44 protein-coding genes and 1 pseudogene (1 of these 45 running past the window's edge) are annotated in these 57671 nt (G+C 61.3%); 19 read left to right on the forward strand and 26 right to left on the reverse strand.

All coding sequences use genetic code 11. From position 1 onward, the window contains the following. Positions 1-128 precede the first annotated feature (128 nt). Positions 129-1517, forward strand: coding sequence for a sensor histidine kinase (locus tag J4D99_RS06415; RefSeq protein ID WP_208130895.1), 1389 nt, complete (start codon positions 129-131; stop codon positions 1515-1517). A 227-nt stretch (positions 1518-1744) separates the two neighbouring features. Here J4D99_RS06415 and J4D99_RS06420 read toward each other — a convergent pair whose 3' ends face one another. Continuing rightward, complete coding sequence (locus J4D99_RS06420; RefSeq protein WP_208130896.1) at positions 1745-2803, reverse strand: AAA family ATPase; 1059 nt, start codon at positions 2801-2803, stop codon at positions 1745-1747. Positions 2804-2897: 94 nt separating this feature from the next. Between J4D99_RS06420 and J4D99_RS06425 the strand changes: the two genes are divergently transcribed. Further along, on the forward strand, positions 2898-4418 hold the full coding sequence (locus J4D99_RS06425) for an ATP-binding cassette domain-containing protein (RefSeq protein ID WP_208130897.1): 1521 nt from the start codon (positions 2898-2900) through the stop codon (positions 4416-4418). Between the two features lie 58 nt (positions 4419-4476). Here the strand turns inward: J4D99_RS06425 and J4D99_RS06430 are convergent, their stop codons facing one another. Further along, a complete protein-coding gene (locus J4D99_RS06430; protein ID WP_208130898.1) occupies positions 4477-7263 on the reverse strand; it encodes a hypothetical protein in 2787 nt (928 codons plus the stop codon). 81 nt (positions 7264-7344) lie between these two features. Between J4D99_RS06430 and J4D99_RS06435 the strand changes: the two genes are divergently transcribed. Next, positions 7345-8844: an APC family permease gene (locus J4D99_RS06435; RefSeq protein ID WP_208130899.1), complete on the forward strand. Its 1500-nt coding sequence runs from the start codon at positions 7345-7347 to the stop codon at positions 8842-8844. Between the two features lie 105 nt (positions 8845-8949). On the opposite strand, the gene J4D99_RS06440 is transcribed toward J4D99_RS06435, so the two are convergent. From J4D99_RS06440 to J4D99_RS06455, 4 genes are all read right to left on the reverse strand, one after another. Beyond that, on the reverse strand, positions 8950-11292 hold the full coding sequence (locus J4D99_RS06440; protein WP_208130900.1) for a S9 family peptidase: 2343 nt from the start codon (positions 11290-11292) through the stop codon (positions 8950-8952). Between the two features lie 225 nt (positions 11293-11517). After that, positions 11518-14061, reverse strand: a complete 2544-nt coding sequence (locus J4D99_RS06445) for a zinc-dependent metalloprotease (protein ID WP_208130901.1) — start codon at positions 14059-14061, stop codon at positions 11518-11520. A gap of 254 nt (positions 14062-14315) precedes the next feature. After that, a complete protein-coding gene (locus tag J4D99_RS06450) occupies positions 14316-14909 on the reverse strand; it encodes a carboxypeptidase-like regulatory domain-containing protein (protein ID WP_208130902.1) in 594 nt (197 codons plus the stop codon). 146 nt (positions 14910-15055) lie between these two features. After that, complete coding sequence (locus tag J4D99_RS06455) at positions 15056-15514, reverse strand: hypothetical protein (RefSeq protein ID WP_208130903.1); 459 nt, start codon at positions 15512-15514, stop codon at positions 15056-15058. Between the two features lie 165 nt (positions 15515-15679). Here J4D99_RS06455 and J4D99_RS06460 point away from each other — a divergent pair, with 165 nt between their 5' ends. From J4D99_RS06460 to J4D99_RS06475, 4 genes are all read left to right on the forward strand, one after another. Continuing rightward, on the forward strand, positions 15680-15913 hold the full coding sequence (locus tag J4D99_RS06460) for a hypothetical protein (protein WP_208130904.1): 234 nt from the start codon (positions 15680-15682) through the stop codon (positions 15911-15913). A 203-nt stretch (positions 15914-16116) separates the two neighbouring features. After that, entirely contained in the window at positions 16117-17304 is a 1188-nt protein-coding gene (locus J4D99_RS06465; protein WP_208130905.1) for an efflux RND transporter periplasmic adaptor subunit, read from the forward strand. Positions 17305-17483: 179 nt separating this feature from the next. After that, a complete protein-coding gene (locus J4D99_RS06470) occupies positions 17484-20750 on the forward strand; it encodes an efflux RND transporter permease subunit (protein WP_208130906.1) in 3267 nt (1088 codons plus the stop codon). 47 nt (positions 20751-20797) lie between these two features. Then, the gene (locus J4D99_RS06475) at positions 20798-22408 is read left to right on the forward strand and encodes an efflux transporter outer membrane subunit (RefSeq protein WP_208130907.1); all 1611 of its coding nucleotides are present in this window, start codon (positions 20798-20800) and stop codon (positions 22406-22408) included. An 8-nt stretch (positions 22409-22416) separates the two neighbouring features. On the opposite strand, the gene J4D99_RS06480 is transcribed toward J4D99_RS06475, so the two are convergent. The 6 genes from J4D99_RS06480 to J4D99_RS06505 all read right to left on the reverse strand — a co-directional run bounded on the left by J4D99_RS06480 (position 22417) and on the right by J4D99_RS06505 (position 26425). Then, positions 22417-22827, reverse strand: a complete 411-nt coding sequence (locus J4D99_RS06480) for a DUF2000 family protein (RefSeq protein WP_208130908.1) — start codon at positions 22825-22827, stop codon at positions 22417-22419. A 50-nt stretch (positions 22828-22877) separates the two neighbouring features. Beyond that, the gene (locus tag J4D99_RS06485; protein WP_208130909.1) at positions 22878-23828 is read right to left on the reverse strand and encodes a bifunctional helix-turn-helix transcriptional regulator/GNAT family N-acetyltransferase; all 951 of its coding nucleotides are present in this window, start codon (positions 23826-23828) and stop codon (positions 22878-22880) included. Positions 23829-23924: 96 nt separating this feature from the next. After that, the gene (locus tag J4D99_RS06490) at positions 23925-24200 is read right to left on the reverse strand and encodes a SemiSWEET family sugar transporter (protein WP_208130910.1); all 276 of its coding nucleotides are present in this window, start codon (positions 24198-24200) and stop codon (positions 23925-23927) included. A gap of 62 nt (positions 24201-24262) precedes the next feature. After that, positions 24263-24883 carry a class I SAM-dependent methyltransferase gene (locus J4D99_RS06495; RefSeq protein ID WP_208130911.1) on the reverse strand — a complete coding sequence of 207 codons (621 nt, stop codon included), beginning with the start codon at positions 24881-24883 and terminating at the stop codon, positions 24263-24265. 52 nt (positions 24884-24935) lie between these two features. Then, positions 24936-25397: a peroxiredoxin gene (locus J4D99_RS06500; protein ID WP_208130912.1), complete on the reverse strand. Its 462-nt coding sequence runs from the start codon at positions 25395-25397 to the stop codon at positions 24936-24938. 77 nt (positions 25398-25474) lie between these two features. Beyond that, positions 25475-26425, reverse strand: a complete 951-nt coding sequence (locus tag J4D99_RS06505; RefSeq protein ID WP_208130913.1) for an alpha/beta hydrolase — start codon at positions 26423-26425, stop codon at positions 25475-25477. Between the two features lie 84 nt (positions 26426-26509). On the opposite strand from J4D99_RS06505, the pseudogene J4D99_RS06510 reads away from it, so the two are divergent. The 3 genes and pseudogenes from J4D99_RS06510 (at position 26510) to J4D99_RS06520 (ending at position 29711) form a co-directional block, all read left to right on the forward strand. Then, positions 26510-28368 (forward strand): annotated as a pseudogene (locus tag J4D99_RS06510) (M2 family metallopeptidase). Between the two features lie 18 nt (positions 28369-28386). Further along, on the forward strand, positions 28387-28854 hold the full coding sequence (locus J4D99_RS06515) for a hypothetical protein (protein WP_208130914.1): 468 nt from the start codon (positions 28387-28389) through the stop codon (positions 28852-28854). Beyond that, the gene (locus J4D99_RS06520; RefSeq protein ID WP_208130915.1) at positions 28851-29711 is read left to right on the forward strand and encodes an alpha/beta hydrolase; all 861 of its coding nucleotides are present in this window, start codon (positions 28851-28853) and stop codon (positions 29709-29711) included. Before J4D99_RS06515 ends, J4D99_RS06520 begins: the two co-directional genes overlap by 4 nt. A gap of 4 nt (positions 29712-29715) precedes the next feature. On the opposite strand, the gene J4D99_RS06525 is transcribed toward J4D99_RS06520, so the two are convergent. Then, the gene (locus J4D99_RS06525; RefSeq protein WP_208130916.1) at positions 29716-30417 is read right to left on the reverse strand and encodes a GAF domain-containing protein; all 702 of its coding nucleotides are present in this window, start codon (positions 30415-30417) and stop codon (positions 29716-29718) included. After that, entirely contained in the window at positions 30417-31139 is a 723-nt protein-coding gene (locus J4D99_RS06530) for a pirin family protein (RefSeq protein ID WP_208130917.1), read from the reverse strand. Before J4D99_RS06530 ends, J4D99_RS06525 begins: the two co-directional genes overlap by 1 nt. A 377-nt stretch (positions 31140-31516) precedes the next feature. On the opposite strand from J4D99_RS06530, the gene J4D99_RS06535 reads away from it, so the two are divergent. Together J4D99_RS06535 and aspA are read left to right on the forward strand one after the other, a co-directional pair. After that, a complete protein-coding gene (locus tag J4D99_RS06535; protein WP_208130918.1) occupies positions 31517-33307 on the forward strand; it encodes an alpha-amylase in 1791 nt (596 codons plus the stop codon). Positions 33308-33495: 188 nt separating this feature from the next. Further along, positions 33496-34905: an aspartate ammonia-lyase gene (gene aspA, locus J4D99_RS06540; RefSeq protein WP_208130919.1), complete on the forward strand. Its 1410-nt coding sequence runs from the start codon at positions 33496-33498 to the stop codon at positions 34903-34905. Between the two features lie 77 nt (positions 34906-34982). On the opposite strand, the gene J4D99_RS06545 is transcribed toward aspA, so the two are convergent. After that, a complete protein-coding gene (locus tag J4D99_RS06545; RefSeq protein ID WP_208130920.1) occupies positions 34983-35552 on the reverse strand; it encodes a DUF3109 family protein in 570 nt (189 codons plus the stop codon). 147 nt (positions 35553-35699) lie between these two features. On the opposite strand from J4D99_RS06545, the gene J4D99_RS06550 reads away from it, so the two are divergent. The 3 genes from J4D99_RS06550 (at position 35700) to murA (ending at position 40135) form a co-directional block, all read left to right on the forward strand. Further along, positions 35700-37946: an ATP-dependent helicase gene (locus J4D99_RS06550; protein ID WP_208130921.1), complete on the forward strand. Its 2247-nt coding sequence runs from the start codon at positions 35700-35702 to the stop codon at positions 37944-37946. A 45-nt stretch (positions 37947-37991) separates the two neighbouring features. Next, complete coding sequence (locus J4D99_RS06555) at positions 37992-38747, forward strand: DUF4290 domain-containing protein (protein ID WP_208130922.1); 756 nt, start codon at positions 37992-37994, stop codon at positions 38745-38747. An 80-nt stretch (positions 38748-38827) separates the two neighbouring features. Further along, the gene (gene murA / locus J4D99_RS06560; RefSeq protein WP_208130923.1) at positions 38828-40135 is read left to right on the forward strand and encodes a UDP-N-acetylglucosamine 1-carboxyvinyltransferase; all 1308 of its coding nucleotides are present in this window, start codon (positions 38828-38830) and stop codon (positions 40133-40135) included. Positions 40136-40213: 78 nt separating this feature from the next. Here the strand turns inward: murA and J4D99_RS06565 are convergent, their stop codons facing one another. The 7 genes from J4D99_RS06565 to J4D99_RS06595 form a co-directional block, all read right to left on the reverse strand. Beyond that, on the reverse strand, positions 40214-40552 hold the full coding sequence (locus tag J4D99_RS06565; RefSeq protein WP_208130924.1) for a phage holin family protein: 339 nt from the start codon (positions 40550-40552) through the stop codon (positions 40214-40216). A gap of 29 nt (positions 40553-40581) precedes the next feature. Continuing rightward, positions 40582-41676: an arginase family protein gene (locus J4D99_RS06570; RefSeq protein WP_208130925.1), complete on the reverse strand. Its 1095-nt coding sequence runs from the start codon at positions 41674-41676 to the stop codon at positions 40582-40584. Between the two features lie 117 nt (positions 41677-41793). Next, positions 41794-42432 carry a chemotaxis protein CheC gene (locus J4D99_RS06575; RefSeq protein ID WP_236018554.1) on the reverse strand — a complete coding sequence of 213 codons (639 nt, stop codon included), beginning with the start codon at positions 42430-42432 and terminating at the stop codon, positions 41794-41796. A gap of 71 nt (positions 42433-42503) precedes the next feature. Further along, positions 42504-44159, reverse strand: a complete 1656-nt coding sequence (locus tag J4D99_RS06580; protein WP_208130926.1) for a chemotaxis protein CheA — start codon at positions 44157-44159, stop codon at positions 42504-42506. A gap of 188 nt (positions 44160-44347) precedes the next feature. After that, positions 44348-44728, reverse strand: a complete 381-nt coding sequence (locus J4D99_RS06585) for a response regulator (RefSeq protein WP_173113152.1) — start codon at positions 44726-44728, stop codon at positions 44348-44350. 76 nt (positions 44729-44804) lie between these two features. After that, entirely contained in the window at positions 44805-45401 is a 597-nt protein-coding gene (locus J4D99_RS06590) for a chemotaxis protein CheW (RefSeq protein WP_208130927.1), read from the reverse strand. 54 nt (positions 45402-45455) lie between these two features. Beyond that, on the reverse strand, positions 45456-49256 hold the full coding sequence (locus J4D99_RS06595; protein WP_236018555.1) for a methyl-accepting chemotaxis protein: 3801 nt from the start codon (positions 49254-49256) through the stop codon (positions 45456-45458). A 223-nt stretch (positions 49257-49479) separates the two neighbouring features. On the opposite strand from J4D99_RS06595, the gene topA reads away from it, so the two are divergent. Both topA and J4D99_RS06605 read left to right on the forward strand, forming a co-directional pair. Further along, positions 49480-51966: a type I DNA topoisomerase gene (gene topA, locus J4D99_RS06600; RefSeq protein ID WP_208130928.1), complete on the forward strand. Its 2487-nt coding sequence runs from the start codon at positions 49480-49482 to the stop codon at positions 51964-51966. Between the two features lie 123 nt (positions 51967-52089). Next, on the forward strand, positions 52090-52938 hold the full coding sequence (locus J4D99_RS06605) for a DUF4846 domain-containing protein (protein WP_208130929.1): 849 nt from the start codon (positions 52090-52092) through the stop codon (positions 52936-52938). A 12-nt stretch (positions 52939-52950) separates the two neighbouring features. Here the strand turns inward: J4D99_RS06605 and J4D99_RS06610 are convergent, their stop codons facing one another. Beyond that, the gene (locus tag J4D99_RS06610; RefSeq protein WP_213019519.1) at positions 52951-53610 is read right to left on the reverse strand and encodes an HAD family hydrolase; all 660 of its coding nucleotides are present in this window, start codon (positions 53608-53610) and stop codon (positions 52951-52953) included. A 108-nt stretch (positions 53611-53718) separates the two neighbouring features. On the opposite strand from J4D99_RS06610, the gene J4D99_RS06615 reads away from it, so the two are divergent. Both J4D99_RS06615 and J4D99_RS06620 read left to right on the forward strand, forming a co-directional pair. Next, positions 53719-54732: a vWA domain-containing protein gene (locus tag J4D99_RS06615; protein ID WP_208130930.1), complete on the forward strand. Its 1014-nt coding sequence runs from the start codon at positions 53719-53721 to the stop codon at positions 54730-54732. Positions 54733-54835: 103 nt separating this feature from the next. Further along, positions 54836-55504 carry a YggS family pyridoxal phosphate-dependent enzyme gene (locus tag J4D99_RS06620; protein WP_208130931.1) on the forward strand — a complete coding sequence of 223 codons (669 nt, stop codon included), beginning with the start codon at positions 54836-54838 and terminating at the stop codon, positions 55502-55504. On the opposite strand, the gene J4D99_RS06625 is transcribed toward J4D99_RS06620, so the two are convergent. From J4D99_RS06625 to ubiE, 3 genes are all read right to left on the reverse strand, one after another. Beyond that, complete coding sequence (locus J4D99_RS06625; RefSeq protein ID WP_208130932.1) at positions 55501-56250, reverse strand: SDR family NAD(P)-dependent oxidoreductase; 750 nt, start codon at positions 56248-56250, stop codon at positions 55501-55503. The two genes, J4D99_RS06620 and J4D99_RS06625, sit on opposite strands and share 4 nt — an antisense overlap. Positions 56251-56329: 79 nt before the next feature. Next, positions 56330-57157 (reverse strand): type IX secretion/gliding motility protein PorT/SprT, encoded by an 828-nt coding sequence (gene porT / locus J4D99_RS06630; protein WP_208130933.1) that lies wholly within the window; start codon positions 57155-57157, stop codon positions 56330-56332. Beyond that, positions 57106-57671 carry the 3' portion of a bifunctional demethylmenaquinone methyltransferase/2-methoxy-6-polyprenyl-1,4-benzoquinol methylase UbiE gene (ubiE, locus tag J4D99_RS06635; RefSeq protein WP_208130934.1) on the reverse strand. The gene runs 163 nt beyond the window's last position, so only the last 566 of its 729 coding nucleotides appear in the window; its start codon lies off the right edge, out of view; it ends in the stop codon at positions 57106-57108. The genes porT and ubiE overlap by 52 nt, the downstream gene beginning before the upstream one ends.

Raw genomic sequence — 57671 nt, forward strand, 5'->3', positions numbered from 1 at the left:
GAAGTGGAGCGCGGCAATCTTTCCTTTGACGTTGGATTAGCAACCCAAGCGTAAAGGAAAGATTGCCGCGCTCCACTTCGTTGCGCTCGCAATGACAAGCGTTTTTGGTAGGCATTACCAACCGATTAATGAGACTCGAAACCAAGCTCGGCCTCTTCAATGGCCTCTCCAAGCTGCTGCTGGTGCTGCTGGGGGCGCTGCTGATTCCGCCCATTGTGCAGCGCGTGGCGGTGGGCCATACCGACCAGCGCCTGCTCGAAAAAAAGAAGGAGCTGCTGCACCTCATCGAGCGCGATGGGCTAGCCACCTTTTTGCGGGCCGAGCACGACGAGAGCTACGCCGACTATAATATTCTTAAGCAGGAATACATTACCATTACCCCCCTGCCGGCCTACCCCAGCGGGCCGACCGGCCCACCCACCGAGCGCATTTTTGAGGAGCCCCGGCAGGTAGATAAGGAGATTGAGGATTTTCGCATCCTGAGCTACGTGGCGCCGCTGGGCGCCCTGCGCGGGGCCAGCCCCCTCGATGGCCCCGGGCCCCGCCGCTACCGCCTCGAAATCGGCTCGTCGCTGGCCACCGTGGAGCTGCTCACCGACACGCTGCGGCGGCTGGCGCTGTGGGTGCTGGTGGCGGGCGCGGGCATCACGGTGTTTACCGATGCGGCCTTCGCGCATTATCTGCTAGGCCCGCTGCGCGAGCTGATTTCGCGCAAGCTGCGCAGCATTCGGCAGCCGGGCGAGTTCTCGTTTCAGCGCCTCGATACGGATACCACCGATTTCCGGCGGCTCGACGACTCGCTCTCGGCCCTCATGCGCCAGCTGCAAGCCTCGTTCGAGAAGGAGCGCGAGTTTATGAGCAACGTGAGCCACGAGTTGCTCACGCCCACCAGCATCTTGCAGTCGCGCTTCGAAAACATGCTGCAAGACCCCACCCTCCCCGAAGCCCACGCTCGCCAGATAGTAGAAAGCCAACGCACGCTCTACCGCCTGCGCAACACCGTGCGCACGCTGCTGCTCATCGCCAACATCGAAAACGAGCAGTACCTGCGCGACGCCAACGTGCCCCTCACCCAAACCGTGCAAGACGTGGCCGAGGAGCTCGACGACCGCCGCCAGCAGCGCGAAATTGCCTTACACATCGACCTGCAGCCCGACTACGTGGTGCCCCGCGCCAATGCCACGCTGCTGCACACGCTGCTGCGCAACCTGCTCTCCAACGCCATCAAGTACAACCACGAGGGCGGGCAAATCAGGGTAGTGGGCCGCCCCACCCCTAGCGGCGGCTACGAGCTGCGTGTGGAAGACCAGGGCCCCGGCATCGCGGCCGAAAACCTGCCGCTGCTCTTCGACCGCTTCCGGCGCTTCCATGCCACCGGCCCCAGCGCGCCCGAGGGCTACGGGCTGGGCCTGCCCATCGCCCAAACCATCGCCGCTTTTCACAAGGCTACGCTCAAGGCCGAGTCGGAAGTGGGCAAAGGCACGGCGTTCGTACTGGATTTTGCGGCGGCGCAGTAGCTGCGCTGGCTCGTCGCGCTGGCGCAGGTTTAGGCGCAGCCGTAACTCGTGCCGACTATAGCGGGGAGGTTGTACCTCCCCTGCCGCGCCTGCGGCAAGGCGTGCGTGCGCCGCTAGGGTCGTTCGGCTAGCTCATTTTATGGGAGGCACGGCCTCCCCGAAAAACTGGCACGAGTTACGGCTGCGCCTAAACTCGCGCCAGGGAGGGGCACAAACACCTTGTGTTCTTACCCTAGTGCTGCCTGCACCTGCGCCACCCTTTCTGCCACGCTGCCATTGAGCAAGGTGTAAGGGATGCCCAGCATTTCCAGCTGCATCAAAATAGCGCCGTGCTGAAACTGCCGCAGCGCCTCGGGGCCACGCCAGCCATCCTGCTCGAAGGGCACGGTGGGCAGGCACACGAAGGTGCGGGCATAGCGGATGGTGCACACCCTGGCCAGCGCCTGCAAGGCGGGGTCGCAGCGGTGAAAATAGTAGTAGGAATACAGCGCCGTGGTAGCCGCATTGGTGTCGCACACGAGCCAGCCGCTAGCCCGGGGGGCGGCCTCATCCTCCAGCTCCAGCTGGCGGCGGCCGATGTAAAGCAAGTCCTCGTAGTCGAGCGCGCCGTTTTTTTGCTCGTGCAGGGTGCGGCCGTACTCGGGCACCCAGGCGGTGCCCAGTGCCTCGGCCAGGGCGGTGGCCAGGGTGGTTTTGCCGCTGCTTTCGGCCCCTAGCAGCACCAGGCGGGGCACGGCAGTAGGCGGCACTACGCCGTATTGGGCGGCAATGAAGGGGTGCAGGTAGCGCGTATCGAGCAGGTGGTAATACGAGGCATCGGCGGCCAGCGCGGCGCGCAGGCCGGTGCCGCTCACCGGCACTTGCTGGCGGGGCTCATCTACGAGCACGTGGGCGGCACCGAGGTGCGTGGCAAAGCCGGGGCCGTAGGCTTCGCTGCTGAACACCACATCGGGATGGTAACCGTGGCTGGCCAGCCACTGGCACACAAACTCGCGGTGGGTGTGGTCATCGGCAGTATCGGGGGGCAGGCCGTCGGCCTCGGCGGTGAGGGCGATGATGCGCAGCGGCGTGGTGCCCACGTGCGGGCCACGCGCAAAGTTGTCGCCGCGGTAGAGCTCGCGCAGCCAGGCGGCGCGCGTGGGCGCGGGGTGCGTGGCATCGTCGGGGTGGGCATACACGAGCACGAGCAGCTCGGCCACTTGGGCGGCGGCCGTTTCGAGCAGCAGCTGGTGGCCCCGGTGCGGCGGCCAAAACTTGCCTACCACGAGGCCAAGGGAGAAGGGCATAAGGCAACAGACGGGCAGCGTAATAGTGCATCTTTACCCGGCCGCTCGCGCAAAGATGCGCCCGAAGCTTACGCACTCAGCACTGACAAAAACCGTGAAATCCGAAAAATCCGGTGGCATCCGTCGTTCCGACACCATGCCTGCTCCCCTGCTAGCCCTGGCGCACGTGACGGTGCGCCACCTCGACCGCATCTTATTTGCCGACCTCAGCCTGCGTATTGAGCCGAGCCAGCACCTGGCGCTGGTGGGGCCTAGCGGCGCCGGCAAAAGCGCCCTGCTGGCGGCCCTGGCTGGGCAGCTGCTGCTCACGGGTGGCCAGGCAACCTATGCCGGCCTGGAAGCCGCCGCCCGCCAGCGCTACCCCACCGACCCGCTGGCCGCGTGGCGGCAGGTGGTGAGCCTGGTGGGGGCCCGGGCGCCGTTTCGGGCGCGGCCGGGCGGCAGCGAGCTCTACTACCAGCAGCGCTACGAGGCCACGGCTGCCGAAGAGGTGCCCACCGTGCGCGAGTACCTGCTGGCTAGCCCCTCCCAGGCGCCCGCTGCGCCCTGGACGTACGACCGGGTGGTGGAGCGCCTGCGCCTCACGCACCTACAAGACCAGCCGCTCATTCAGCTTTCCAATGGCGAAACCAAGCGCCTGCGCCTGGCTAAAGCCTTGCTGCGCAACCCCGTGATGCTATTGCTGGACAACCCCCTAGCCGGGCTCGACGTGGCCAGCCGGGCCGATTTTGATGCGCTGCTGGCCGAGGTGGCCGCGGCGGGTGCTACCGTCGTGCTCGCCACTACGCTGGGCGAGCTGCCAGCAATCGTGACGCACGTGGCGGAGCTAGCTGAGGGCCACATTGCCCAGGTGCTGCCGGTGGCCGAGTACCGGCCCATCGTCGCGCCCATCCCGCTTCTGCCCGATGCGGCAGCCCTAGCGGCGCTCTGGCCCGCTGCGCCGCCCGCATTTCACACCCTAGCCCGACTCGAAGACGTGACTATCCGCTATGGCGAGCGACTGATTCTAGACCACCTGAACTGGGAAATAAAGCCCGGCGAGCGCTGGGCCCTGCTCGGCCCGAATGGGGCCGGCAAATCAACAATACTCAGCTTATTGACGGGCGATAACCCGCAGGCCTACAGCCAGCGCATCACGCTTTTTGACCGGCGCCGGGGCACCGGCGAGAGCATCTGGGACATCAAGCGGCGCATCGGCTACGTGTCGCCCGAGCTGCTGCAGTATTTTCCGGGCCAGCCCACCTGCCGGCAGGTAGTGGCCTCCGGCTTTGCCGACACGCTGGGGCCGGGCCGCCCCACCCCCGCCCAGCTCGCCACCGCCGATGCCTGGCTGGCCGTGCTGCGCCTGGCCGCATACGCCGCCAAGCCGCTGCGCCAGGCACCGGCCAGCGTGCAGCGCCTGTGCCTGGTGGCGCGGGCGCTGGTCAAGAACCCGCCCCTGCTGCTGCTCGACGAGCCCGGCCAGGGCCTCGACGCTGCGCAGCAGCCCTACTTCCGGGCGGTGCTGGAGGCCCTATGCGCCGCTAGCCCCGTGGCGCTGGTCTACGTGAGCCATTATGCCGATGATATTCCGCGCAGCGTGACGCAAGTGCTGGAGCTACGAGCGCCGGGCTAGGGCGTTTGGATGGCAGTAGTCAACCGCAGACAACGCACTCGCACTCAACTCCTCATCACTACTCCACCCGCACCTCGTCGCGGTGCAGCTCGCGGCGCACGAAGCGCACCAGCTGGTAGCGCTGGCGGGCGGCTTCGTAGCGCAGCGCCACGCCGGTGCCGGTGCTGGGCCAGGCGCCGGCCGGGCTGGGTGCGCCCGCGCCGGCACCTAGCGGGCGGCCCTGCGTAGTAAACAGCGCCACCTGCCCCGGCAGCGGCTCGGTGAGGGCCAGCACCTGGTGCGTGGGGTCGAAGTCGAACCACTGCACCGGCTTATCGCCCGAGGTGAGCAGCTGCCGGCTGAGCAGCGGCGCGGCACTGCTGGGGTTGAACACGTCGAGCTGGCCGCCATCCTGGCGCACCACCACAAACGAGCTCACCCGCCCACTAGCCTCCGGCACCAGCCGGAAGCTGGCCGTACGGCTCCAGGTGGCTACCCGGCGCCGGGCGCTGATGTCGCCGCTGAGCGTGATGGTCAGCAGCTCGCCGTGCTGGTTCACCACGCGCAGCTGGCTACGGGCCAGTGTGGGGCCGGCCGAGGTGAGCAGCGGCCCTTCGAGCCGCGCCCCGGCACTCACGGGGAAGCCCGGGTAGCGGCTGCCCGCCTGGTCGAGGGCATACACGTAGCCATTGCGCAGGGCAACTACCACCACATCGCGCCCGCCCACGGTGAGCAAGGCCGGCGGGCCCGCCAGTGGGGCCTCCAGGCGATGGGGCCAGCCGGGGTAGCGGCGGCCATTGGTGTCGAAAAGCAGCAGGTCGTTGCTGGCCGTGGCTACCAGGATGCGCGTCGAAGTACCCGCCACTACACTCGCCACCGTCACCGAGTCGGGCAGGTTGAGCGGAAAGCCGGGCGCCTCGCGGCCATCGACGGGGCTCAGCCAATGCACGCGGTGCGCGGTGGCCAGCAGCAGCCGGCCGCGCAGCAGGTGCAGCGGCCCTGCCAGCGGGCCGGGCAGACTATCGGCCCAGGCCTGGGCGGCCGTGCCGGCGGGCAGCAGCGACAGCACCCCTAGCGAGTCGGCCACCAGCACGGGGGCCGCCAGGGTGCCGTCGGTAGCCGGAGCGGCAGGCAGCAAAAAGGGCTGCCCGGCCAGCGGCGTGCGGAAGCGCAGCCCCACCCCAGTAGCCGAAGCCGCCGAGTCGGGGGCCAGCGCCTGACCGGGGCGACGCAGCAGCAGCTGCGCAAAATACTGGCTGCCCGGCCGGGCTTCGTCGGTGGGCTGGTCGGGGGGCACGAGCTGCCAGGCCACCTGCGAGAAGTGCCGCAGCAGGCTTTCATTGCGCAGCAGGCCGGCGCGACGCTCTTCGGCCAGGGTGCCGAGCAAGGCATTCCAGCCCTGGCGCACATCGGCCAGCACCGTGAGGCGGGCCAGCGGCTGGGCCTGCTGCAACAGCGCCACCTGGCTCGCCGAGCGGCTCCATACCTGCCCGGCGGCCACATCGGCCAGGTAAGCGCGCAGCGTGGCGCTCGCACCCAGCACTAAGTAGTTATTAACCAGCGCCGTGCTTAGCGGCCCGCTGGCAGCGGCCTCGTCTGGCGTTGTATCGGCCAGCGGCCCCAGCAGGGCGGCGCTCCCAAAACCAGCCTCATACATTTCGTAGTTACCGACCCGCCCGAAAGCCGGCGAAGCCCCGCCCAGCCGCCGCAACCGGGCCAGCCACTGCGCTGTGCGGGCCGGCGCGCTGCTGCGCAGCAGCGTGAGGCGGGATGGCACCACGCCCGGCGCGGGGGCCGCCAGGTAAGCCAGCGTAGTGCCGGGCACCAGGCTGGCGCGCAGGCTGTCGAGCGCGGCGCGACTGGCGCGGGCCGTGTCGGCGGCGGGCGCGGGGGCTAGCTGGCCAGCCACGGCCAGCACCAGGGCCGAGCGCAGGGGCAGCACGTCGGCCAGGGGGCGCAGCGCCTGCGCGGGCTGGCCACGCAGGCGCTGTTGCCACGAGTTGGCAGCGGTTTCGGGGTTGGCAAAGCCGGTGAGCACCAGCTGGCCGGGGCCAAAGCGGATGCCAAGCAAGCTCTCGTGCCCGAGAGCCAGCGCCTGGTCGAGCAAGGCGTGGCTGCCGGGCTGAAAGAGTACGTCGAGCAACGCCGGCACTCGCCGAAAGTTGACGAGCAGCGTGGCGTCTACATCGCGCAGGCGCAGCAAATCGGTAGCCCCGAAGCCCGCGCGCACGGTGGGCGCATCGAGGTGGCCTAGCCGGTGCACCACCGCCTCGACCAGTGCCGCGTGGGTACTCAGCAGCAAGTGGTTGCGGTAGTTGAGCACCGTGAGCGTGCCGCCCGCCACGGCCGTCAGCTCCTGCAATTCGTAGCCTTCGTAGTCGCGGGTGCCCAGCCGGTAGCGCGGGTCGCGGCCCAGGGTTTCGAGCAGGCCCCGCGCCTGCCGGTACTCGCGCACGCTGGCCAGGGGTATCTGGTAGAGCACATCGACCTGCCCCGGCCCGGTAATATGCAGCGAGCTGAGCACCAGCTTTTTGCCCAGCAGCGCCAGCAGGCCGCGCGGACGGCCCGCCACAGCGCCGGCCACGGCAGGGCGCCCACCGGTGTCGAGGCTGTCGGCGAGGGCTAGCGGGCCGGCCACCTGCTGGAAGTAGCGCACGCCCGTGATGTTGTCCCACACGCCGGCTTCCTGCAAATGCTGCACCAGGGCGGCGTGGTCGCGCGTGGCCAGCACCAGCACCGCATCGTCGGGCACCAGGGCGTAGGGGTCTACGGGGCGGGCGGCCAGCGTGCGGCGGTAGTAGACGTAGGTGGCCAGCGAAAGCAGCGCTACCAGCGCCACCAACAGGGCCAGAAGCTTGCGGGACATGCGGCAAAAGTAGGCCGCTCCGCTTGAGCTTGCCGCCCCAGTCGTTTCTTTGGCAAAAAACTGCCCTAGCCTTTCGCTTTTATGGCCGACGTCCTACCCTCTTCCTCCCCTCCCACCACCCCCGCCGACGCGCCCGGCCACTTCAAGCGCGCGCTCACACTCTTCGACTCCGTGATGCTCGTCACGGGCTCCATGATAGGCTCGGGCATCTTCCTCGTGTCGGCCGATATTGCCCGGCAGGTGGGCTCGGCGGGCTGGCTGCTGGTGGTGTGGCTGCTCACGGGCCTCATCACCATGGCCGGCGCCATCAGCTACGGCGAGCTGGCGGCCATGTTCCCGAAGGTGGGCGGCCAGTACGTGTACCTGCGCGAAGCCTTCGGCAAGCTGGTGGCGTTTCTGTATGGCTGGACGCTGTTTCTGGTGATTCAAACCGGCGTTATCGCGGCCGTGGCCGTGGCGTTTGCCAAGTTCACGGGCGTCATGGTGCCGTGGTTTTCGGTTAAAAACGTACTGTTCAACCTCGGGCCGTTTCCATTCAGTTCGGTGCAGCTGCTGGCCATTATCCTTATCGTGGCCATCACGGCCGTGAACGCTCGCGGCGTGCAGGCCGGCAAGCTTATCCAGAACGTGCTCAGCTCGACCAAGCTCGTAGCGCTGGCCCTGCTCATCCTGTTTGGGCTGTTTTTGGGGCTGAATGCCGACGCCGTGCAGGCCAACTTCCACGACCTCTGGCACGCCACGCGCTCGCCGGCGCCGGGGGCTAGCGGCAGCATTATTCCGCTGGGCACGGGCAGCCTCATCATCGGTATCGGCATGGCCATGACCGGCTCGCTGTTCTCGTCCGATTCGTGGAACAACATCGGCTTTGCGGGCGAGGAGATTCAGAACCCCGAGCGCACGCTGGTACGCAGCATGGCCATCGGCACGGCCATCGTCACGGCGCTCTACATCCTCATCAACATCGTGTACCTGCTGGTGCTGCCCCTCAAGGGCTCGCCCGAAGCCACGACCCTAGCCGGTCGCGGCATCCAGTACGCCACCGACGACCGCGTGGCCACCGCCGTAGCCGAGTCGGTGATGGGTCAGGCCGGCGCCTATGTGCTAGCCATCCTCATCATGCTCAGCACCTTCGGGGCCAACAACGGCATTATTCTAAGCGGCGCCCGCGCCTATTTCGCGATGGCCAAAGACGGCCTGTTCTTTCCCTCGCTCGCCATCCTCAACCGGGCCGGTGTGCCCGGCCGCGCCCTGTGGGTGCAGTGCCTCTGGGCCAGCCTACTGTGCCTGAGCGGCAGCTACGGGCAGCTGCTCAACTACGTGATGTTCTCGGTTATCTTGTTCTACCTCATCACGATAATCGGCATTTTCGTGCTGCGCCGCACCCGACCCGATGCCCCCCGCCCCTACCGCGCCTGGGGCTACCCGGTGCTGCCGGGCATCTACGTGGCGCTGGCCTCGGCCTTCTGCATCATCCTGCTCATCGCGCCCGACACGGCCGAGTATTCGCGCTACGGCCTGGGCCTGGTGGCACTGGGCCTGCCGGTGTACTTTCTGTTTGGGCGGCGCATGGGCGGGGCCTAGCGGGCTGCTTGCTCTTACTAAAAATGCCCCTGGCTTCTAGTTGAAACCAGGGGCATTGTCGTTTTAAGGCATATTCTACTCCCGCCCTTCGCGGGGCGCCTACCCCTACTGCACCTCCAGGCGCGGGTCGGGGCGGGGCGTCATCTGGTAGTCATGGGGCGGGGTGGCGCCGGCCAGGTTCTGGACGAAGTAGTCCCAGCGGCGGCGGGTCATGTAAGGCGAAGCTTGGCCGTAGCCGTGCAGGGCCTGCGGAAACACCACCAGATCGTAGCTCTTATTAGCCTTGGTGAGGGCGTCCACTACCAGCCAGGTATTGTAGGGTGGCACGTTGTTGTCCATCAAGCCGTGGGCTAGCATCAGCTTGCCTTTCAGGTTTTTAGCAAATGACGCATTATCCTGGTTATCGTAGCTGGTGGTGCCGTCGAGGTTAGTTTTTAACAAGCCGATGTAGCGCTCGGCCCAGTCGTCCTCATAGTTACGGTTTTCGTGGTTGCCCGACTCCGAAATGCCCACTTTAAAGAAATCGGGGTAGCGAAACATGGCCGCCGCCGTGGCGTAGCCCCCGCCCGAGTGCCCCCAGATGCCGGCCCGCTCCAGGTCGATGTAGGGGTAGCGCTGGGCTAGCTGGCGCATGCCGGCCACCTGGTCGCCGAGAGTATTTTCGGCCATGTTGCCGTAGCAGGCATCGTGGTAGCTCTTGGAGCGCAGCGGGTTGCAGCTGCCCTCAATCACCACCACCACAAACCCCAGCTCGGCTAGGGCCTGGTTGTCGTTGCGGGCCGAGGAAAACGCCCAGCTACCCACGCCGCCGCCCTGCGGGCCGGGGTATATGTAGTTGATAATCGGGTATTTCCGGGCTGGGTCCAGCTTGGTAGGCGTGAATAGCAGGCCGTACAGGTCCGTCTGTCCATCATGCCCTTTCACGGTGATGGGCGTGGGCGCCTTCCAGCCGGTAGCAGTGAGGCGCGAGATGTCAGTTTTCTCCAGCGTCGTAATCAGCTTGCCATCAAGGCCGCGCAACACGCTTACGGGCGGCACATTGGGCTGCGAGTAGCTGTCTACGAAGTAGCGGCCCGAGGGCGCAAACGCCACCTGGTGGTTGCCGGCCTCGGGTGTGAGCAGCGTTAGGTGCTTGCCATCGAGGCCAATGCGGTAGAGCTGGGTGAAATACGGGTTGGCGGCCTCGCGGCCATCGGCCAGGAAATAGAGCTGGCGGGCCTGCTCGTCTACTTTCAGCAGCTGCGTCACGAGCCAGTTACCCTTGGTAATCTGATGCTTGACCTTACCCGTGGTGGCATCGTAGAGGTACAGGTGGCCCCAGTTATCGCGCTCCGAATACCAGATAATTTCCTTGGTTTTGGGCAGGTAGCGCCAGTTGATGGCGTGCTGGCCCGACTCGTACTGCGTGGGCACGGTTTCGGTAAACACCTCGCGCACGGCGCCGGTAGCGCCATCGGCCACGCGCATTTTCTCCACCTTGTGGTCGCGCGAGGTCGACACGAAGGCTAGCTGCGTGCCATCGGCGCTCCAATCCACATCATCGAAGGTGCCGCTGCTCGAAATATCGTCCGAGAGCGAGGCCCGGTGCGGGTCGGCGGGCACTTGCAGGCGCACCACTTTGGCTGGACTCACTTCGATAATTACCCGCTCAATCATCGCAATGTCCTTATCGCCGGCCAGCGGGTACTTCCAGCTTTGCAGCGTGGGGTGGCCCACGTTGGTGGTCACCAAGTACATATCGCCCACCTTGCGCTGGTCTTGCTGGAAGGTGGCGATTTTGCGCGAGTCGGGCGACCAGCGCAGCACGGGTGCGTCGCTCATCGTCCAGCCGGCGTTGTCGGTGGCGTAGCCGTAGTCCTTCACGCCATCGGTAGTGAGTTGGGTCGACTGGTTGGTTTTGGTATCGCGCACCCACAGGTTGTAGTCGCGGATGTAGGCGGCCAGGCGGCCATCGGGCGATACTACTTCATTGGCCGCGTTGGCGTTAGGGCCGGCGGGGGGGCTAGCCGCGGGCGGGTCGTCGGGGCTGAGCTGGCCGCTAGCCAGGGCATACCGGTAGCGCTTGCCGCCCGCTCCGAAAGCAATGGCCTGCCCATCGGGCGAATACGTGAAGCTGCGAAACGGCAGCCGGCTAGCCTCTACTGGCCGGCCGCTAGCGGTCGCAAGAGCGGTGGCTAGTTTGCTTTGGTCGAAGGCGGCGGTGCGGGTCTTGCGCGCCGGGTCAACCACGATAAACTCGCTACCCTGCGCCGTGGCGGTGCGGTACCAGAAGCGGCCATCGGGCAGCCAGTTGGGCTGGCCCATGCTATGGTCTATCAGCGGCTGGGTGTTGTAACTCATGAAGCGCTCGGCCCGGGCGTAGTCCTCGGCGGTGAGCGCGGGCTGCTGCGCGAGCGCCGGCCCGGCCAGGGGGCCAGCCAGCACGAGCGCCAGTACGTATTTCTGCATAAGTGGTGGGCTAAAGAAGGTCTTATTGCGGGGCGAAAGGTAATGCTTGCAGGGCGGCCCTAGACTTTCTAAGTAAGCTTAATAAAGCAGAAGAACGTCATGCTGAGTTTGTCGAAGCATCTCTACCACGCCGCATGGATTAGTACCCCACGCGGCGTGGTAGAGATGCTTCGACAAGCTCAGCATGACGTTCCTATTTTCAAATAGTTACTCTGTTATCCTTCTTTAATACGTTACCTCATCGCCCAAAAAGTCCAGCCCCGGCATGCCGATGGGCGCGCCGGGGGGCATATCCAGGGCCGGGGCGGGCGTGAATTTGTTGGGGTCGTCCTCAAACTTGCGAATCTGGGCCAGGCCAAACAGCAGGCTGGCTTTCTGGCGTGGGGTGGCGCTGGGCAGCTGATTGGTCATCCACTGCTTCAGATTATCAACGGCCAGCAGGCCCTGGCCGCGCACCGTTTCCGAGGCGTTGGCATCGGCCGCTAGCTGCAGCAAATACTTCAGCGTCACGTTGTTTACCACTATCTGCACCTCGCCGGGATAGCCCGCAGCTAGGGGGGCTTTCCAGGTCTGAGCCAGCAGCTTATCCACCACCGGCAGGAAGCCGGGCTGCTCGGCATCGCGGGCCTGGTACTCGATGAGGCGGGCCGCCCGCTCGGGGTTGAGCAGCACCGCCAGGGTCGGGGCAGCCGCGGCTTCGGCCACGGCCAGGGGGTCGAAGGCGATGCCGGTGCGGCTGCCGGGGGTTTCGACGGTGGCGGAGTAGCCGGCCGGGCGGGGCGGCAGCTGGGTTAGCAGCTTTTCGGGCAGCACTAGCGCGGCCGGGCTGATAGTAGCTAATAGGGCATTCAGCGCCTTCCACTGCTCGGCGGGGGCTACCAGGCGGGTGGGCACCTGACCGTCGCCCTTCACGGCGGGCGTGAAGTAGAGGCCGCCAAGCGTTTTGGCGGTGGCGGCTACCTGGTAGCGGTGCAGCAAGTACATGGGCACCAGCACGTCTTCGAGGGTGGCTAGCGGGGCGCCGGTCGGCAAGGCATTGGCCGAAAAGGTATCGAGCACGTGCCGCCGCACGGCCATGAGCTGGGTGAGCTGGGCCACGGGGTCGGAGCCGTCGTCCCACTGGCTCGACAGCGGGTGCAGCGAAATGGTGGGGTCGTAGGCGAACAGGTGGCCCTGCGCCAGCGTTTCCTTCATGATGGCCGCTAGCCCGGCGGCCTCGTTGGTGCCCTTTGGGAAGTCCTGGTAGCCCCACAGGATGGCCCGCTTATCCCAGCTACCGATGCCGGTATCGTAGGCCTTCGACACATCGAGGGTACCATCGGCTTTCAGCACGATACGCGGAAATGGGTAGTCCATCACCGAACTGCGGTCGCGCACGCTGGCGGCAAAGTTGTGAAACAGCCCTAGCGTGTGCCCTATTTCGTGGGCCGACAGCTGCCGCACGCGCGCCAGGGCCAGCTCTTGCAGCGGCTTGGTGTCGGGGTGGTCGGTTTTGTAGGGTTGCAACAGGCCTTCGGCCAGCAGATAGTCCTGCCGGTGGCGGTCGGAGCCCAGCGTGACAACGCCCTTGATAATCTCGCCGGTGCGCGGGTCGATATAGGACGAGCCGAACGAAAACGCCCGCGGGTTGCCGGCCCGGTCTACCCAGTTCACCACATTGTAGCGAATGTCCATGGGGTCGGCACCCTCCGGCAATTCCTTTACAATAAAGGCATTGCGGTAGCCGGCGGCCTCAAACGCCTGGTTCCACCACGAGCCGCCCTCGATGAGCGCGCGCTTGATGTCGGGCGGCGCGCCGCGGTCTACATAGTACACGATGGGCGCCACGGGGTCGCTTATTTTGGCGCCCGGGTTTTTCTTTTCGAGCCGGTGGCGCCGAATGGAGCGCTGCTCCAGCGGCTCGGTCATGGGCACCGAAAAATCCTGGTACGTAAACGGGTTGAAGCCCGAGCGCGGGTCAAACGGCCGCATTTCGAAGCCCGGCGGAGGCAGCTCCACAAACGACTGGTGCATGCGCACGGTCACGGCGTTGGGGTCGGGCGCCAGGCCGGCGCTGCCAAAGCCAAAGTCGTTGCCGCCGCTGCTAGGCCCTCCCACAAACGTCACTAGGGCCTCAAACTCGGTGTTCTTCGGAAAATTCTTCGTGTTGTCGGGGTACACTGCCGAGCGCGTTTCGTCGAAGCGGTAGGGCGCTGGGGCCGGCCCGCTAGCCCCACCCCGCAGGCCCGCGAAGTTGCGCCGGCCGAGCTGGTCGGTCAGCTTCTGGCTGTCGCGCACCAGGAAGGGCGTGAGGTCGAGCAGCACCTTGTCGCCCTCCACGGCCACTGGCGCAAAGCCCCAGATGACGGACTTGGCAAAGGCACTTTCTGCGGCGCGCTGCTCATCGGGGTTCTTGCCCGAGGCGCGGTAGGCGTAGTTGGGCTCCAAAAGCATCACCTTAGGCCCTACTTTCACAAACTTGGCGATGGCCGACGAGGCCCCGCCGCGCTCGGGCCCGCCCAGCCCAACGCCATTGGTAAGCGAGCTGAAGTAGAGAAACTCCTGGTCGAAGCGGCTTACTTCAAGGTAGACCTTGCCGGTTTTGTCGTCGTAGTAAAACGGAAAGTAGCCGTCATATTTCTTCAGGCCCTGCGTGATGGTGCCGAGGCTAGCGGCGGGCTTGGCATCGGTGCGGGGGCTAGCGGGCGCGCCGGTGCTGGCGGGTGCCTGCGCGACGGCCAGCTGCGCAGTAGCTAGCAGCGTAGCCGAAAATAGTAAGAAGTGCTTCATGCAGCGAAAGAAAGGATTTGCAGGCCGCAGTATAGCACCAAAACCAGCCTATTATAGCTTATTCATGGAAATTCTACTGCGCGGCGTCGCTCACACTAGGGGGCGGCAAGCGAGCAGTGCAGAAGGGCCGTAATACAACGTGAGCCAACGGACTAAAAAAAGAACGCCATGCTGCGCAAGCGCAGCATGGCGTTCCTTGGTTATATACGCTGTATTAAGGCTACGATGTAGTTGGAATAGTGCTCTTTTTGCGCCTAGCGGCGCTTTTTACTTTTGCTGCCGGGCGAAGGCAGCAGGGTCACGTTGAGCGGCTGGCCGTCGCGGCTGGTGGCGGTTTCGTCCTGGTAGCCGCCGTAGCCTACCGAGAACGTGTTTTCGCCGCTGGGCACTTCCAGGGTGTAGTTGCCATTGGCGTCGGTGCTGGTGCCTTTGGTGCTGCCGCGCAGCAGCACGGTGGCCCCTACCAGCGGGCGGCCGCTTTCGTCGAGCACGCGGCCGGCCTGGGTGTGGGTAGTGGGCGCGGCTGGCGTAGGGGCCGCTACCGGCTCGGGCGCCGGAGCGGCGGGAGCGGCTTCGGCCACGACCGGGGCGGGGGTGGCCGAAGCCGGAGCGGCGGGCGCGGGCTTCAGCAGCTTGGGCTTGGGCAGCACTTTAGCGGGTGCTGCCTTTGGGGCCTCAGCCGCTACCGGGGTTGGGGCTGCTACCGGCACGGCCACCGGAGCCGGCGCAGCAACTGGGGCAGCGGTTTCGGCAGTTGCCTCGGGCGTATGGCTACAGCTGGCTAGCCCTGCGGCGAGCAGCGGTGCGGCAAGCACCAGCCAGCCACGAACAGAAAGAAGGGAATTCATCGTGAAGAATAAAAAAGGTGCGGCAAGATAAGCGGCTTCTTCACTACGGGCAAGGCTCCCAATGACTCCCCCTAAAACAAGTTTCCCAACCGCCGGCTCATGGCCAGTAGTCGGGAAACTTAAGGATATGCTAGTGCGGGCCCTGGCTACAGGCGCTCGTCCTGCGGGCGTTGCACCGAGCCACCAGCCTGCTTGTCGCCCAGCTTTTGCTCGTGCATTCGGATGCCTTCGCCTTGCTCATCAAGCTCATAGCTGCCCTCCTCGGTGAAGCCGGGGCCCTGGGCTTGCTCATTGGCGGTGGTGTGGTTGTTGCCACCCTGGGGCTCGGTTTCGGAGCCGCCGATGTGCAGGTTCTGCAGCTGGTCTTTCTGGTCGCTGCGCTGGGTGTAGGCGTTGGCGCCTACGTTGCGGTGGGCGCTGGCGTCGTCGCTCTGCTTGTTGTTGCTCTGGTCCTCCTGGTAGTCGCGCTGCTTCGCCAGCTCCTCATTGTGGCCCGCCGGAATACTGAGGGTCGGGTTCTGGTTGGGAGCGTCGGTTTGCTGGCCCTGGGTCTTAGCCTTGGGCGTGGTGCCGTCTTCTTCGAATAGCTCGTCGCTGAGTATCATAATCGGGGTGGGTGGTTTTACGTAGTAACTGGTTTGGTAGCTTGCGGGCCAGGCTAGTGCCTGCCGGGGCAAGCGTACGGATTGCCGCCGCCCCAGAGTGTACGCGCGGGCTAGCCCGAAGTTGACCCGGGCATTTTCTTTGCTTTTTTATTGCCTTTCTACCCCATGGATTTTGCCAAGCTTTACCGCCCCACTCACTTCAATTCCTGGCAGTTTATTGCCTTCACCGGGCTGCTGATGAGTGGCGGGGCTGAGCTACTGATGCGCTACCTGGTGCGCCGGCCGCTGCCCGCCGGCTACGGCTGGCTCTACGTGTGCTGGGCGGTGCTGTTTGTAGTGGGCGCGCTGGTAAATCTGTTTGGTAAGCCCGCCGCGCCGGGCCACCACCATCACCACTAGGTAAGCCCGGGCTTATTACGCATATCCGTCTTTTATTCAGCAATTTATTGAATAAAAGCAGCTTGCGCTCAGCTGCTCATGGCCCCCTCACAACTCTGCCCGCCCCATCGGCCGTATAGCGGTGTCTGCCGGGATAGTTGCGGGCTTCGTCTTTTCCTGACGGATTGGCCCAGCCTAGTGGCCTGGCTTTACGTTTTAAGACGATGCGCAACCGACTACCGAGCCTAACGGCTGGGCTGCTAGCCCTGCTGAGCCTAGCTGCCTGCGGCTCTAAAAAAGACGACACCGCCGCCGATGGCAAAGGCGGCAAGGATGGCAAAGATGGGCCCCAGCCCATTAAAGACTACCCCGTGCTCGTGGTAAAGCCCGATACAGTGACGCTTTACCAGGATTATCCGGCCACCATTCAGGGCCAGCAAAACGTCGAGATTCGCCCCAAGGTCGATGGCTTCGTCGAGGCTATTTATGTAGATGAGGGGGCTAGTGTGAAGAAAGGCCAGAAGCTCTTTCATATTTCGGCGCCCCAATACGAGCAGGCCGTGCGCACGGCCCGCGCCGGCATCAAAACCGCCCAGGCCGACGTGGACGCCGCCCGGATGAATGTGCGCAAGGTGCAGCCGCTGGTGGCGCGCGGCATTATCAGCAAGTACGAGTTGGAAAGCGCGGAGTACACCCTCGAAAGCAAGCTGGCCGCGCTGGCCCAGGCCCAGGCTACCCTCTCCAATGCGCTTACCAACCTGGGCTACACCACCATTACGAGTCCGGTAGATGGCGTGATGGGCACCATTCCAAACAAAATAGGCTCGCTGGTGAGCAGCACCTCGGCCGACCCACTCACCACCGTGTCGAGCATTGGCAACGTGTACGCCTACTTCTCGCTCAGCGAAAAGGCGCTGCTCAGCTTCACGCGCCGCCGGCCCGGAGCTACGCTGCAAGACAAGCTGGCCCATGTGCCCGATGTGCGCCTGGTGCTGGCCGATGGCACGGTATACACGTATCCGGGCCGCGTCGAAACCGCTATCGGTCAGATAAATACCGAAACCGGGGCTAGCAGCTTCCGCGCCACGTTTCCTAATCCGCAGGGCATTTTGCGCAGCGGCAGCAGCGGCTCGGTGCGCACTTTTCAGCACATGGACAAGGCGCTCCTCATTCCGCAGAGCGCTACCTATGAGCTTCAGGGCAAGCATTTTGCCTACGTGGTGGGCCGCGATACGGCCGCCCACGCCCTGCCCATCACGGTGGTGCCCACGCCCGATGGCAACTCGTTTGTGGTGCAAAAGGGCCTGAAGGCCGGCCAAGAGGTGGTGCTCGAAGGCATCAGCGCCCTGAAGGAAGGCACCAAAATCAGGCCCAAGGTGACGAAAAGCGCCAGGACCGAGATGTCGGGCTAGCGGAATAGGACTACGGATTTTCCTCGACTGTCAGTGCAAGCCTGCCACGCAATCGCATCAGCATGACACCCGCGCCAAGTGGCTTTGCCAGGGGCGTTCAACTTTCGTGCTGGGGCGATTACTCTCCGGGCTCGCACTGACAACCGCCTTTATATAAGCTATTATAAAACAGGGATTTTATGCTGAAAATATTCATTGAGCGCCCCGTGCTCTCCACCGTTATCTCGGTTATCATCGTGCTGCTAGGGGTGCTGGGGCTGCTGTCGCTGCCCATTGCGCAGTACCCCGATATTTCGCCGCCCACGGTGCAGGTGTCGGCCAGCTACGCGGGCGCCAACGCCGACGTGGTGCTCAAGAGCGTAATTGTGCCGCTGGAGGAGCAGGTAAACGGCGTGGAAGGCATGACCTACATGACCTCTTCGGCTACTAATACCGGCTCGGGCAGCATTCAGGTGTATTTTAAGGTGGGCACCGACCCCGACCAGGCGGCCGTGGACGTGCAAAACCGGGTGGCCAGCGCCACCAGCCTCTTACCTCAGGAAGTGACCCTAGCCGGCGTGACGGTGCGCAAGCAGCAGAGCAGCAACCTGTTGATTTTTGCGCTCTACAGCGATAGCCCCGCCTACGACCAGACTTTCCTGCAGAACTACGCCCTCATCAACATCGTGCCGCAGCTGCAGCGCGTCACGGGCGTGGGCGCGGCCAACGCCTTTGGCTCGCGCAACTACGCCATGCGCATCTGGCTCAAGCCCGATGTGATGGCCATTTATGGCCTCACGCCGGCCGATATTACCGCCGCCCTGGCCGACCAGAACGTGGAGGCCGCGCCGGGCTCATTTGGCGAAAACTCCGACCAGAGCTTTCAGTACGTCATCAAGTACACCGGCAAGCTCATCACGGAAGAGCAGTTTGGCAACATCGTGCTGCGGGGCACCGCTCAGGGCCAGCTGCTGCACCTCAAAGACGTGGCCCGTATCGAGCTGGGCGCGCAGACCTACAACAGCAATAGCACCACGTTTGGCAAGCCCTCGGTGGGCATTTCGGTTAACCAGACGCCGGGCTCCAACGCCCGCGAGGTAATCCAGAATTCCATTGCTGTGCTTGCCACCGCCGAAAAGTCGTTTCCGGCAGGTATTCACTATACCAACCTAGTGAATATCAACGATTTTCTCGATGCTTCCATTGACAAGGTAATTCATACCCTAGTCGAGTGCTTCGCGCTGGTATTCCTGGTTATTTTCATTTTCCTGCAAGACTTTCGGTCTACTATCATCCACGGCGTATCGGTGCCGGTATCCATTATCGGCACGTTCTTCTTCCTCAAAATCTTCGGCTATAGCATTAACCTGCTCACGCTCTTTGCGTTGGTGCTCGCCATCGGCATTGTGGTCGATGACGCCATTGTAGTGGTGGAGGCCGTGCACGCCAAGCTCGAAAACGGCTACACTTCGCCCCGCCGCGCCGCCATCGACGCCATGAGTGAGATAACGGGGGCCATTGTGAGCATCACGCTCGTGATGGCGGCGGTGTTTCTGCCGGTCACGTTTATCACTGGCTCGGTGGGCGTGTTTTATAAACAATTTGGGATAACGCTTGCGGTAGCCATTCTGATTTCGGCCATCAACGCCCTCACGCTTTGCCCGGCCCTGGCAGCGCTGTTCTTGCTACCCCCGCACCACCAGACCAATCCCGACCACCCCGAGGCTACCACCGAGCAACCTGCGCCAGGCACGCAGAAAAAGACGTTTATGCAGCGCTTCAGCATTGCCTTCAATGCGGCCTACGATGCGCTGGTGGGTAAGTACACCCGCGCCGTACAGTTTTTGGCGGGGCGCCGGTGGCTGGCGCTGGCCGGCGTGGCGGGCTTTGCGGGCTTCTTGTATTTTTTGATGACGAGCACCCCTAGCAGCTTCGTGCCCAACGAAGACATGGGCACGCTTTTCGTGAACGTGAGCCTGCCGCCGGCCTCCACCCTGGAGCGCACCACGGCAGTTAATAATGAGGTGGATAGCCTCATTCGCACCATTCCGGCGGTGCGCGGTACGCTGCGCATTTCGGGCCAGAACTTCCTGGCTGGCCAGGGCAGCGCCTACGGCATGGTTATCGTGCGCCTCAAACCCTGGGACGAGCGCAAGAAAGCGAGCAACGAGGTTGTTATCAAGAAGATAAATGAGCTCACCGCGCACATTCGGGCCGGTCAGATTCGCATCAACTCGCAGCCCACCATTACGGGTTTTGGCGCCACGGGTGGCTTCACGTTTCAGCTGCAAGACCGGGGCGGGCACACCACAGCCGAATTTTACAAGGTGGCGCAAGATTTTCTGGCGGCCCTCAACCAGCGGCCCGAAATTCAGTTTGCCTCCACGGCCTTTAACCCCGGCTTTCCGCAATACCAGCTTTCGGTAAACGTGGCGAAGGTGAAGGAAGCCGGCCTCACCGAGAAGGACATCCTGAACGCCATGCAGGTGTATTACGGCGGCTCGTATGCGTCCAACTTCAACCAGTTTGGCAAGCAATACCGGGTGATGGTGCAGGCCGACACCAGCTACCGCGCCAGCCCCGAGGGCCTGAGCAAAATATTTGTGCGCAACGCCAGCGGGGCCATGGCGCCCATCACCGAGTTTGTGACATTGACCCGCGTATTCGGCCCCGAAAGCCTGTCGCGCTTCAACCTCTTCACCGCCATCTCCGTCAACGGCTCGCCCAAGGAAGGCACCAGCTCGGGGCAGGCCCTGGTGGCTATTCAGGAAGTGGCGGCCCAGAAGCTACCGGCCGGCTACGGCTTCGAGTTTTCGGGCATCAGCCGCGAAGAGCAGGGTAGCGGCCGGCAGTCGCTCTACATTTTTGGGCTCTCGCTCATCTTCGTGTACTTGCTGCTGAGCGCGCAGTACGAGAGCTACATCCTGCCCTTTGCGGTACTGCTTTCGCTGCCTATTGGCCTGAGTGGCACGTATTTATTTGCCCGGCTTTTTGGCGTCGATAACAATATCTACCTCCAAATTTCGGTGATTATGCTCATCGGCCTGCTGGCTAAGAACGCGATTTTGATTATCGAATTCTCGCTAGCCCGCCGCCGCGACCACGGCCTCGAAATACTCGATGCGGCCCTGGAAGGCGCCAAAGCCCGCCTGCGCCCGATTCTGATGACCTCGTTTGCCTTCGTGTTTGGCCTGCTGCCGCTGCTGTTTGCCAGCGGCGCGGGGGCCAATGGCAACAAGAGCATCGGCGCCGGGGCCATCGGCGGCATGCTGTTTGGCACGTTGGTGGGGGTCTTTTTCATTCCGGTGCTCTTCATCGTGTTTGAGAGCTTGCAGGAGCGCATCAGTGGCCCGCCCAAGACCAAGGAGCAGCTCGAAAAAGAGGAGTCGGAAGGTGGCCCGCCCCAGCAGCCCGCGGGCAACAAAAAGCCTGAAGAACGGCCCGCTCCGCAGCCGGCCCTGGCCTAGCGGCCAGCCAGCCGGAAGCTGCGTACAAAGCCTTAGACCTGAGATTCATGACTATCAACAATTTATTTCGGCTAGCCCCTGCCCTACTGCTGCTGGCTGCGGCCAGCGGCTGCGGCATTCTGCATCCCTACGGCCGGCCCGAAACGGCTACCAGCGGCCTCTACCGCGACGTGGCTACTGCCGATACTACTACCCTGGCCAGCCGCCCCTGGCAGCAGCTCTTCACCGACCCTTTGCTGCAAAAGCTCATTGCCGAGGGGCTAGCAAACAACCGCAACCTGCAAGTAGCCGATGCCCGCATTGCGCAGGCGCAGGCACTGCTGGCCCAGAGCAGGGCCGCCTTCCTGCCCAGCCTTAGTGGGCGGGCCACTACCACGCTTTCGCGCACGGGCGGGGCCTTTGTGAGCACCGGGGTGGGCGGCAGCAGCACTACTACCACGGGCACTACCACCGGCGGCACCACTACCGGCGGGGGCACTACGGGCGGCGGGACGATACCGGGTGGCGGGGGCACTACGGGCGGTGGCACTATTCCGGGTGGGGGCACTACGGGCGGCACCACTGGCGGCACCACCGGCACGGGCACTACCACGGGCGGCACCACCACTACCGACCAGTCGACCATCGTGACGGGCGGCGCGGCTCACCAATACCTGCTAGGCCTGAGCAGTAGCTGGGAGGCCGATGTGTGGGGCAAGCTGCGCAGCACCAAGCGCGCTTACGTGGCGGCCGTGCGCCAGAGTGAGGCCTACCGGCGCGTGGTGCAAACGCAGCTCATCGCCGACATTGCCGACAACTACTACGCGCTGCTGGCCCTCGACGCGCAGCTGGCCATCACCCAGCAGACCGTGCAAAACCGCATCAAGGACGTGGAAGTGATGAAGCTGCTGCTCGAAGGCGACGTGGTGACCGGCGCCGCCGTGGTGCAGAGCGAAGCGCAGCGCTATGCGGCCGAAGTCACGATTCCGGATTTGCAGCGCAGCATCCGGCAGGCCGAAAACCTGCTGGCCACGCTGCTGGGCCGCACGCCCGGCCCCATTGAGCGCGGCACCCTGGCCGGCCAGGAGCCCGCCCCGCCCCTGCTAACGGGGGTGCCCAGCCAGCTGCTGCGCAACCGCCCCGATGTGCAGCAGGCCGAGTTCACGTTTGAAAGCGCCTTTGAGCAAACCAACGCGGCGCGGGCCTACTTCTACCCCAGCTTTACGGTGACGGCCAACGGCGGCCTGACTGGCACCACCATCGAAAAGCTGTTTTCGCCCACGGCGGTGTTTGCCAGCATTGTAGGCGGGCTAGCCCAGCCTATTTTCAACCAGGGCATCAACCGCCTGCGGCTAGCCCGCTCGCAAGCCTTGCAGCAAGAATACCTCTACACTTACCAGCAAACTATGTTTACGGCCGGCCAGGAGGTGAGCAATGCGCTTTTCTCCTACCAGAGTGCGACCGATAAGGCCCGCATCCGGGCCCAGCAGCTCGACGCCCTCAACAAGGCCGTGGACTATACGCACGAGCTGCTGCGCGCCGGCTTTGCCAACTACACCGAGGTGCTCACGGCCCAGCAGAGCCTGCTGCAAGCCCAGCTCAATGGCGTGAACGACCAATTGCAGCAGCGCCAGGCCGTTACCGACCTCTACCACGCGCTAGGGGGCGGCTGGCGCTAGCTGCTACCTCAGGCGTGAAACTTGAGGCCATCGAGCGCCTTGCTCACCTGCTTGGCGTCGCCGTAGAGCGCGAGGCCCACCAGCGGTTGCTTTTCATCGGGATAGCTCGCAATGACGGCCAGGTTTTCGGCTTCGCCTTTGGTGGCAAACAGGGGCTCGGTATAAATGCCCACCCCTAGCCCGCGCTCGGTGGCCCGGCGGTGTGCCCGGTGCAGCGCCGCCTCGTCATCGGCTTTGTAAACCAGCATAGGCTGCCGCAGAAACGGCAAGTAGCGCGTGCCCGAGGCGCTGACCAGCGCCTGCCCGTGCGTTTCGGGAAATTGAATAGCTACCGCGCTAGCCAGAAACGCGGCCACGTTAAGCTTCTGCCAGTCGGCAAGGTCATTTTTGAGCACCAGCGCTATTTTGGTATCGTACATAACGAAAGCAGCTTCTCGCTTGAAATCACTAGTTATGAGTTGCTTATCAGTCAGTCTAACAGCAATTCCATTTGCACGTCGGCCCGGGCGTAAGGCGACGGTATAGGCTGCGCCAGCGGCCGAAACCCCAGCTTGCGGTAGAGCCCGAGCGCGGGGGCTAGCGTCGAATTGCTTTCCAGGTACACGCGCCCGGCGCCCAGGTCGCGCGCCCGCTCAATGGCCGCCTGGCCCAGTAGCCAGCCAATACGCTGCCCCTGCGCGGCCGGCGCTACGGCCATTTTAGCCAGCTCATAGCCGCCGTCAGCCATCTTGATAAGCGCACAGGTTCCTACCACTTCCCCGCCTACTTCGGCCAGCAAGATGACGCCGCCCGGCGCCAGAATGTAGGCGGCCGGCTGGTCGAGCGCCTTCAAATCGGCGGGCTCCAGGGTGAAATAGCGTGAAATCCACTCCACGTTCAGCTGCTTGAATGCTGGCTGGTCGGCCGGCTCGAAGTCGCGGATGTGCACCGGGGCAGCTTCGCGCTGCTGCCGGGCCTGGGCCACCCGCTCGCGCAGGCTCTGGCGCTGCAGCTGCAGCTCCACGGCAGCCAGCGCGTGCCACAGGTCGGCGTTGGTCTCGGATAGGAGGGTTTCCATGCTGCGGCGCACGTCGCTGGTTTGGGCGCGCAGCCGGGGCAGCACTTCCTGGCCTAGCGGGGCCAGCGCCAGCAGGCGGCGGCGCTGGTCGGTGGGGTCGGTAGTCATGGTAAGCAGGTTGTGCCGCACCAACTCCTTGATAATCTGACTCACCGACGCGTGCGTATGCCCGATTTCACCGGCAATCTCATTGCTCGAAATACCGGGCCGATGCGCCACCAGGTAAAACACCGGGTACCAGCGCGGCTGAAACTCCAGGCCATACTGCGCATAGATAGCAGTTGCCTCGGTGGTTAGGTACTCGCTCAGGCGCCGCAAGCGGCTACCCAGTGCCACCGGGCCAAGCTGCTGAATAAAGTCCATAGCAATTTTATGTAAGTACTTACACAAAAGTAATGAGCTTTCCCCAAACCTTACAGCCTTTTGGCCGCTGCTCCACTGCCCCGGCCCTAGCCCGCCCTATTCTCGTACCCGAAACAAGTGCTTGAAAAAGACCAGCACCAGGGTAAAAAACAGGTTAATAGCATTGCCCAGCAAGATGGGCAGGTTGTGCTCATAAGCGCCATATATCAGCCAGAGCACCATGCTGCTGGCTCCTACGGCCAACATCGGCCCGCTCAGGTCAGCGGCCGAACGCGTTTGCCAGGTGTGTACCACCTGCGGAAAAAACGTAAGGGCCGATAGCGCGGCGGCTACGAGCCCGATATCGCTGAGGAGCGTGGCGGAGGGGTGCATGGCTTATGCATACGCAAGCGGCTAGCCGGCGGCCGGCGCTCAAAATTGCTTTTGCGCTGGTCTTAGCGGTACATGAATACCGTAAAGTCGTTGTTCCAATAGCCTTCTTGCAATACCACCCTGGTAGATAGGGTTTTGCAAAACGCCACGATGGCGGCCAGGTCATAAGCAGCCAGTGGGGCATCTGCCTCGGCCTCGGGCTCGCCGCTCAGTAAGTTGAAGCCCAGGCCCAACCGGCAGCCAGCGTATAGCTTTTCAATGGCGCGGTAAATAAAGTCGGGCTGGCGCTGGCGGTAATTGAGCGAGCCGCTAGCCAGCACGTAGTCGCTGCGGGGCAGGGGCTCGCGCAGAAAGTCGCCCCGGATGAGGGTAACGGCGGGCTCATGGCGGTAGCGCGACTTGGCTAGGGTCAGCAGCTCCTGCATCTGCTCGATGCCCCGGTACTGCACCCCCGCAAAGCGCTGCCGCAGAAAGGGATACAAGTCGGCGTAGCCACACCCCACATCGAGCACCGAGTGGTGCGAAAGGTTGCCAATCTGCGCCAGCCTTTGAAAACGAATCAGCTGGCCCTCGGGGTGCCAGCCCAGCGCCCCGGCGCTACCGGTGCCATATTCCCGAATGCGGAGCTGGTGGTAGCGAAATACGGCAGCGTTGTCGAGCAGCTGCCCCAGGCGGTCGCGCATGAAAAATAACGCCGTGAGGTAAGAGGAGCCAGGTACTTTCAACCGCGTGGGGCTAGCCCTTGGGCACGAGTCCGCGCAGCACTTCCTTGGTTTTGCTGACGTGGTCGGTGGCGCCGCTCATTGAGTTGAAGATATAGGCAATTTTGCCGTCCTGGTCGATTACGAACGTGACGCGACCCGGCAGCAGCCCCAGAAACGCGCGCGGCACCTCATACTGCTTGCGCAGCTGCCCGCTGGTGTCGGCCAGCAGCGGAAAAGGCAGCCGGTGCTTCTGGCTGAATTTCTGGTGCGAAGCCTCACTGTCGGAGCTCACGCCCACTACCACCGCGCCAAGGTCCAGAAAGTCAGCGTACTGGTCGCGAAAAGCGCAGGCTTCGGCCGTGCAGCCGGGCGTGTCGTCCTTGGGGTAGAAGTACAGCACTACCGGCCGGCCGCGCTGCTCGGCCAGGTGAAAGGTGTCGCCCTTGTCGGTGGGCAACGTAAAATCGGGGGCTAGGTCGCCAAGCTGAAGCATGCTTTAAGTAAACAGTGAGCAGTAAGTAGTGAACAGCTAGCGCGGCCATTGTTCACTGCCTACTGCTCACTGTTTACTCATTTTGTCAGCCAGCCGTTGGCGTCCAGCCAGTTTTGGAGGCGGTCCATCCACTGGTCTTTAGTGGTGGCGTTGTTCATGCCAAAGCCGTGGCCCCCTTTGGGGTAGAGGTGCATTTCGGCGGGCACATGGTGGCGGTGCAGAGCCTGGTAGAAGACGATGCTATTTTGCACCGGCACCGTTTTATCGTCTTCGGCGTGCACCAGGAAGGTGGGCGGCGTTTGGGCCGTCACCTGTAGCTCGTTGGAGTAGCGGCGCACCTGGTCGGGGCTAGCGGTGGCGCCAATCAGGTTATCGCGCGAGCCTTTCTGCATAATGCTGTCGCTGAAGCTGATAACCGGATAGAGCAGCACCAGAAACGCGGGCCGCACCGAAACCGGGCCCGGATTATCGCCCACGGGCCGAGCAAAGTGGGTGCCCGCCGTGGCCGCCAGGTGGCCGCCGGCCGAGAAGCCCATCAGGCCGATGCGCTCGGGGTTGAGGTTGTACTTGGGGGCTAGCTGGCGCACCATGCGCAGGGCCTGCTGGGCATCGAGCAGCGGCGCAATGCTTTTGTCGGGCTGGCTGTGTTCGTTGGGCAGGCGGTATTTCAGCACAAAGGCGGTAATCCCTATGTCGGCCAGGCGCTTGGCTACGTCGTAGCCCTCGTGATCGATGGCCAGCCGGGCATAGCCGCCGCCGGGGCAAATGATAACCGACGTGCCATTGGCCCGGTCGCGGGCCGGCGTATAGACCGTGAGGGTGGGCTGAATGACGTTGGAAATGCGCACGCCAACGCCTTCGGTCACGCTGGTTTCCTGCACCTGGCTAGGCTTGGAATCGGGAATGGCGCCGGCGTAGAGTGGCAGCACCGGGGCCGCCGTGCCGGCGGCCGTAGTTTGAGCGTGGAGGTGGGCGGCAGTAGTCAAGCTTAGCAAACTTATAGCAAGCAACAGGGAAGATTTTTTCATAAATGACGAGGTGGCAAACAAGGTACGTGGCAAAAATGACGAAGCAAGCGGGCTAGCGAGGTGCTTCCCTCCTACCTTTCCGGCATGAAAACGCGCTATTCCAAATTTCGTTTTGCCCAGTCCTGGCCGGTGCTGGCCGCGGTGCTCACCGCCTGCGCTCCTACGGCGAAGGTACCGGTAGCTACTACCCCGGCCCCGCCAGCCACCCCAGCTAGCCCCGCCCCGCCCGACTACCGTGCCCAGGCCGAGTCTTTTCTGACGCAATACACTGCCGAATACGTGCGCCGCTACACCGAGGCCAGCGAGGCCGAGTGGACCAGCAACACGCACATTGTGCCCGGCGACACCACCAATGCCGGCCGCACAGCCCGCGCCAACGAGCGCATGGCGGCCTTCGCCGGCTCGGCCGAGAATATCGCCAGGCTGCGCGAGCTGCTAGGGCATAAAGACCAGCTCACTCCCCTGCAAGTTAAGCAGCTCGAAACGGCGCTCTACAATGCCGCCAACTCGCCCCAGACGGTGGCGCCGCTCGTAAAGCGCCGCATCAAGGCCGAGGCCGCCCAGACTGAAAAGCTCTACGGCTTCACGTATACCTACGCTGGTAAGCCGGTGACGACCAACGACCTCGACGCACTGCTGCGCACCGAAACCAACCCGCAGAAGCGCCAGCAAATCTGGGAGGCTAGCAAGGCCATCGGCCCCACCCTCAAGCCTGGCCTGCTGACCCTGCGCGACCTGCGCAACCAGACCGTGCAGGCACTGGGCTACCCCGATTTCTTCAGCTACCAGGCCAGCGACTACGGCCTGAGCCGCGAAGAAATGATGGCCCTCGTGCGCAAGCTCAACGACGAGCTGCGCCCGCTCTACCGCGAGCTGCATACCTACGCCCGTTACGAATTGGCCAAGAGATACCACGTGAAGCAGGTGCCCGACTACCTGCCCGCGCAGTGGCTGCCCAACCGCTGGGGCCAGGACTGGGGCAGTATGGTGACGGTGAAAGGCATCAACCTCGACGCGGCCATCTCCAAAAAAGGCCAGGAATGGCCCGTGAAGCAGGCCGAGCGCTTCTACCAAAGCTTACTTTGCCGGCTTCTTTCTACGAGAAAAGCAGCCTTTACCCACTGCCCACCACGGCTGCCTACAAGAAGAATAACCACGCCTCGGCCTGGCACATCGACCTCGACCACGACGTGCGCAGCCTGATGAGCGTGGAGCCCAACACCGAGTGGTACGAAACTACCCACCACGAGCTGGGCCACATCTACTACTTTCTCACCTACTCTAACCCCGACGTGCCGCCGCTGCTGCGCCAGGGCGCCAACCGTGCCTACCACGAGGCCATCGGCAGCATGATGGGGCTAGCCGCGCAGCAAAAGCCTTTCCTGGCTGGGTTGGGGCTTATCGACACCAACACCAAAACCGACCAGACCCAACAATTGCTGAAGGAAGCGTTGCAATACGTACCCTTCATCCCATTTGCCTCGGGCGTGATGAGTGAGTGGGAAAACGCGTTTTATGCCGAAAACCTGCCCGCCGACCAGCTCAATGCCAAGTGGTGGGCCCTTTGCAAGCAGTACCAGGGCATGGTGCCCCCTAGCCCACGCGGCGAAAATTTCCTCGACCCTGCCACCAAAACCCATATCAACGACGACCCCGCGCAGTACTACGACTACGCGCTGAGCTACGTCATCTTATTCCAGCTCCACGACCACATTGCCCGCAAAATCCTGCACCAGGACCCGCACGCTACCAACTACTACGGCAGCAAGGAAGTTGGCCAGTTTTTGCAAGATATCATGCGCCCCGGCAGCAGCCGCGACTGGCGCACCGTACTCAAGGAGAAAACCGGCGAGGACCTTTCCGCTAGGGCCATGGTCGACTACTTCCAGCCGCTAATGGCTTATTTGAAGGAGCAGAATAAAGGCCGGAAATACACGATGTAACCCTTGGTGTTCAGACAAATGCCGGAAGCGCTTGACTTTCTTTTAGCTACCGCTCTTGCCCAACCCTTGCGCATTTCTACTAATGTGCTGGAAGAAGCACGAGAGAACATGTTCTACTTAGGGCTAGCCGAAGCTGAATTGTGCTTACACACTGCACCAACCCTTGAAGCATGGCTAGCCGCAGTAGTAGCTGGCAAGGGGCAGCAGTTGCGTGGTAAACACAAGGTCATGCAGTTTTACTGCTGGCACGATGCTCAGGCTTCGCAACTACGCTTTAGCTTAGTTTCGGCTGGCATGGCGCTACCGTTTCATTGCCCGCTACAGCTAGTCGAGTTGTCGGTAGTGGTGCAAGGGTTTATTAAGCAGGAATGCCTGACCTTCGACCAAAATCTTTTTGAGTCTGATATGCCCGCCGGGCAGTTAATGGCCGAGCAAGCCGAGTCTACAGAATTTACACTGCCTGTTTGGCGCACCATTATCCCATGAAACTACTAGTAGCTTACTTTCTACACGCGGCCAGGTTAGGAGCTACCCTTTTGCTACTTGCCAGTTTAGCCGGACGCCCGCTGGCCGCCCAGGCCCAAACGCCCGCTGCCCCGCTGTGCATCGGCGAAACCTTCACGCTAGCCTCCAAGGTGATGGGCGAAACCCGGCGCCTTAACGTGTACCTGCCGCCCGTGTACCGCGACTCGGCCACGGTGCGGCTGCCGGTGCTTTATATGCCTGATGGGGGGCTAGCCGAGGATTTTTTGCACGTGGCGGGCCTGGTGCAAGTGCTGGTAGGCAATGGCACCATGCGGCCGTTTATCCTGGTGGGTATCGAAAACACGGCGCGGCGCCGCGACCTCACCGGCCCAACTACCAATGTGGAAGACAAAAAAATAGCGCCCCGCGTGGGTGAGTCGGCCAGGTTCCGGCAGTTTATTCGCCGTGAGTTGATGCCGGCCGTTCGGGAGCGCTACCGCACCACCGCCGAAACGGCCCTGGTGGGCGAGTCGCTGGCCGGGCTATTTACGGTCGAAACCCTGCTGCTGGAACCCGACCTGTTCGATACTTACCTGGCCTTCGACCCCAGCCTGTGGTGGAATAATGGCGAGTTGGTGCGCCAGGCTGCCAGCATTATACCCGCCTACCACGGCCCGGCCAAAACCCTGTATATGGCCACCAGTATCCACGGCGACACTGTGGTTACCGCCCGGCTCACCGCGCTCATGCGAGCAGCGCCGCGGCACAGCATCACCGCCTACTATGAGCCTATGCCGGCCGAGACGCACGCCACTATCTACCACCCGGCCGCGCTGCGGGGCTTCCGGCGAGTGCTAGGGCCGCGCAAGGTTAAGTAAAGCTTTAAACCAGCCGGCGCTCGAGCACGTGGGCTACGCTTTCGAGGCGCTGAATAATAGGACGCGCTACGCTTGCATCGCTCAGGTCAATGCCCTGGCTGCGGGTGGCCAGGTAGCGGGCTAGCGAAGCATTATCGTCAAGGGCGATGCTCAGCTCCTGCTGCGCGTCTTCCCACTCGGGCAGCTGGTCGGCAGCCAGATAGCGATAACGCAGCTCAATGGTTTGGCTCACGAGGCCCGCCAGCCGCGTAAGCAGCTCGGCTTCAATGGCCGAGAAGTCCCGGGCCTCTTTGCCAATAATAGCCAGCATCCCCAGGCGGGAGTTGTCTTCGGCCACCAAGGCCGCCCCGGCGTAAAAATTCAAGCCAATCGCCTGGGCTACATCAGGCTTAATGAGCTCGCAGCGCTCGGGCTTATAATCAGAAACAACTACCGCATCGCTACTTAGGATAGCTGCTGAGCACATGCTCTCATTGCGCGCTAGGCTCGGTAGCCCCGTAGCCCCGGTCAATGCCTTGAACCACACCTGGTCGGCATCGACGAGCGAAATAAGTGCGATAGGCACCCCAAACAGTTGGGCTGCCCAGGCCACGTAGTCGTCAAAAATCCGTTCGGGGGTGGTATTAACAATCTGAAACTGGTGCAGTGTGCGCAGGCGGGCCGCGTCGTGCTCCGGTATCAGGGAGGCGGGAAAATTGCTTGTCATTAGTAGTTTGCCTCGCTGCCGGGCAGGTCAATCAAAATAAATTGGGCGTCTTTGGTGGCTTCGATAGCGAGCACGTCCTCGGCATCGATGCGGGCCTGGTCATTGGGGCCTAGTACAGTGCCATTCACGGATATGCTGCCCTCCTTGACGTAAATAAAGGTAAGCCGAATAGGGAAAGTTTTGAACGTCAACTTTTTCCCACAGTCCAGGTTACTCCAGTAAATGGTGCTGTTCGAGTTCATATACACCACGTCTTCGAGCACGCGCTGGCCCGTTACAAGCGGCACCAGCTCGTTTTTCTTGCCTTTTAAAAAGCCCAGGTCTTTTTGCTCGTAGCTGGGGGCTAGCCCCTTCTGGCTCGGAATAAACCACAGCTGGTAGAGGTGCAGGGGCTTGTCCTGGCGGTTCATTTCGCTGTGCGCCACGCCGGTGCCAGCCGTCATGCGCTGCACCTCGCCAGCCGGAATGGCCGTGCGGTTGCCCATGGTATCCTCGTGGCTCACTTCACCTTCGAGCACCAGCGTCACAATTTCCATCTCGGAGTGCGGGTGCTGCGGAAAACCATTTTGTGGGGCCACTGTGTCGTCATTGAACACGCGCAGCGGGCCGAAATGCATGTTATTTCGGTCAAAATAATCGGCGAAGGAAAACAAGAAATAAGAGCTCAGCCAGGCTACGGGAGCGGCGTGGTGGCGGGCGGCGGCGGGGATGTGCGCGAGCATGGTGTTTGGAAAAAGAAGAGGGCTAGCCCCGAAAGGTAGCTGGTAGCGCGTATGAACTGCAAATAGAGCGCCGAGGTTACCTAAGCTTTGCTCGCCTGCTATGAGTTACGACCGCGCACCATCAAATTATACAATTCATTACGCAACTTACCAGGCTGGCGTCCCACAAACGTTTGCAGTAGTATTATCCTAAAATAATGTGCTTTATTCCCTAAATAACGGTTAAAATTACTAATAATGCCCCTTTATTTACGCTAGATAACCAAAACAAAAGTCTTCATCAAATTTTAATCATTATAAAAAAAGTCTAAATTTTATTGCGTGATACTGTGGGAATTTCGCTAACATTGCAGTGTCCTTTTTCCCACTCAAACCACATGCAAACACCCCTACCCGGGACCGCGCGCCTAGCAGGCGCGGCGGCCCTCCTGTTCCTAGCCGGCTGCGCCAAAGAAGCCGCTGCTCCCAGCGCCAGCCCGGCGCTCGCCTCTCCCACCGCGTCGGCCAATGCCACGACCGTAAACGGCACCATGATGCAGGGCTTCTACTGGGATGTACCCCAGAGCACCAGTGGCCAGACCTGGTGGCAGGTGCTGAGCGGCCAGGCCAGCGAGCTAAGCCAGGCCGGCATCACGGCCATGTGGCTGCCGCCCGCTTATAAGGGCGCGGCCGGCGTCAACGATGATGGCTACGGCGTGTACGACCGCTACGACCTGGGCGAGTTCAACCAAAAAGGCTCGGTGGCTACTCGCTACGGCACTTTGTCGCAGCTCCAGAGCTGCATTTCCTCCCTCCACGGCAAAGGCATCCAGGTGTATGAGGACATGGTGATGAACCACTTTATGGGCGCCGATGCCCAGGAGAGCTTCGCTTACAATGGTACCAACTACAACGTCTGGACCAGCTTTACGTACCCGGCGCGCGCCAATAAGTACAGTTCCTACCAGTGGCACTACTATAATTTCAACGGTGCCCAGCAGGCCCCCAACAACGGCTGGTACCAGTGGAATCCCTGGGATTTCCAGCCCTACAACAACGGTGACGCCTACGACAACCTCATGGGCTGCGAGGTACGCTACGCCGACCCGAACCAAGTAAACGAAACCATCAACTGGGGCAACTGGATGACCACGACCCTGGGCCTGGACGGCTACCGTGTCGATGCCGGCAAGCACATGCTCACCTCGTTTCTCAACAGCTGGTTCGACGGCGTAAAGAGCTCACGCTTTGCGGTGAGCGAGGTATGGTTTAACAGCGTGAGTGAGCTGCAGAGCTATATCTCAGCCACGGGTGGGCGCACGAGCTTGTTTGACGTGCCGCTGCACTACACGTTCAAGGCCATGAGCGACGGCAACGGCTCGTGGGATATGCGCGGGCTGGAGTTTGCCGGCCTCACCGAGGCCGACGGCGCACACTCCGTTTCGTTTGTGGACAACCACGACACCGACAATTCGGGCGGGCTGTATTCGCCTATCGTCAACCTGAAGATGCTGGCCTACGCCTACATCCTAACCCGCGAGAAGGGCTACCCCTGCGTCTTCTACAAAGACTACTACAACTACGGCCTGGGTGCCCAGATTAAAACCCTGAACCTCATCCGGCAGGCGCACGCCTACGGAGCGGGCTACGAGTACACCAGTGTCGATGATGCCGATGTGTACGCCTACTCGCGCGCTGGTGATGCTTCGCACACCGGCCTGCTACTCATGCTCAACGACGGCAGCAGCAATGCTACCAAGACCATCAGCACGCCCTTCAAGAACGCTACCCTTACGGACCTGACCGGCAATAATACCAGCACCATCACCACCGATGCCAACGGTACTGCCACCTTCCCAGTCAACTCCCGCTCGTATTCGGCATGGGTGCCTAAGCCTACTACCAGCGTGACGTTTACTATCAACTACAGCAATACCGTAACGGGCCAGAACCTCTACATTGTGGGCAGCACCGGCCAGCTAGGCTCCTGGAACACGGCCAATGCCATTCAGCTCAGCGGCTCGGCCTTCCCCAACTGGACCGTGACCATCCCACTGACTGCCGGCATTGGGGTGCAGTACAAGTACTTCCGCAAGGATGGCTCTGGTAATATCCTCTGGGAAGGCGACCCCAACAACTCGCTCACCCCCAGCGGCACCAGCCAAAGCGTGACCGATACCTGGCACTAAATCTGGGTATCCCCTACTAGAACGTCATGCCGAGCTTGCCGAGGCAGCTCTACCCAACGGCCCTAGCGGCGCGGTAGAGCTGCCTCGACAAGCTCGGCATGACGTTCGCCATTTTTGGCTGGTATTCGTTTTCAAGCCCGACCGGTATTCATCGCGCACCTTTGCGGCCGCATCCTCTTTCCCTCCCCATGACCCCATCCACCCGCCTCGAACACGACTTCCTGGGCGAACTGCCCATTCCCAACGACGCTTACTACGGCATCCAGACCCTGCGGGCGCTGGAAAACTTCCACATCACCGGCATTCCGGTCAAGGTTGAGCCGCTGTTTGTGCAGGCCCTGGCGTTTGTGAAAAAAGGCGCGGCCCTAGCCAATAAAGAGCTCGGCGTGCTCGACCCGACCATTGCCGACTACATTGCCCTAGCCTGCGACCGGGTGGCGAGCGGCGAGTTCGACAATCAGTTTCTCACCGACATGATTCAGGGCGGGGCCGGCACGTCGGTGAATATGAATGCCAACGAGGTGATTGCCAACGTAGCCCTCGAGTTGATGGGCCACCAGAAGGGCGAGTACCAGTACTGCCACCCCAACAACCACGTCAACTGCTCGCAGAGCACCAACGACGCCTACCCCACGGCCTTCCGCATCGCACTCAATAACAAGCTCGTCGGCTACCGCGATATGCTTTCGCAGCTCGCCGATGCCTTCGCTCAGAAAGGCGAGGAATTTCAGAACGTGCTCAAAATGGGCCGCACGCAGCTGCAAGATGCCGTGCCGATGAGCATGGGCGACGAGTTTCGGGCCTTCGCCACCAACCTACGCGAAGAGCTGCTGCGCATCGACGACTCGCGCCGCCTCATTGCCGAAATCAACATGGGCGCCACCGCCATCGGCACCCGCGTAAACGCGCCCGCCGGCTACCCCGAGCTCGTAACGCAGCACCTGCGCCAGATAACCGGCCTAGACCTGAGCCTGGCCGGCGACCTTATCGAGGCCACCTACGATACCGGCGCCTACGTGCAGCTCTCGGGCGTGCTCAAGCGTACGGCCGTGAAGCTCAGCAAAATCTGCAACGACCTGCGCCTGCTCGCCTCGGGCCCGCGCGCCGGCCTGTTCGAAATCAACCTACCCGCCTTGCAGCCCGGCTCCAGCATCATGCCCGGCAAGGTGAACCCGGTGGTACCCGAGGTAGTAAACCAGACGGCCTTCTACGTCATCGGCGCCGACCTCACCGTAACCATGGCTGCTGAGGCCGGCCAGCTTCAACTCAATGTGATGGAGCCGGTTATCTCGTTCGCGCTGTTCACCAGCATTTCCTACATGACCAACGCCTGCCGCACGCTGCGCGAAAAGTGCGTGCTCGGCATCACGGCCAATGCCCAGCACGCCGCCAGCATGGTCTACAACAGCATCGGCATCGTGACGCAGCTCAACCCCGTGCTAGGCTACGAAACAGCCGCCAGCATCGCCAAAGAGGCCCTAGCCACCGGCAAATCAGTGCACGACATCGCCGTGACCGAGCGCCACTTACTCACGCAAGAGAAGTGGGATGAGATTTTCACGTTTGAAAACCTCATCCGCCCCGTGTTTATGAAGTAGTGCTGTTTTATTAAGCTGAAAAGCCGTCCTGCTGCGCTTGTAGAAGGAGGACGGCTTTTCAGCTTAGTAAGCAACTGCTAGACCGTCGGATTCTCAATCTCGCGGCTCAACTCGGCGTACCACTCAGCGCCGTACTTGCGGATAAGCGGCTCTTGCAGAAACTTATACACTGGCACCCCTAGCTTAGCGCCAAACGAGCAGGCCGGCGAGCAGATGTCCCACCGGTCGTAGTTGAGTGCCTCGAAACCATCGTATTTGGTAACCCGAATCGGGTACAAATGGCAGCTAATGGGCTTCTTAAAGTCAGTAACACCCGCCAGATAGGCCTGCTCAATGCCGCACTTCAGGATGCCCTGTTCGTCGTAAAGCGCATAGGCACATTCGCGGTCGTTGATGGTGGTCGTGCTATAGTCGCCTTCCCAGTCTTCGATATACAGGCCCTGCTCGGCAATGGCCTGCTTGCCGGCTTCAGTCAGAAACGGCTCAATCTTAGGGTATTCGTTTTTCAGAATCTCTAATTCTTCCAGCTCCAGCGGGGCGCCGAGGTCGCCCTCTACGCAGCACGCGCCCTTGCAGGCACCCAGGTTGCAGACGAAAAATTGCTCGGCTACGTCGTCCGAGATAACGGTATTTTGGATAACAATCATAGCTGCAGCGAATTTATCGGCGATAGAAAGCGGTTAGTAGCGAGTGGCGCAGCGGTGGCTTTGCCAAAAGCAGTAGCACAAAGATACCGCCCTGCCCCCGCCCAACTTATCTTTGTCAGCTAGCCGCCCACGGGGCGGCCTCTTCGTATGGCTTTAGATTATCACGCGTTATTGAACCCCTCGCAGGCCGCCGCCGTGCTCCAAACGGAAGGCCCCTGCATGATTATAGCCGGCGCCGGCTCGGGCAAAACCCGGGTGCTCACCTACCGCATCGCGCATTTGCTGGAGCAGGGCGTTGACCCGTTTAACATCCTGGCCCTCACCTTCACCAACAAGGCCGCCAAGGAGATGCGCGCCCGCATTGAGAAAGTAGTGGGGCCCGCCGCCAAAAGCCTGTGGATGGGCACCTTCCACTCAGTTTTTGCCAAAATTCTCCGTTCCGAAGCCGAGCGCATTGGCTTCCCCCGCTCGTTTACCATCTACGATACCCAGGATAGCAAGACGCTCATCGGGCAGATTGTGAAAGAGTTGGAGCTCGACGACAAGCTTTACAAAGCCAGCACCGTGCTAGGCCGCATTTCGGCCGCCAAAAACAAGCTCGTGTCGGTGGCGCAGTATATCAACGACCCCGTTATCCGGCAGGACGATGAGGCAGCGCTGCGGCCCAAAATTGGCGTCATCTACCAGCAATACCAGCAGCGCTGCTTCAAAGCCGGCGCCATGGACTTCGACGACCTGCTCTATCAAACCAACGTGCTCTTCCGCGACCACCCGGATATTCTGAATAAATACCAGAATAAATTCCGGTTTGTAATGGTGGATGAGTACCAAGACACCAACTATTCGCAGTATTTAATTACCCGTAAGCTGGCCGCTAAAGAACGCAATATCTGCGTAGTAGGCGACGATGCACAGAGTATTTATGCTTTCCGCGGCGCGGATATTTCTAATATCCTCAATTTTGAGAAGGATTACCCCGAGCTAAATGTATTCAAGCTGGAGCAGAATTATCGCTCCACTAAGAATATTGTATGGGCTGCTAATTCTGTCATTAAAAACAACCAGGCGCAGTTGCGGAAGGATGTTTTTTCGGACAATGAAACCGGTCATTTAATTGAGGTAATTAAAGCTGCTTCTGATAACGAGGAGGGCAAATTAATTGCGCAGTCGATTTACGAGGACAAGATGAACCTGCATCTGTCCTACGACCATTTTGCCATTCTTTACCGCACCAACGCCCAAAGCCGGGCAATGGAAGAGGCCCTGCGCAAATTAAATATTCGCTACAAAATCGTTGGTGGCCTGAGCTTTTATCAGCGCAAGGAAATCAAGGACTTAGTGGCTTATTTGCGCCTCACCGTTAACCCAAATGACGAGCAGGCCTTGCGCCGGGTAATTAACTATCCGAAGCGCGGCATCGGCGACACAACGATTAGCAAACTAATTAATTCTGCCGAAGAAAGCAACCACACCATTTGGGAGGTGGTTAGCAATGCCGACCAGTTTTTGCCGGCCCGGGTGTCAAACCCGGTAGTAGGCTTTGCGGAGAAAATCAAAAGCTACACCGTAGTAGCCGGCAAGGAAGATGCTTTCGAGGCGGCCAAATTCATTGCCAAAAACTCGGGCATGATTGAGGAATTGTACGCCGATAAGAGCATCGAAGGCCTGTCGCGCTACGAGAACATTCAGGAATTGCTCAACGGCATTAAGGAATACGTGGACGACCCCGAGCGCGAAGACAAGTCGCTAGGGGCCTTTTTGCAGGATATTGCCCTCGTAACCGATGCTGATACCAAGGATGCCCAGCAGGACGGCGAAGCCGTTACGCTGATGACTATCCACTCGGCCAAAGGCCTGGAGTTCCGCAACGTGTACATCGTGGGCATGGAGGAAAATCTCTTCCCGAGCCAGATGATGATAACCTCGCGGGCTGACCTGGAGGAAGAGCGCCGACTATTTTACGTGGCTATCACGCGGGCCGAGAAGAAGCTGACGCTCAGCTACGCTACCTCGCGCTACCAGTGGGGCAACCTACGCTCTTGCGAGAAGTCGCGCTTTCTGGATGAGATTGACCCGCAGTATCTTAACGTGAAGTTTGCGGCCGGGCCGGCCATCGGCGAATCGCCGGTGCAGCACGTATTTGAGCGGCGCTCGAACCTCGTAGCCGCCCCAGTGCGTAAGACGGTGCCAACGAAGTATGTGGCCCCGGCCGACTTTCAACCCTCCGATACGAGTAACTTGCAGGCCGGCCAGCGCGTCGAGCACGCCAAGTTCGGTTTCGGCAAGGTGGCTACACTCGAAAAGCAGAACGGTACCGTGAAGGCCATCATTCAGTTTGAAGAAGTTGGCGAGAAAACGCTGCTGCTGAGCTTTGCCAAGCTGCGGGTATTATAGATTTTATTATTTGCGGTGTGGCGCTAGCCTAGCCGCCCTAGTTCCATGACGGAAACCCCTTTACTGCCCTTCCACTTGCAATTGCTGGTGCGCGAATACGGGCAAAGCACGTATCAGCTTATTCAGGGCCTGGCCCAAATTGAAGACGTGGCCGAGCGCACGCGCCGCGCAGCCGGCATTGTGCAACTCATACTGCGCCTGCGCCCCAGCCTGCGCGACCAGCCTGATATTCAAACCCGCCTCTGGAACCACATTCATGCCCTAGCGGGCACCGAAGTGGTGCTGGATGCCCCCGTAACGCTCACGCCGCCACGCTTGCATACCGAGCGCCCGAAACGCGTGGAATACCCACGCCAAGCGCCCAAGCTCAAGGCCTACGGCCGGGGTGTGGAGGCCCTCGTAGCCAAGGCCTTGACTATCGAAGACGCCACCGAGCGCGACCAGGCCGCCGTGCAGATTGGGCGCACCATGAAGTTTCTGTACCGCCAGCACAACAAGGAAAACGCTAAGGACCAGACCATTATTCGCCACCTGGCCGAGCTATCGGGCGGGCAGCTGCGGCTCGATGCGCAGCTAGTGGCTGACCAAGGCCTGTTTGAAATCGCTAGCCTACCCGCTACGGCCAGTCCGCAGCCCGCCCGCCCCACTGGCAGCCAGGGCAGCAACCGCTTTGAAGGCAGCCGCGAGCGGCGCCCGGAAGGTAGCAGCTCCGGCTTCAGCACAGGCGGGGGCAATGGCAAGAAGCGCGATAAAAAACGCGGCAAGAAATTTCGCTCCGAGCCTCAGCAGCCGCCGCAGTAGCTTTGTGGTTTCGATGGCTAGGGGCTTTCAGCTGCTAGCCATTTGCTAATTGCTCATTGTTAATCGATAATTAAAGAAGAATGGCTGCATTTGAAGTGCGCGGCGGACGGAAGCTGCACGGGGAGATTATTCCTCAAGGAGCTAAAAATGAGGCGCTCCAGATTCTGTGCGCGGTGCTACTCAGCCCCGAGCCCATTACCATCAGCAACGTGCCCAACATTCGGGACGTGAACAAGCTCATTGAGCTGCTGCGCGATATGGGCGTGAAGGTGGGCCGCGTGGCCCCCGACACCTATGTTTTTCAGGCCGAGGACGTACGCCTCGACTACCTCGACACGCCCGAGTTTGTGGCCCAGGCCCGCGAGCTGCGCGGCTCGGTGATGATACTAGGCCCCCTACTGGCCCGCTACGGCCGCGCCCAGCTGCCCAAGCCGGGTGGCGATAAAATCGGCCGTCGGCCGCTCGATACGCACTTTGTGGGCCTCGAAAAGCTGGGCGCGCACCTCACGTTGGAAGGTACCGACTTCTATCGCCTCAGCGTGCCTGGCGGCAAGCTGCACGGCGCCTCTATGCTGCTCGACGAGGCCAGCGTAACGGGCACCGCCAACATCGTGATGGCCGCCGTGCTGGCCCAGGGCACCACCACCATCTACAACGCAGCTTGTGAACCCTACTTGCAGCAGCTATGCCGCATGCTGGTGCGCATGGGCGCCAAGATTCAGGGCATCGGCTCCAACCTACTTACCATCGAAGGGGTAGAAAGCCTCGGCGGCACCGAGCACCGTATGCTGCCCGATATGATTGAGATTGGCTCCTTTATCGGCCTAGCGGCCATGACGGGCTCCGAAATCACTATCAAAGACTGCCAGATTCCGGAGCTGGGAATTATTCCTGACACCTTCCGCAAGCTGGGCATTCACTTGGAGTTTCGCGGCGACGACATCTTCGTGCCGGCGCAGGAACACTACGAAATCAGCACCTACCTCGATGGGTCTATCCTTACGGTAAGCGACCACACCTGGCCGGGCTTTACGCCTGATTTGCTGAGCATTATCCTCGTTATTGCCACCCAGGCTAAGGGCACGGTACTCATTCACCAGAAGATGTTCGAGTCGCGCCTGTTTTTCGTGGACAAGCTCATCGACATGGGCGCTCAGATTATTCTCTGTGACCCGCACCGCGCCACCGTCATCGGCCTCGACCGCCACAAGCAGCTGAATGGCATCACCATGTCATCGCCCGATATCCGCGCCGGCGTGGCGCTGCTCATAGCCGCCCTCTCAGCCGAAGGCACCAGCAAAATCCTGAACGTGGAGCAGATTGACCGCGGCTACCAGAATATTGACGAGCGCCTGAACGCGCTCGGCGCCGACATCCGGCGCGTGTAGCATCGGACTCTACTAGGCCCTAAAAAAGCCCTCTGCTTTGGCAGAGGGCTTTTTTAGTGTATTGATGTACCCAGGGGGCTAGTCCAATATCATATCGACCACGGCCGTTACCAGCGAAAGCGCGAGGCTGAAAATCAGTGCGCTTACAAAGCCCGTCACGGCAAAGCTACTCATCAGAAAATCGGCGAGCTTCACGATAATGACGTTGATAACGAGCAGAAAAATCCCCAGGGTCAAGATGGTAATCGGAAAGCCGATTATCTTCAGTATGGGTTTTACGGTGGCATTCAGCAGGCCTAGCACAATAACCAGAATGGCAGCGCTGCCTACACCATCGAGCCGCACGTTGGGCAGGACCTGCGCCAAGCCGTAAGTGAGTACGGCCGTGAGAATGAATTTGAGAATGAATTTGCCCATGAGACGGAGAGTGAAGGAGTGAGAAAGAATTATTCCGGGCTTTCTACGCCTTTCGCGGTTAAACGGCCTTGCGAAACAGCCATCCAGTTGCACAACTGATAAAGTAGGCGCGCGCCCACAATACCGTTCCAGTCTGTATCGCCGGGCGCTACCTCGTTGAGGTCCAGCCCAATAATGGTACGGCCCGAGCGCACAATCATGCGTAGCAGATAGGTGGCTTCTTCAAACTCGAGGCCGCCGGGCACGGGCGTGCCGGTGCCGGGGCAGAGCTTGGGGTCGAGGCCGTCGATGTCGAAGCTGAGGTAAACTTTCTGCGGCAGCTGGGCAATGATTTTACCGCACACCTTCTTCCACGACTTCTTCGCAAACTTCTCCTCGCTCATAAACCGCTGGCCAAACAGCGCTACCCGGCCCACCGAGTGCTCGATGAGGTCGGCTTCCTGCTGGCACATATCCCGAATGCCTACCTGCACCAGCTTCTTTACCTGCGGCAGCTGCAAGGCATTGTACATGATGCTGGCGTGCGAATACTGAAAGCCCTCGTAAGCGGGGCGCAGGTCGCAGTGCGCATCTATTTGCAGAATACCAAAGCCGTCGGGGTGGCGCTCGGCCAGCGCATGCATAAAGCCTAGCGGCGTGCTGTGGTCGCCACCCAGCACAGCCACGGCCTTGCCACTATCCAGCAGGGCGCCAGTTTTTTGCTTGAGCCACTGTAGTAGCTTATCGCCCTCGGCCGTGATGCGGGCGGGCACATTGCCGTGCTGGGCCGCGCCGTTGGCCGGCTGGCCTTCCTCTAGCCAGCCGATGTAGTCAGCGGCCAGGGGGCGCAGGTCACGGCTGGTTTGGGCAATGGTCTCATCGGGCTCTTCCATCGCCAGGCCGAGCTTCCAAGCCTCTGGCAGGTCGGGGTCGTAGAGGTCTACTTGCAGCGACGCCTCCCGAATGGCATCGGGCCCCTGGGCAGTACCGGCACGGTAGCTCACGGTTACCTCCCACGGCACGGGCACTACAACTACCTGCGCCTCCTCGGGGGTAAAGGGCAGCCCAAACAGGCCGCCGGCGGCATCGCCTAAAGCATTGGGGTCAAAATTGGCGATTTTTTGCGCGAGCGTGGAATCTGACACGGCTAAAAAAAGAACACCAAGCGGTTAGCACTTGGTGGGTGAAAAATAAATAAAGTATTGGCCGTCACCTGTTCAAAAAAGCAACGAGCCAGTTAGTATACGGGGGTAAAGAGCCGCTTACGCAGCAGACTGCGTTTTGCCCAGAAAATCGTAAGTCCGGATAATTTCCAGGATTTTCTCAAACGTAGCCCGGTCAAAAAACAGCATGAGCGGTAGCTCAACCGAATTCTCTTTGTCAGAGAACTGCGTAATGACAGAGAAGATGAGCGGTTGCAACGCGTCCGGGTCGGGCATCAGACTATGCAATGCCGTAGCCAAGTCACCCGTTGGGGCTAGCGGGGGAGCACCGTAGATATTGGCTTTTAAGATATTAGCCAGCTGCGTTACCAAAGCGCCTGTAATAATATTGCTAATTTCCAACAACAGCGACTCCTGTAGCTCATTGAGCTGCAAGGTGTCGGGCACGTGCATGCGCAGGCACACCCGCGACAGCCGCTGCACGTGCTGCCCTGAGAAGAACATAAAAGTCGAGCCGTTGAAATCGCCCCGGATGTCGCTCTGGATAGCCACGTAGCGCGTCTGATAGTCGCGCACCCGCTCAATAATGCTGCTGCTGGGCAGCAAGTCCAGATTGGGCACTTCCAGCATCACACGCTCCTGCGCAATCACCGCAAAGCTGTCGGCCGCCCGGGCCAGGCCGATGTTGAGAATTTCGCGGATAATATCGCGCTCTAACTCATTCATTGATAAATTCATAACGGCTTAGTTCGTAACGACGGCGCAGAAGCTGGCAAATTAATACGGAAAAGGGTAGGAAGCAGCTAAAATCAAGGGCGTTTGGCCAGAAACAGTCGGGTTAAAGCTGGCACATCCAGCACCAGGCAGAGCTGCCCATTGCCCAGTAGGGTAACGCCTCCAAACAAATCAATGGTATCCAGCGGCTTGCTCAGGGATTTAACCACAATGTTTTGCTGGCGCAAGAACCGGTCAATAAGCAAGCCCAGACGCCGATTATTGTAGCTCACCACCAGTATTTGGTGCAAGCCCGCATCGGGTGGCAGGTCGGCGCGGGTGGCGCGGGGCAGCGGCTCATCGCCCTCCGAGTATAGCAACTGTTGCAACGGCACCAGCGGTATATTTTCGTCCTGGATGCGCGTCATTAGCAGCCCGCCCACGGCAAAAATCTGGTCATTAGGCAGGGCTAACACCGTGTCGGTATGCAGCAGCGGCACCGCGTAGGCCCGCTCATCGAGCTCGATGAGCAGCGCACCTTTCACGGCGATGGAAGTGGGCAGCACCAGCGTAAACGTGGTACCCTTGCCCAGCTCGGAGTTGACGCGCAGGCGCCCCCCTAGCGAGTCGATGGCCAGCTTCACTACATCGAGGCCCACGCCCCGGCCTGAGATATCGGTTATTTGCTCGGCCATCGAAAAGCCGGGCTCAAACAGCAGCGCCCAGACCTCCTGCTCATCGAGCGCAGCAGCGGCATCGGCCGTTAGCATGCCTTGGCGCACGGCCTTGCGGCGCACGGCCTCGGTGTTGATGCCACGCCCATCATCTTGCACCTGAATGAGCACATCGTCGCGCTCGGTCAGGGCCGTGATGAGCAGTTTGCCTGCGGCCGGCTTGCCGGCGGCCTGGCGAGCAGCGGGGTCTTCGAGGCCGTGGCTCACCGCATTGCGCACAATATGGAGCAGCGCATCGGTAATGAGCTGCAGCACGTTGCGGTCAATCTGTACATCCTGGCCGGCTAGGGTCAGTTCTACCTGCTTGTTTTCGGCGGCGGCTACGTCGCGCACCACACGCGGAAACTTATTCAGCAATACCCCTGCTCCGACCAGCCGCACGTCCATTACGGAGTATTGCAGGTCGTCAGATATGCGAAATAAGTGCCGGGCTGTGGCTTGCAGGGCGGGGTGGCCAAGCTCGGCCGCTAGGGTCAGAATTCGGTCGCGGTCTATAACGAGCTCGCCCACCAGATTCAGCAGGTTATCGAGTTTCTTAACGGGGATATAGACCAGGTCCGATAGCTCCAGCTTGCGAGCGGCGTCGCTCTCGGCCTCATCTTCAGTTTGGGGGGCGCTCGTTTCCACGATTTCCTCGCCCTTGATGAGATGTTCGAGGTTTTCGAGCAGCGACTTGGCATCAACCGCCTCCTGGCCCGAGCCAACGGCCCGAATCATGTTGCCCAAGATATCAACGGCCCGAAACGTGAGCGGCACCAGCGAGCCCGTAAACGTGCGCTCGTTGCTGCGAATCTGCCCGAACAAGGTTTCCATCTTGTGGGCCACTTCCCCCATGTCCACAAAGCCCATCGCACGAGCGTTGGCCTTGAGGTTGTGCATGAGCCGGAACAGCTCGTTGAGCGCCGCCACGTCCTGCGGGTTGCGCTCGAGCTCGCTCAAGTGGCGCGACATGGCGTCGTAGTATTCCAACGCCTCGGCCATAAACAGCTCCCGATATTCTTGCTCGCGCGCTGTCATGGCCTAACAATCAAAGAATAAGTATCAGCCCGCCGCGTACGCCCCGCCCGAAAGCCAGCTAGGGCTTGCGAGCCGGAGCAGCCAGGGCGGAGTGCCCGGCTGCATTGCGTAGAAAAAGGTAAAAAAAGCAAGATGGTGGCGTTAACGGGCATTCAACCTGCGGCTGGCGTAGTCGCTGGCAATTAAAACTAGGCGGGCGAGCCGTCGCCCTGCAGGGCGCTGCCGACAATCTCCAGCACGCGCTCTTCCGAGAAGGGCTTCACGATGTAAGCCAATGCGCCATTTTCAATGGCCTCATTCACAATAGTTTCCTGGCCTACGGCCGAGCACATAACTACTTTAGCATCGGGCTGCTGCTGGCGAATGCCCTTGAGCACATCGAGGCCGGTGTTGTCGGGCAGGATAACGTCGAGCGTAATCAGGTCGGGGTTGGTTGCTACCGCCATTTCGAGGGCTTGCTGGCCGTTGGCGGCTTCGCCGACCACGTCGTAGCCCGCATCGGTGAGCATATTCTTGAGCATCGTCCGCATATAGAACGAGTCGTCGACGATGAGAATGCGCTTATTCATTTACAAGTAATTCTAAGAGAGTGAAATAAGGAGAGTAGGCTGGGACACTAAGAGCCAGTAGCTGGCTCATCTACGGCTATTTCCCGGCCGAGGGTGCATTGGTCGCCGCAGCTTCCTTGGCAGCGGCCCGGCCACCGTGGCTGGGTGCCTGCCCTGGCAAGCGCATTATCTCACTAGGGGTAAGTAACTTGAGCATATCCAGCACGATAATGACACCTTGCTGGCCAGGTAATTTTGCAATACCTTCCAAATATTTTTCGCGCTGGCCGCTGTCTTGCACAAACTCCGGCGCCGGCTCAATGGCACTTACCGGAATGGTGACCGGGCGCGGCACCTCGCGCACTATCAGGCCTAGTGTGTAGTCGGGTGCCTCTACAGCCAGGGTGTACGAAAACTCCGGCACGGGCCGACCGGCTGGCCGCAGCTGAAAGCGCTCTTCTAGGTCAACTACGGCAATAATATCGCCGCGCAGGTTGGTAATACCCTTGATAAAGGGTGGTGTCTTAGGCATTTTCACTACCTCGGGCGTGATAGTCACTTCCTTTACCTGCTCGATGCGGATGCCATAATCCTCATCGCCCAGGCGAAAAACAATCAGCTGCACGACTGCCTCGGGGGCAGCCGGCGCAGCCCGGCCCGAAATAGGTGCCGGACGGGAAGCAGAATCAGCCATTATTTAACAGATAAGCGCAAACGGGTGGGTGGAGAGGGCTGGGTGGCCAGGGTATTATTTGGCTTTAACCCGCGACCGGGTGCGGGCTGGCGTAGTGCCTTCCGCAGTCTTGTCGGTTTTTGTGGCTTCGGGCTTGGCACGGCGCACGGCTTTTTTGCCGGCGGGCTCGGCAACAGGGGTAGCGGCGGCCGGCCGGCGCACCCGGTTGGCAGCATGGCCGTTGCTAGCCGCGTGGTCGGTATCCGTAGCGGCTTCAGGAGTTTCAGCGGTGGCCGGGCGGGGTGCCTGAGCCGGACGGCTGGCCCTAGCTGGGGCTGGCGTAGCCACCGGAGCAGCGGCTTTTGCCGCTGCCGGGGCCGGCCGGCGTACCCGGCGCTGGGACTGGGGCTCGGGTTCGGGCTCCGGCTCGGGGGCGTAGTCGAAGAGCTGGAAGGTTTCGAGGCCGTCCTGGAGGTCGTCGGCAATGTCGGAGAGGCGCTGCGACGAGCTGGTGAGCTCCTGCATCGACGACGACAGCTGGCGGGCCGTGCCGGCTACCTGCTGGGTGCCGGTGGCGGTTTGCTCGGCAATGGCTACCACTTCCTCCACGTACTTCACGACGTCGCCAATCGAGGTCTGCTGCTGGGCCGTGGCGGTGAGAATGTCGCGCGAGCTGCGCAGCGTTTCGCCGCTGCTCGTGGCAATGTTCTTAAAGGCCGCGCTCGCCTCGAAGGTGGCGTTCTTACCGCGCGATACCCGGTCCTCCATCGCCGAGATAGCGGTGGCGGCGCTGGTGGTGTCTTTGCGCACATCTTCTACCAGCGTGGCAATTTCGTTGGCCGACTTGCGCGAGCCTTCGGCCAGCTTGCGAATTTCCTCGGCTACTACCGCGAAGCCGCGGCCGGCCTCGCCGGCGCGGGCTGCTTCGATGGCCGCGTTGAGGGCCAGCAGGTTGGTTTGCGAGGCGATGTCGGTGATAACCCCTAGCGACTTGCTGATTTCCTGCGAGCGCGTCGAGAGTACTTCGATGGTGCGTGAGGTCTGGGTGGCGGCGCTGGAGATTTCCTCCATGTTTTTCACCACTTCCGCCACCGTTTTCAGGCCCTGCTGCGATGTCTGCTCACCCATGATGGCCGACTTGTTTACCACGTCGGCCTTGTTAGCCGTTTCCTTGGTAACCGTCATAATTTCCTCAATCAGCTTGAAGGCCTGGTCGGTTTTCAAGGCTTGGTTTTGAGCGCCTTCGGCCATCTGCTGCATGGCTAGGGCCACGTCAACGGTAACGCGGCTCATTTCCTGGCCTTTGTCCACCATCTCTTCCGAGGAAGTGCCCACTACCTGTGCCGAATCGTTGATTTCGCCGAGCAGGGCGTTCAGGTTTTCCACGGCCTGGTTGAGCGAGTTCGACATCGAGAGAATGTCGCCGGTCGTCTGAATTTCCACCATCTGGGTCAGGTCGCCTTCCGAGATGGCACGCACCACGCGGCTTACTTCGAGCACCGGCAGGGCGATGCTCTCAATCAGCGCGTTGAGCGTATCCACGAGTTCTTTCCACGAGCCCGACACGCCGCCCACCGTGGCGCGCTCGGTGAGCTTGCCCTCGGCGCCCGCCACGCGGGCTACACGGCTTACTTCCGAGGCCAGGCGGTTAAGGTCGTCCACCATCCGGTTGATGGTCTGAGCCAGGTCAGCCACTTCGCCGGCGGCTTCCAGCATCAGCTTCTGGGTCAAGTCGCCCTGCGATACCGCTGTTACTACCTTCACAATGCCCCGCACCTGGATGGTGAGGTTGGTGGCCATCGTGTTTACGTTGTCGGTCAGGTCTTTCCACACGCCGCTCACGTTGGGCACCACGGCCTGGCCGCCCAGCTGGCCCTCAGTGCCCACTTCCAATGCCACGCGGGTTACCTCTCCGGCAAAGATGTTGAGCGAGTCCACCATCTGGTTGATGTTGTCCTTGAGGTCGAGCAGCTCGCCGCGCACGTCTACTGATACCTTCTGGCTGAGGTCGCCCCTAGCCACGGCGGTAGTCACGTTGGCAATGTCGCGTACCTGGCTGGTGAGCGAGGCCGCCATCGTGTTCACGTTGTCGGTCAGGTCTTTCCAGGTTCCTTTCACGCCCGGCACCACGGCCTGGCCGCCCAGCTTACCGTCGGTGCCCACTTCGCGAGCCACCCGGGTTACTTCGTCGCCAAATACGTTCAGCGAGTCCACCATCTGGTTGAGGTTTTCCTTGAGCTGGAGCAGCTCGCCGCGCACATTCACCGTGATTTTCTGGCTCAAGTCGCCGCGCGATACGGCGGTGGCCACGTTGGCAATGTCCCGTACCTGAGAGGTCAGGTTCGAGGCCATCGTATTTACGTTGTCGGTCAAGTCTTTCCAGGTACCCGATACGCGCGGCACGTTGGCCTGGCCGCCCAGGATGCCCTCGGTACCCACTTCGCGGGCCACGCGGGTTACTTCGCCGGCGAAGATATTGAGCGAGTCCACCATCTGGTTCAGGATGTTTTTCAGGTCGAGAATCTCGCCCTGCACATCCACCGTCATTTTCTGGCTCAGGTCACCGCGGGCTACCGCAGTTGCCACGTTGGCGATGTCACGCACCTGAGAAGTCAGGTTGGCGGCCATCGTGTTTACGTTGTCGGTCAGCTCTTTCCACGTGCCACCTACGCGGGGCACTACGGCCTGGCCGCCCAGCTTGCCCTCAGTGCCTACTTCGCGGGCCACGCGGGTTACTTCGTCACCGAAGATGTTGAGCGAGTCCACCATCTGATTCAGGATGTTCTTCAGCTCCAGAATCTCGCCCTTCACGTTCACCGTCATCTTCTGGCTGAGGTCACCCCTAGCCACGGCGGTAGCCACGTTGGCGATGTCGCGTACCTGAGAGGTCAGGTTGGCGGCCATGTTATTTACGTTGTCGGTCAGGTCTTTCCAGGTGCCCGACACGCCCGGCACGCTGGCCTGGCCGCCCAGCTTCCCTTCGGTGCCCACGTCGAGGGCCACGCGGGTTACCTCACCAGCAAACAGGTTGAGCGAGTCCACCATCTGGTTGAGGTTCTGCTTGAGCTGCAAGAGCTCGCCCTTCACGTCTACCGTCATCTTCTGGCTCAGGTCACCCCTAGCCACGGCGGTGGTCACGTTGGCAATGTCGCGCACCTGGCTGGTGAGCGAGGCCGCCATCGTGTTCACGTTGTCGGTCAGCTCCTTCCACACACCGCCCACGTTGGGCACCACGGCCTGGCCACCGAGCTTGCCCTCGGTGCCTACCTCCTGCGCCACGCGGCTTACCTCGCCGGCGAACACGTTCAGGTTGTCGATGGTGCGGTTGATGGTTTCGGCCATCACCTTGAAGTCGCCCGACACCGGAATCTGGAAACTCTCGTCGAGGTTACCCCGGCTGATGTTTTTCAACACCTTGCCTACTTCCAGTACCGGCACGGCAATCGAGTCTACCAGGCCGTTGATGTTGTTGAGCATGTCGCGCCAGAAGCCCGCCGCGCCGTCGGCTGAGGCGCGGGCTTTCAGGTTGCCTTCCACCCCGGCCACCTTCGAAATGCGCGATACCTCGCCACCCACGCCGCCAATCATCTCCACCATCGAGTTGTAGGCCTCGGCAATTTCGGAGAAGATGTCGTCGTTCTGCTTGGTCAGGCGCACCGATACATCGCCCTTTTTAAAGGCATCGAGGGCGTAGAGCACGCGGTTGAGCTGCTCATTCACGTAGTCGGTATCGCGGGTTATTTCGGCCTCCACGCGGCGCGAGCCGCGCTTGCGGGCGCTATCGGGAAACACCGGATTGCTGGGGGCCTCGGCCACCGCGTCAGCGGCAGGCTCGGCAGTCAGCTTGGGGGCAGAATTCTTTTTGGCGGCAGCCATGCGGAAGGGAGGCGGAGAGGGTGGGGCGAGAAGGCTCGCAGTGGAGACCAACAAAAGTAGGCGCGGCGGGCTATCCGGCAAGCGTTGGAGGCCTAGCTACGGGCGGCGGCGGCTGTAGTTGGCGCCGACCGTGCATCTTTGTGCCCGCTTTTAACTTTTCGGGCCGAGCCTGCGTTCTCCACATCCTGATAAGACACTTACCCCCGCCCCCTATCGCCGCCGCATGGTCAAGAATCTAGTTATCGTCGAGTCGCCCGCCAAAGCTAAAACCATTGAAGGCTACCTCGGCCAGGACTTCGTGGTAAAGTCCAGCTACGGGCACGTTCGCGACCTGCCCAAGGACAATAATGCCATCGACGTCGCCAACGGCTTCAAGCCTACCTATGTGGTCGATGCCGACAAGCGCGAGTTGATTTCGCAGCTCAAAAAGCTCTCGAAAGAAGCCGAAACCGTGTGGCTGGCCAGTGACGACGACCGCGAGGGTGAAGCCATTTCGTGGCACCTCTCAGAAGCCCTTAACCTAAAGGCCGACAAGACGAAGCGCATCGTGTTTCGCGAGATTACCAAGTCGGCTATTCTCGCCGCCATTCAGAATCCGCGGGAGATTAATATCGACCTGGTCAACGCCCAGCAGGCGCGCCGCGTGCTCGACCGCCTCGTGGGCTTCGAGCTCAGCCCCGTGCTCTGGCGCAAGGTGAAAGCCGGCCTGAGCGCGGGCCGCGTGCAGAGCGTGGCCGTGCGCCTAGTAGTGGACCGCGAGCGCGAAATAAACCAGTTCAAATCGGCCAGTGCCTACCGCGTGGTAGCGCGCTTCGACGCCGGCCAGGGCACTACGCTGGAAGCTGAACTGCCCACCCGTTACAAGACCCGCGAGGAAGCCGAAGCCTTTCTGACGCGCTGCATCGGGGCTAGCTACAGTATTAATAGCCTCGATAAAAAACCAGGCAAGCGCAGCCCAGCGCCACCTTTTACTACGTCTACCCTCCAGCAGGAGGCTTCGCGCAAGCTGGGCTTCTCGGTGGCCCAGACCATGACGGTGGCCCAGAAGCTGTACGAAGCCGGCCGCATCAGCTACATGCGTACCGACTCGGTAAACCTGAGCGAGGAAGCTCGCAAGGGTGCCCGTGAGGCCATCGAGGCCGCCTACGGCGCCGAGTACGCCCACGAGCGCCAGTTCAAAACCAAGTCGGCCTCGGCCCAGGAGGCCCACGAAGCCATCCGCCCCACCGACTTCAAGCAGGTAAAGGCCGGCGCCGATGCCTCCGAGCAGCGCCTCTACGACCTCATCCGCAAGCGGGCCATGGGCTCGCAGATGGCTGATGCTCAAGTAGAGCGCACCACGGCCGTTATCGGCATCAGCACGCAGCCGGGCACCACGTTTTCGGCTACTGGTGAGGTCATTACGTTTGAGGGCTTCCTGAAAGCCTACGCCGAAAGCAAGGACGATGACGACCAGCCTAGCGACGGCGAAAGCTCGTTCTCGCGCGGCCTGCCGCCCTTGAGCGTGGGCCAGAACCTGCCCTTGCAAACCCTGACGGCTACTGAGCGCTTCAGCACGCCGCCGGCCCGCTACACCGAGGCTTCGCTGGTAAAGAAGCTGGAGGAGATGGGCATCGGCCGCCCCAGCACATACGCGCCTACTATCAGCATCGTACAGAAGCGCGGCTACGTGGAGAAGGACTCGCGCGAGGGCAAGGAGCGCAAGATTTATGCGCTGGCTCTGGTAGGCGATGAAGTGAAGACCGAGCAGCGCACCGAAACCTATGGTGCCGACAAAGCCAAGCTCTTCCCTACTGATACAGCCCTGGTTGTCAACGACTTCCTGGTAGAGCATTTCCCAGCCATCGTGGACTTTCAGTTCACGGCTAAGGTCGAGGATGAGTTTGACCAGATAGCCAACGGCCACGAAGACTGGGGCCACATGCTAGCCGGCTTCTACGAGCCCTTTCATGCCAGTGTGGAGCGCGGCCAGGATATCGAGCGCAGCACGCTCAGCAGCACTCGCGAAATTGGCCTACACCCCGAAACGGGCGAAAAAATAACGGCCCGCCTCGGCAAATATGGTCCCTACGTGGCGCTTGGCGACACTGAGGGCGAAACCAAGCCCGCCTACGCCAACCTGCGTAAAGGCCAGTTTATTGAAACTATCACGCTCGAAGAAGCGCTGGACCTCTTCAAGCTGCCGCGCGTGGTAGGCGAGTTTGAGGGCAAGGACATGACGGCCGCGCTAGGGCGCTTCGGCCCTTACATCCGCCACGACAGCAAGTTTTACTCCCTTACCAAGGAGCAGGACCCGCACACCATTACGGGCGAGGAGGCGGTGACACTCATTGAGGGCAAGCGCAAGGCCGATGCCGAGCGCCTTATTAAGAGCTTCGATGAAAACCCCGAGGTGCAGGTGCTCAATGGCCGCTTTGGGCCCTACATCGTGGCAGGAAAGAAAAATGTAAAGATTCCGAAGGGCGAAGAGCCGGCCGACCTGACGTTGGAGCGCTGCCTGGAGCTAGCCGCCGCCACGCCCGACAAGCCCGCTAAAGGGGGCCGCTTTGGTAAGAAAGCCGCCGAAAAACCAGAGAAAGAAGCCGACGCGCCCGCTAAAAAAGCCATCAAGGCGGCAGCTACCAAGAGCGTTGCCAAGAAGCCAGCGACCAAGAAAAAAGCCACTGCGACCAAGCCCGCAACAGCAAAAAAATCTGCCGCCAGCAAGTAGGTGTGCGGCTTGCAGCACCCGAAAGGCCTTGCCAGTTTGGCAAGGCCTTTTTTTATCTTGGCAATACCGTTGGCGGCCCGGCGGCGTTGAGCCTTGGCTCACTGCTTAGCAAATTTTAGCGCGATGCTGCTTCGACCCTCCCTCCTTGGGCTAGCCCTGCTGGCGGCCTCCGCCGCTTCGCCCCGCCCACCGCAGCCAGTATATCCGTGGTTGGCCGGACCGGCTGCTGCTACGGGCTCACTGGCCCAGCGCTTTGGGGTGCCGCCAGGCTGCCAGCGCGTGCCCGTAGCCGCCGGCTCATGGGGTGAGTGGCTGCGTGGGCTGCCGCTGCGGCCAGCGGGCACCCTAGCCCGCCTCTACGACGGGCGCCCGAAAGACAACCAGGCCGTGGTAGCGGCCGTGGTCAACATCGACCCCGGCACTAAAGATTTGCAGCAGTGCGCCGATGCCGTGATGCGCCTGCGGGCCGAATATTTATTCAGCGTTAATCCGAATAAGATTCATTTTCACCTTACCACTGGCTACGATGCGTGGTTTTCCGACTACCTATCCGGCACCACGTTTCGGGTGCAGGGCGTGCAGGTGTGCCCCACGCCCAAGCCAGCCGAGGGGCCTAGCCACGCCGCGCTGGGCCGCTACCTGCGGCCCGTGTTCGGCTACGCGGGCACGCTGTCGCTGAGCCGCGAGGTAGCGCCAGTGCCGCTGGCCGATGCCCAGCCCGGCGACGTATTGGTGCACGGCGGCCGGCCCGGCCACGCCGTGCTGGTGGCCGACGTAGCACTCAACCCGCGCACGGGCCAGCGCTACCTGCTACTCTTGCAGAGCTACATGCCGGCCCAGCATATCCACGTATTGCGCAACGTGGACCAGCCGGCACTAGGGGCCTGGTTTGCAGTACCAAGCCCCCCGACCCCACAATTTGACACGCCCGAGTGGACGTTTGCCAGCACGGAGCTAGGCCGCTTTGACTAGGCAGGCGCTTGCTTATGCGGTAATATGCTGGATTGTTGCAGCCGACAGCTCTGCGAAATCCTGAATTACGCGGTCAGCCTGGCGTAGGTCCTGGCCCGCCGAGTGCGGGCTAGCGTAGCCCACGCAATAAATGCTGGCCGCTTTGGCGGCTGCTACGCCATTGGAAGAATCTTCGATGACAATGCATTCGGTTACGGGCGTTTCGGCCAGAGCAGCGGCGTGCAGAAAAATAGCCGGGTTGGGCTTCGATTGCGCAAAGTCTTCCCCGCTCACGAGGTGCGAGAAATAAGGCGTCAGCCCAAACCGGTTGAACACGCGCGCTATGGTGGCTTTGGAGGCCGAGGAGGCCAGCACCAGCTGCACGCCGTGGCGCTGCAAATCTTCGATGAGCGCCCGCACGCCGGGCAGCAGGTCGAGGCCCGGGTCGGTGTCAAAGGCCTGGTTAAACAGCTCGCGCTTGCGCCGCAGCAGCGCGTCTACCTCCTGCGACAGGTTAAACTCCTGCTTGAGTCGCTGGAAAACATTACGCGTGGAGGAGCCTAGAAAAGAAGCGTATAGCTCGTCGGAAACCACGATACCCAGCTCGGCAAACTGCGTGAAAAATGCCAGATGGTGTATGGGCTCGGTGTCGATGATGACGCCATCCATGTCAAAAATTACGGTACGAATCATAAGGCCAGCCGCGAGGGCGTTAGGTCGGGGCAAAGGTACCCCACGCTGGCGAGGCTGCTAGTCAGAGTTCAGTATTAGCCGTAATTTGCGCCTCCGGGCTGTTTTTGCATGAACCTCTTTTCCTACGCCACCCTGGCCAGCTACGAGTGGCAGCACCCGCGCCTGCTACTGCTGCTGGCCTTGGTGCCCCTGCTGCCGCTGCTGCGCTGGCTGCTGGCCCGGCGCCGCCGGCAGGTGGTGGTGGCCTTCGGGCCGAGCGGCCTGCGGCCCGACTGGCGAGCTGGCCTGCGTTTCGTACCCACCATCGTGCTGGCCCTGAGCCAAGTACTGCTCATCATTGCCGTGGCCCGGCCGCAGCGCCCTAGCGAGCATCTCACCCAAACCGGCCGGGGCATCGACATCGTGCTGGCGCTCGACGTAAGCGGCAGCATGGAAATCGAAGACCTGAAGCCTACGCGCCTCGAAGCGGCCAAGCGCCTGGCTAGCCGCTTTGTAGAGCGCCGTACCGGCGACCGCCTCGGGCTGGTGGCCTTTGCCGGGCAGGCCTATGCACTAGTGCCGCCCACTACCGACTACGACCTGCTGCTCGACAACCTGCGCAGCCTGCACCCCGGCCTCATCGAAGAAGATGGCACGGCCATCGGCACGGCGCTGGGCGTGGCTATCAACCGCTTGCGCGAGTCGCCGGCCAAGTCGCGCATCTGCGTGCTGCTTTCCGATGGCGAGAGCAACGCCGGCAGCCTCGACCCGCTGCTGGCGGCGCAGCTAGCCCACGCCTACGGCATCCGGCTCTATACCATCGGGCTGGGCGAAGATGGCTTCGTGCCGTTTGGGCGCGACTCCACCACTGGCAAGCCGCGCTACGTGCAAACCCGCCTCGACGAAACCACCATGCGTCAGCTAGCAGAGGCTGGCGATGGCCGATTCTTTCGAGCTACAGATAACGCAGCGCTCAGCCGGGTTTTTAGCGAAATCGACAAGCTCGAAAAATCCGACATTCGTACTCAACGCTACCGCAGTGTGCAGGACTTTTACCGCCCCTACCTCGGCTGGGGCCTGGCGCTGTGGCTGCTCTGGCTAGCCCTGCAGAGCACCTTCATGCGGAATGTGCTTGAAGATTAACTGCATTTATGCTTACTTTCTTACTGGCCAATGGTTGAGTTACCAATTGTTAAGAAAATACTTATTGCCCAGTAATCATTACTAAATCAACCATTCAAAAGCCATGTCTATCGCCGATAATATTGCCGCCTTTGAGGCCAAGCTAGCCGGCACCGGCGCCCGCCTAGTCGTCGTCACCAAGACCCACCCCGTTGAGCGGCTGCGCGAAGCTTACGCGGCCGGGGCACGCATTTTTGGCGAAAACCGGGTGCAGGAAATGGCCGCCAAGCAGCTCGAGCTGCCGGCTGATGTGGAGTGGCACCAAATCGGGCAGCTTCAGACCAACAAGGTGAAATACCTGGCGCCCTTCGTGCATACCGTGGAGAGCGTCGACAGCCTGCGCCTGCTGCTGGAATTGGACAAACAAGCTGCCAAGCACAGCCGCGTTATCAACGGCCTGCTGCAATTTCACATTGCCCAGGAAGATACCAAAACCGGTCTTACCCTAGCGGAGGCCGAAGAGTTCCTGCAATCGGCCGAGTACCAGGCATTGCGCCACGTACGCCTCATTGGCGTGATGGGCATCGCCACGCACTCGCCCAATGAGGCGCTGGTGCGCGGCGAATTCCGGCAGCTACGGCAGATTTTTGAGCACCTGAAAAACACCTATTTTGCTGGCCACGACGATTTCAAGGAAATCTCGATGGGCATGAGCGCCGACTACGAATGGGCACTGGCCGAGGGCAGTACGCTCATTCGGGTGGGCAGCGCCATTTTTGGCAGCCGGGGCTAGCCCTGGCTGGCGCGCTTCACGGTAGTGGCAGCTGCCTGCGCGGCTGGGAACACGACGACTTCAGCCAACTGCACGTGCGGCGGGCGGGTCACAATAAACTGGATAACGTCGGCAATATCGGCGGCCTGCAGGGGCTCTACCCCCTTGTACACGTTCGCCGCCCGCTCTTCGTCGCCCTTAAAGCGCACCTCAGAAAACTCGGTTTCGACCATACCCGGCGCTACCTCGGCCACCCGAATGCCTCGGGGCAGCAAGTCGATGCGCATGGTGCGCGTGAGCATAGCCACGGCCGCCTTCGAGGCACAATACACGTTGCCGTTGGCGTAGGCCTCATAGCCCGCTATCGAGCCCAGGTTAACGATGATGCCACCCTCGCCCATGCGCGGCAGCACCGCGCGGCTCACGTAGAGCAGGCCTTTTACATTGCCGTCGAGCATGGCGTCCCAGTCGGCCACGTCGCCGTCCTGAATGGGGGCTAGCCCGTGGGCATTGCCCGCATTATTAATAAGCACATCAACGTGGGCAAACTCGGCTGGTAATTCGCTCACGGCCGTTTCTACCGCCGCACGCTCGCGCACATCGAAGGTGAGCAAGTGCACCGGCGTGGGGGCTAGCTCCTGGGCCAGTGTTTCCAAACGCTCGCGGCGCCGACCGGCTAGTATCAATTGAAAGCCCGATTTGGCTAGTGCCACGGCCGTAGCCCGGCCGATGCCCGAGGATGCACCCGTAATAAAGGCAGTTTTCATGTTTCTTAGCGGCTGGCTGTTAGCTTTTTAGTCTACCTCTCGACAAGAGGCCCGCTGCCAAAAGCTTACAACCAAAAAGTTATTCAATATTGAGATACAGCGTCACCGTATTGGTGCGCAGGCTTTGTAGACTGTTGCTATACTGATTGTTGCGCGGCGAGAGTATGTTGCGCAGGCCGTGCGAGAAGCGCAATTCGGGTCCGAACTTAAAGTACGGATAAAACAAGTCGAGCCCGAAACCATACTCCAGCATCACATCGTCTTTGATAACGGTTAGCTGGTTAATAGCCGGCGTATTCTGGCGCTGCGTCACGGCAAAGCTTGGCTTAATACCCCCAATCATGTAGAAGCGCGTATTGCGGCGGCGGTTCGACTGGTACTTGAGCAGCAGCGGCAACTCGAGCTGCGTAGTGCTTACCTCCTGCGTGCGAATGGTATCGGGCTGGCCAGCCCCGGCGCTCGCAAACTCTACGCGGCGCGTCAGAAAGCTAAGCCCCGGCACAAAGCGTAAGTGAAAAGGTGTGCTAGGGTCACCCAGCCGGATGTCGTTGATAAAGCCCACCCCAAACCCTGGGCTGATAACGGAATTGGCCGAAATGCCCCGCCCCTGCTGCGCGGCCTGGAAATAGGCGGCCGACTGCTCGATAAAAAACCGTGAAAAGTTGGGCGCTATCGTAAGGCCCGGCCGGTAAAACCGGTCGTTATAGTTCGCCAGGTTTTCGACGGTAATACCCTTGATATGGCCCTTCCGGTTGCGGTCGATGGCATCGCTGCGCTTGCGCTGGGCCAGCACCGGGCTGGCCAGCCCTAGCAGCAGCGCCAGCGGCAGCAGCACGCGCCCCCACTGCCGGAGAGCTATTTGCGGGCCGTGTAAATAGAGCTGATGCCGAACGTGAGGGGTTGCCATGCAGGATTAGTAAAGCCGACGCGGCCCAAAATGGCCACAAACTCGGCACCGTCGGGGAAAGCCTGCACCGACTCGGGCAGGTAGGTGTACGCGCTCTGGTCTTTGGAAATCACCTTGCCAAAAACCGGCAGTATCTGACGGAAGTAAAAATTATACGCTTGCTTGAGCGGAAACGCCGTGGGCTTGCTAAACTCCAGAATGACGAGCTGGCCGCCGGGCCGCAGCACACGGTACATTTCGGCTAGGCCCTTCTCGAGGTGGGCAAAGTTGCGCACCCCAAAGGAGGCCGTGACGGCATCAAACTGATTGTCTTCAAACGGCAGGTTTTCCGAGTCGGCCAGTTCCAGCTTGATGCGGTGGCTGAGCTTTTTATCAATCAGCTTCTGGCGTCCTACTTCGAGCATCCCGGCCGAGATATCCACGCCGGTCACCTGGGCATCGGGGGCAGCGGCACGCAGCGTTTCGATGGCAAAATCGGCCGTGCCGGTGGCAATGTCCAGGATGCGCGCCGGAC

The sequence above is a fragment of the Hymenobacter sp. BT559 genome (assembly GCF_017571525.1).
Taxonomy (GTDB): Bacteria; Bacteroidota; Bacteroidia; order Cytophagales; family Hymenobacteraceae; genus Hymenobacter; species Hymenobacter ginsengisoli.

Bases quoted from the DNA above. Each gene is read 5' to 3' on its own strand.
- J4D99_RS06460 (WP_208130904.1), top strand. From the start codon at position 15,680: ATGGATTTTGCCAAGCTTTACCGCCCCACTCACTTCAATTCCTGGCAG.
- J4D99_RS06590 (WP_208130927.1), bottom strand. From the start codon at position 45,401: ATGGCTGATTCTGCTTCCCGTCCGGCACCTATTTCGGGCCGGGCTGCG.
- J4D99_RS06530 (WP_208130917.1), bottom strand. From the start codon at position 31,139: ATGCTCGCGCACATCCCCGCCGCCGCCCGCCACCACGCCGCTCCCGTA.
- J4D99_RS06495 (WP_208130911.1), bottom strand. From the start codon at position 24,883: ATGCGCGACCGCCTGGGGCAGCTGCTCGACAACGCTGCCGTATTTCGC.
- J4D99_RS06450 (WP_208130902.1), bottom strand. From the start codon at position 14,909: ATGAATTCCCTTCTTTCTGTTCGTGGCTGGCTGGTGCTTGCCGCACCG.
- J4D99_RS06550 (WP_208130921.1), top strand. From the start codon at position 35,700: ATGGCTTTAGATTATCACGCGTTATTGAACCCCTCGCAGGCCGCCGCC.
- topA (WP_208130928.1), top strand. From the start codon at position 49,480: ATGGTCAAGAATCTAGTTATCGTCGAGTCGCCCGCCAAAGCTAAAACC.
- murA (WP_208130923.1), top strand. From the start codon at position 38,828: ATGGCTGCATTTGAAGTGCGCGGCGGACGGAAGCTGCACGGGGAGATT.
- J4D99_RS06515 (WP_208130914.1), top strand. From the start codon at position 28,387: ATGCCGGAAGCGCTTGACTTTCTTTTAGCTACCGCTCTTGCCCAACCC.
- aspA (WP_208130919.1), top strand. From the start codon at position 33,496: ATGACCCCATCCACCCGCCTCGAACACGACTTCCTGGGCGAACTGCCC.
- J4D99_RS06595 (WP_236018555.1), bottom strand. From the start codon at position 49,256: ATGGCTGCCGCCAAAAAGAATTCTGCCCCCAAGCTGACTGCCGAGCCT.
- J4D99_RS06535 (WP_208130918.1), top strand. From the start codon at position 31,517: ATGCAAACACCCCTACCCGGGACCGCGCGCCTAGCAGGCGCGGCGGCC.
- J4D99_RS06485 (WP_208130909.1), bottom strand. From the start codon at position 23,828: ATGGACTTTATTCAGCAGCTTGGCCCGGTGGCACTGGGTAGCCGCTTG.
- J4D99_RS06620 (WP_208130931.1), top strand. From the start codon at position 54,836: ATGTCTATCGCCGATAATATTGCCGCCTTTGAGGCCAAGCTAGCCGGC.
- porT (WP_208130933.1), bottom strand. From the start codon at position 57,157: ATGGCAACCCCTCACGTTCGGCATCAGCTCTATTTACACGGCCCGCAA.
- J4D99_RS06545 (WP_208130920.1), bottom strand. From the start codon at position 35,552: ATGATTGTTATCCAAAATACCGTTATCTCGGACGACGTAGCCGAGCAA.
- J4D99_RS06470 (WP_208130906.1), top strand. From the start codon at position 17,484: ATGCTGAAAATATTCATTGAGCGCCCCGTGCTCTCCACCGTTATCTCG.
- J4D99_RS06500 (WP_208130912.1), bottom strand. From the start codon at position 25,397: ATGCTTCAGCTTGGCGACCTAGCCCCCGATTTTACGTTGCCCACCGAC.
- J4D99_RS06435 (WP_208130899.1), top strand. From the start codon at position 7,345: ATGGCCGACGTCCTACCCTCTTCCTCCCCTCCCACCACCCCCGCCGAC.
- J4D99_RS06490 (WP_208130910.1), bottom strand. From the start codon at position 24,200: ATGCACCCCTCCGCCACGCTCCTCAGCGATATCGGGCTCGTAGCCGCC.
- J4D99_RS06625 (WP_208130932.1), bottom strand. From the start codon at position 56,250: ATGAAAACTGCCTTTATTACGGGTGCATCCTCGGGCATCGGCCGGGCT.
- J4D99_RS06555 (WP_208130922.1), top strand. From the start codon at position 37,992: ATGACGGAAACCCCTTTACTGCCCTTCCACTTGCAATTGCTGGTGCGC.
- J4D99_RS06445 (WP_208130901.1), bottom strand. From the start codon at position 14,061: ATGAAGCACTTCTTACTATTTTCGGCTACGCTGCTAGCTACTGCGCAG.
- J4D99_RS06455 (WP_208130903.1), bottom strand. From the start codon at position 15,514: ATGATACTCAGCGACGAGCTATTCGAAGAAGACGGCACCACGCCCAAG.
- J4D99_RS06475 (WP_208130907.1), top strand. From the start codon at position 20,798: ATGACTATCAACAATTTATTTCGGCTAGCCCCTGCCCTACTGCTGCTG.
- J4D99_RS06505 (WP_208130913.1), bottom strand. From the start codon at position 26,425: ATGAAAAAATCTTCCCTGTTGCTTGCTATAAGTTTGCTAAGCTTGACT.
- J4D99_RS06585 (WP_173113152.1), bottom strand. From the start codon at position 44,728: ATGAATAAGCGCATTCTCATCGTCGACGACTCGTTCTATATGCGGACG.
- J4D99_RS06610 (WP_213019519.1), bottom strand. From the start codon at position 53,610: ATGATTCGTACCGTAATTTTTGACATGGATGGCGTCATCATCGACACC.
- J4D99_RS06480 (WP_208130908.1), bottom strand. From the start codon at position 22,827: ATGTACGATACCAAAATAGCGCTGGTGCTCAAAAATGACCTTGCCGAC.
- J4D99_RS06615 (WP_208130930.1), top strand. From the start codon at position 53,719: ATGAACCTCTTTTCCTACGCCACCCTGGCCAGCTACGAGTGGCAGCAC.
- J4D99_RS06520 (WP_208130915.1), top strand. From the start codon at position 28,851: ATGAAACTACTAGTAGCTTACTTTCTACACGCGGCCAGGTTAGGAGCT.
- J4D99_RS06440 (WP_208130900.1), bottom strand. From the start codon at position 11,292: ATGCAGAAATACGTACTGGCGCTCGTGCTGGCTGGCCCCCTGGCCGGG.
- J4D99_RS06565 (WP_208130924.1), bottom strand. From the start codon at position 40,552: ATGGGCAAATTCATTCTCAAATTCATTCTCACGGCCGTACTCACTTAC.
- J4D99_RS06415 (WP_208130895.1), top strand. From the start codon at position 129: ATGAGACTCGAAACCAAGCTCGGCCTCTTCAATGGCCTCTCCAAGCTG.
- J4D99_RS06605 (WP_208130929.1), top strand. From the start codon at position 52,090: ATGCTGCTTCGACCCTCCCTCCTTGGGCTAGCCCTGCTGGCGGCCTCC.
- J4D99_RS06420 (WP_208130896.1), bottom strand. From the start codon at position 2,803: ATGCCCTTCTCCCTTGGCCTCGTGGTAGGCAAGTTTTGGCCGCCGCAC.
- J4D99_RS06465 (WP_208130905.1), top strand. From the start codon at position 16,117: ATGCGCAACCGACTACCGAGCCTAACGGCTGGGCTGCTAGCCCTGCTG.
- J4D99_RS06430 (WP_208130898.1), bottom strand. From the start codon at position 7,263: ATGTCCCGCAAGCTTCTGGCCCTGTTGGTGGCGCTGGTAGCGCTGCTT.
- J4D99_RS06575 (WP_236018554.1), bottom strand. From the start codon at position 42,432: ATGAATTTATCAATGAATGAGTTAGAGCGCGATATTATCCGCGAAATT.
- J4D99_RS06580 (WP_208130926.1), bottom strand. From the start codon at position 44,159: ATGACAGCGCGCGAGCAAGAATATCGGGAGCTGTTTATGGCCGAGGCG.
- J4D99_RS06525 (WP_208130916.1), bottom strand. From the start codon at position 30,417: ATGACAAGCAATTTTCCCGCCTCCCTGATACCGGAGCACGACGCGGCC.